54 protein-coding genes and 1 pseudogene (2 of these 55 only partly in view) are annotated in these 57671 nt (G+C 39.6%); 38 read left to right on the top strand and 17 right to left on the bottom strand.

Features of this window, described 5'->3' with window-relative positions:
• On the bottom strand, positions 1 to 110 hold the 5' portion of the coding sequence (gene folE, locus HMPREF2780_RS10645; RefSeq protein WP_008810025.1) for a GTP cyclohydrolase I FolE. It extends 454 nt beyond the left edge of the window; 110 of the gene's 564 nt are visible here — the first part of the coding sequence; the start codon lies at positions 108 to 110; the stop codon falls past the left edge of the window.
• A 212-nt stretch (positions 111 to 322) separates the two neighbouring features.
• Between folE and rpsF the strand changes: the two genes are divergently transcribed.
• The 7 genes from rpsF to HMPREF2780_RS10680 all read left to right on the top strand — a co-directional run bounded on the left by rpsF (position 323) and on the right by HMPREF2780_RS10680 (position 4694).
• Positions 323 to 613: a 30S ribosomal protein S6 gene (rpsF, locus tag HMPREF2780_RS10650; protein WP_002896497.1), complete on the top strand. Its 291-nt coding sequence runs from the start codon at positions 323 to 325 to the stop codon at positions 611 to 613.
• A gap of 16 nt (positions 614 to 629) precedes the next feature.
• Positions 630 to 1121, top strand: coding sequence for a single-stranded DNA-binding protein (locus tag HMPREF2780_RS10655; protein WP_012130902.1), 492 nt, complete (start codon positions 630 to 632; stop codon positions 1119 to 1121).
• A gap of 38 nt (positions 1122 to 1159) precedes the next feature.
• Entirely contained in the window at positions 1160 to 1399 is a 240-nt protein-coding gene (gene rpsR / locus HMPREF2780_RS10660) for a 30S ribosomal protein S18 (RefSeq protein WP_000068664.1), read from the top strand.
• Between the two features lie 53 nt (positions 1400 to 1452).
• Positions 1453 to 2109, top strand: coding sequence for a TetR/AcrR family transcriptional regulator (locus tag HMPREF2780_RS10665; protein WP_199774065.1), 657 nt, complete (start codon positions 1453 to 1455; stop codon positions 2107 to 2109).
• Between the two features lie 140 nt (positions 2110 to 2249).
• Positions 2250 to 2963, top strand: a complete 714-nt coding sequence (locus HMPREF2780_RS10670) for an ABC transporter ATP-binding protein (protein WP_105026600.1) — start codon at positions 2250 to 2252, stop codon at positions 2961 to 2963.
• Positions 2890 to 4500: an ABC transporter permease gene (locus HMPREF2780_RS10675; protein ID WP_105026601.1), complete on the top strand. Its 1611-nt coding sequence runs from the start codon at positions 2890 to 2892 to the stop codon at positions 4498 to 4500. The genes HMPREF2780_RS10670 and HMPREF2780_RS10675 overlap by 74 nt, the downstream gene beginning before the upstream one ends.
• On the top strand, positions 4500 to 4694 hold the full coding sequence (locus HMPREF2780_RS10680; protein ID WP_048777241.1) for a DUF1648 domain-containing protein: 195 nt from the start codon (positions 4500 to 4502) through the stop codon (positions 4692 to 4694). Before HMPREF2780_RS10675 ends, HMPREF2780_RS10680 begins: the two co-directional genes overlap by 1 nt.
• 121 nt (positions 4695 to 4815) lie before the next feature.
• On the opposite strand, the gene HMPREF2780_RS10685 is transcribed toward HMPREF2780_RS10680, so the two are convergent.
• Genes HMPREF2780_RS10685 through HMPREF2780_RS10695 form a run of 3 tightly spaced genes read right to left on the bottom strand, consistent with a single transcriptional unit; the run spans position 4816 to position 7071 of the window.
• Complete coding sequence (locus HMPREF2780_RS10685) at positions 4816 to 5283, bottom strand: hypothetical protein (protein ID WP_105026602.1); 468 nt, start codon at positions 5281 to 5283, stop codon at positions 4816 to 4818.
• 2 nt (positions 5284 to 5285) lie between these two features.
• Positions 5286 to 6101, bottom strand: a complete 816-nt coding sequence (locus tag HMPREF2780_RS10690) for a hypothetical protein (RefSeq protein ID WP_105026603.1) — start codon at positions 6099 to 6101, stop codon at positions 5286 to 5288.
• On the bottom strand, positions 6073 to 7071 hold the full coding sequence (locus HMPREF2780_RS10695; protein WP_105026604.1) for a hypothetical protein: 999 nt from the start codon (positions 7069 to 7071) through the stop codon (positions 6073 to 6075). Before HMPREF2780_RS10695 ends, HMPREF2780_RS10690 begins: the two co-directional genes overlap by 29 nt.
• A gap of 119 nt (positions 7072 to 7190) precedes the next feature.
• On the opposite strand from HMPREF2780_RS10695, the gene HMPREF2780_RS10700 reads away from it, so the two are divergent.
• From HMPREF2780_RS10700 to HMPREF2780_RS10710, 3 genes are all read left to right on the top strand, one after another.
• Positions 7191 to 8861 (top strand): hypothetical protein, encoded by a 1671-nt coding sequence (locus tag HMPREF2780_RS10700; RefSeq protein WP_233994397.1) that lies wholly within the window; start codon positions 7191 to 7193, stop codon positions 8859 to 8861.
• Positions 8862 to 9881, top strand: coding sequence for a hypothetical protein (locus tag HMPREF2780_RS10705; RefSeq protein ID WP_105026606.1), 1020 nt, complete (start codon positions 8862 to 8864; stop codon positions 9879 to 9881). It begins immediately after the preceding gene.
• A 197-nt stretch (positions 9882 to 10078) separates the two neighbouring features.
• Positions 10079 to 10588, top strand: coding sequence for a GNAT family N-acetyltransferase (locus HMPREF2780_RS10710; protein ID WP_105026607.1), 510 nt, complete (start codon positions 10079 to 10081; stop codon positions 10586 to 10588).
• 36 nt (positions 10589 to 10624) lie between these two features.
• Here the strand turns inward: HMPREF2780_RS10710 and HMPREF2780_RS10715 are convergent, their stop codons facing one another.
• Together HMPREF2780_RS10715 and HMPREF2780_RS10720 are read right to left on the bottom strand one after the other, a co-directional pair.
• Positions 10625 to 11299, bottom strand: a complete 675-nt coding sequence (locus tag HMPREF2780_RS10715; RefSeq protein ID WP_061597028.1) for a DUF1129 domain-containing protein — start codon at positions 11297 to 11299, stop codon at positions 10625 to 10627.
• A gap of 18 nt (positions 11300 to 11317) precedes the next feature.
• The gene (locus HMPREF2780_RS10720; RefSeq protein WP_008809852.1) at positions 11318 to 12262 is read right to left on the bottom strand and encodes a magnesium transporter CorA family protein; all 945 of its coding nucleotides are present in this window, start codon (positions 12260 to 12262) and stop codon (positions 11318 to 11320) included.
• A 129-nt stretch (positions 12263 to 12391) separates the two neighbouring features.
• On the opposite strand from HMPREF2780_RS10720, the gene uvrA reads away from it, so the two are divergent.
• The 8 genes from uvrA (at position 12392) to HMPREF2780_RS10760 (ending at position 21134) form a co-directional block, all read left to right on the top strand.
• Positions 12392 to 15223: an excinuclease ABC subunit UvrA gene (uvrA, locus tag HMPREF2780_RS10725; protein ID WP_105026608.1), complete on the top strand. Its 2832-nt coding sequence runs from the start codon at positions 12392 to 12394 to the stop codon at positions 15221 to 15223.
• Between the two features lie 151 nt (positions 15224 to 15374).
• Positions 15375 to 16436, top strand: coding sequence for a M24 family metallopeptidase (locus HMPREF2780_RS10730; protein WP_105026609.1), 1062 nt, complete (start codon positions 15375 to 15377; stop codon positions 16434 to 16436).
• 50 nt (positions 16437 to 16486) lie between these two features.
• Positions 16487 to 17419 (top strand): Tim44 domain-containing protein, encoded by a 933-nt coding sequence (locus HMPREF2780_RS10735; RefSeq protein ID WP_053794342.1) that lies wholly within the window; start codon positions 16487 to 16489, stop codon positions 17417 to 17419.
• 8 nt (positions 17420 to 17427) lie between these two features.
• Complete coding sequence (locus HMPREF2780_RS10740) at positions 17428 to 18531, top strand: SPFH domain-containing protein (protein ID WP_105026610.1); 1104 nt, start codon at positions 17428 to 17430, stop codon at positions 18529 to 18531.
• 139 nt (positions 18532 to 18670) lie between these two features.
• On the top strand, positions 18671 to 19231 hold the full coding sequence (gene efp / locus HMPREF2780_RS10745; RefSeq protein ID WP_009754238.1) for an elongation factor P: 561 nt from the start codon (positions 18671 to 18673) through the stop codon (positions 19229 to 19231).
• A 19-nt stretch (positions 19232 to 19250) separates the two neighbouring features.
• Positions 19251 to 19640 (top strand): Asp23/Gls24 family envelope stress response protein, encoded by a 390-nt coding sequence (locus HMPREF2780_RS10750; protein WP_008809845.1) that lies wholly within the window; start codon positions 19251 to 19253, stop codon positions 19638 to 19640.
• Complete coding sequence (gene nusB, locus HMPREF2780_RS10755) at positions 19633 to 20058, top strand: transcription antitermination factor NusB (protein ID WP_045504424.1); 426 nt, start codon at positions 19633 to 19635, stop codon at positions 20056 to 20058. The genes HMPREF2780_RS10750 and nusB overlap by 8 nt, the downstream gene beginning before the upstream one ends.
• A gap of 218 nt (positions 20059 to 20276) precedes the next feature.
• Entirely contained in the window at positions 20277 to 21134 is an 858-nt protein-coding gene (locus tag HMPREF2780_RS10760) for a 5'-nucleotidase, lipoprotein e(P4) family (protein WP_008809843.1), read from the top strand.
• Positions 21135 to 21209: 75 nt separating this feature from the next.
• Here the strand turns inward: HMPREF2780_RS10760 and HMPREF2780_RS10765 are convergent, their stop codons facing one another.
• Together HMPREF2780_RS10765 and HMPREF2780_RS10770 are read right to left on the bottom strand one after the other, a co-directional pair.
• Positions 21210 to 22175 carry a LacI family DNA-binding transcriptional regulator gene (locus HMPREF2780_RS10765; RefSeq protein ID WP_105026611.1) on the bottom strand — a complete coding sequence of 322 codons (966 nt, stop codon included), beginning with the start codon at positions 22173 to 22175 and terminating at the stop codon, positions 21210 to 21212.
• Positions 22156 to 23610 carry a sucrose-6-phosphate hydrolase gene (locus HMPREF2780_RS10770; protein ID WP_105026612.1) on the bottom strand — a complete coding sequence of 485 codons (1455 nt, stop codon included), beginning with the start codon at positions 23608 to 23610 and terminating at the stop codon, positions 22156 to 22158. The genes HMPREF2780_RS10765 and HMPREF2780_RS10770 overlap by 20 nt, the downstream gene beginning before the upstream one ends.
• 199 nt (positions 23611 to 23809) lie before the next feature.
• On the opposite strand from HMPREF2780_RS10770, the gene HMPREF2780_RS10780 reads away from it, so the two are divergent.
• The 8 genes from HMPREF2780_RS10780 (at position 23810) to HMPREF2780_RS10815 (ending at position 34235) form a co-directional block, all read left to right on the top strand.
• Positions 23810 to 25720, top strand: coding sequence for a sucrose-specific PTS transporter subunit IIBC (locus HMPREF2780_RS10780; protein ID WP_105026613.1), 1911 nt, complete (start codon positions 23810 to 23812; stop codon positions 25718 to 25720).
• A gap of 252 nt (positions 25721 to 25972) precedes the next feature.
• Positions 25973 to 28096 (top strand): ATP-dependent Clp protease ATP-binding subunit, encoded by a 2124-nt coding sequence (locus tag HMPREF2780_RS10785; protein ID WP_105026614.1) that lies wholly within the window; start codon positions 25973 to 25975, stop codon positions 28094 to 28096.
• A gap of 173 nt (positions 28097 to 28269) precedes the next feature.
• Positions 28270 to 28602 carry a preprotein translocase subunit YajC gene (gene yajC / locus HMPREF2780_RS10790; protein ID WP_048775889.1) on the top strand — a complete coding sequence of 111 codons (333 nt, stop codon included), beginning with the start codon at positions 28270 to 28272 and terminating at the stop codon, positions 28600 to 28602.
• A gap of 260 nt (positions 28603 to 28862) precedes the next feature.
• Positions 28863 to 29612, top strand: a complete 750-nt coding sequence (locus HMPREF2780_RS10795; RefSeq protein ID WP_105026615.1) for an isoprenyl transferase — start codon at positions 28863 to 28865, stop codon at positions 29610 to 29612.
• An 8-nt stretch (positions 29613 to 29620) separates the two neighbouring features.
• Complete coding sequence (locus HMPREF2780_RS10800) at positions 29621 to 30424, top strand: phosphatidate cytidylyltransferase (RefSeq protein ID WP_048777225.1); 804 nt, start codon at positions 29621 to 29623, stop codon at positions 30422 to 30424.
• Between the two features lie 157 nt (positions 30425 to 30581).
• Positions 30582 to 31838, top strand: coding sequence for an RIP metalloprotease RseP (gene rseP / locus HMPREF2780_RS10805; RefSeq protein ID WP_176744514.1), 1257 nt, complete (start codon positions 30582 to 30584; stop codon positions 31836 to 31838).
• 75 nt (positions 31839 to 31913) lie between these two features.
• Positions 31914 to 33764 (top strand): proline--tRNA ligase, encoded by a 1851-nt coding sequence (locus tag HMPREF2780_RS10810; protein ID WP_061596486.1) that lies wholly within the window; start codon positions 31914 to 31916, stop codon positions 33762 to 33764.
• A 90-nt stretch (positions 33765 to 33854) separates the two neighbouring features.
• Entirely contained in the window at positions 33855 to 34235 is a 381-nt protein-coding gene (locus HMPREF2780_RS10815; protein WP_045773451.1) for a PH domain-containing protein, read from the top strand.
• Between the two features lie 103 nt (positions 34236 to 34338).
• On the opposite strand, the gene HMPREF2780_RS10820 is transcribed toward HMPREF2780_RS10815, so the two are convergent.
• Positions 34339 to 34806: a hypothetical protein gene (locus tag HMPREF2780_RS10820; protein ID WP_061596488.1), complete on the bottom strand. Its 468-nt coding sequence runs from the start codon at positions 34804 to 34806 to the stop codon at positions 34339 to 34341.
• Between the two features lie 112 nt (positions 34807 to 34918).
• Positions 34919 to 35461 (bottom strand): hypothetical protein, encoded by a 543-nt coding sequence (locus HMPREF2780_RS10825; RefSeq protein WP_012130875.1) that lies wholly within the window; start codon positions 35459 to 35461, stop codon positions 34919 to 34921.
• A gap of 166 nt (positions 35462 to 35627) precedes the next feature.
• On the opposite strand from HMPREF2780_RS10825, the gene HMPREF2780_RS10830 reads away from it, so the two are divergent.
• From HMPREF2780_RS10830 to HMPREF2780_RS10855, 8 genes are all read left to right on the top strand, one after another.
• On the top strand, positions 35628 to 40016 hold the full coding sequence (locus HMPREF2780_RS10830) for a PolC-type DNA polymerase III (protein WP_105026616.1): 4389 nt from the start codon (positions 35628 to 35630) through the stop codon (positions 40014 to 40016).
• Between the two features lie 153 nt (positions 40017 to 40169).
• On the top strand, positions 40170 to 40319 hold the full coding sequence (locus HMPREF2780_RS11665; protein ID WP_008809826.1) for a hypothetical protein: 150 nt from the start codon (positions 40170 to 40172) through the stop codon (positions 40317 to 40319).
• Positions 40320 to 40492: 173 nt separating this feature from the next.
• Entirely contained in the window at positions 40493 to 43342 is a 2850-nt protein-coding gene (locus HMPREF2780_RS10835) for an AAA family ATPase (protein ID WP_105026617.1), read from the top strand.
• 226 nt (positions 43343 to 43568) lie between these two features.
• Positions 43569 to 44810 (top strand): aminopeptidase, encoded by a 1242-nt coding sequence (locus HMPREF2780_RS10840; protein WP_105026618.1) that lies wholly within the window; start codon positions 43569 to 43571, stop codon positions 44808 to 44810.
• A gap of 1 nt (position 44811) precedes the next feature.
• Positions 44812 to 45060 carry a hypothetical protein gene (locus HMPREF2780_RS10845; RefSeq protein ID WP_048809683.1) on the top strand — a complete coding sequence of 83 codons (249 nt, stop codon included), beginning with the start codon at positions 44812 to 44814 and terminating at the stop codon, positions 45058 to 45060.
• Between the two features lie 3 nt (positions 45061 to 45063).
• Positions 45064 to 45294: a GlsB/YeaQ/YmgE family stress response membrane protein gene (locus HMPREF2780_RS10850; protein WP_045504405.1), complete on the top strand. Its 231-nt coding sequence runs from the start codon at positions 45064 to 45066 to the stop codon at positions 45292 to 45294.
• 224 nt (positions 45295 to 45518) lie between these two features.
• A complete protein-coding gene (locus tag HMPREF2780_RS11865) occupies positions 45519 to 45653 on the top strand; it encodes a hypothetical protein (protein ID WP_048809682.1) in 135 nt (44 codons plus the stop codon).
• A gap of 17 nt (positions 45654 to 45670) precedes the next feature.
• Positions 45671 to 46126 (top strand): DUF4274 domain-containing protein, encoded by a 456-nt coding sequence (locus tag HMPREF2780_RS10855; RefSeq protein ID WP_105026619.1) that lies wholly within the window; start codon positions 45671 to 45673, stop codon positions 46124 to 46126.
• Between the two features lie 157 nt (positions 46127 to 46283).
• Here the strand turns inward: HMPREF2780_RS10855 and HMPREF2780_RS10860 are convergent, their stop codons facing one another.
• Positions 46284 to 47894 carry an ATP-binding cassette domain-containing protein gene (locus HMPREF2780_RS10860; RefSeq protein ID WP_105026620.1) on the bottom strand — a complete coding sequence of 537 codons (1611 nt, stop codon included), beginning with the start codon at positions 47892 to 47894 and terminating at the stop codon, positions 46284 to 46286.
• A 717-nt stretch (positions 47895 to 48611) separates the two neighbouring features.
• On the opposite strand from HMPREF2780_RS10860, the gene HMPREF2780_RS10865 reads away from it, so the two are divergent.
• Positions 48612 to 49676, top strand: a complete 1065-nt coding sequence (locus HMPREF2780_RS10865; RefSeq protein WP_185774535.1) for a TIGR00341 family protein — start codon at positions 48612 to 48614, stop codon at positions 49674 to 49676.
• 263 nt (positions 49677 to 49939) lie between these two features.
• Here HMPREF2780_RS10865 and HMPREF2780_RS10875 read toward each other — a convergent pair whose 3' ends face one another.
• From HMPREF2780_RS10875 to HMPREF2780_RS10895, 5 genes are all read right to left on the bottom strand, one after another.
• Complete coding sequence (locus tag HMPREF2780_RS10875) at positions 49940 to 50143, bottom strand: CsbD family protein (protein ID WP_105026621.1); 204 nt, start codon at positions 50141 to 50143, stop codon at positions 49940 to 49942.
• 83 nt (positions 50144 to 50226) lie between these two features.
• Entirely contained in the window at positions 50227 to 50817 is a 591-nt protein-coding gene (locus HMPREF2780_RS10880; protein ID WP_061593950.1) for an Asp23/Gls24 family envelope stress response protein, read from the bottom strand.
• A gap of 17 nt (positions 50818 to 50834) precedes the next feature.
• Positions 50835 to 51005: a DUF2273 domain-containing protein gene (locus HMPREF2780_RS10885; protein ID WP_002899156.1), complete on the bottom strand. Its 171-nt coding sequence runs from the start codon at positions 51003 to 51005 to the stop codon at positions 50835 to 50837.
• 11 nt (positions 51006 to 51016) lie between these two features.
• Positions 51017 to 51598: an alkaline shock response membrane anchor protein AmaP gene (amaP, locus tag HMPREF2780_RS10890; RefSeq protein WP_004192493.1), complete on the bottom strand. Its 582-nt coding sequence runs from the start codon at positions 51596 to 51598 to the stop codon at positions 51017 to 51019.
• 55 nt (positions 51599 to 51653) lie between these two features.
• Entirely contained in the window at positions 51654 to 51893 is a 240-nt protein-coding gene (locus HMPREF2780_RS10895) for a GlsB/YeaQ/YmgE family stress response membrane protein (protein ID WP_105026622.1), read from the bottom strand.
• 287 nt (positions 51894 to 52180) lie between these two features.
• On the opposite strand from HMPREF2780_RS10895, the gene HMPREF2780_RS10900 reads away from it, so the two are divergent.
• Complete coding sequence (locus tag HMPREF2780_RS10900; RefSeq protein ID WP_045773460.1) at positions 52181 to 53662, top strand: AcpB/EbpR/MafR family transcriptional regulator; 1482 nt, start codon at positions 52181 to 52183, stop codon at positions 53660 to 53662.
• Positions 53663 to 54104: 442 nt separating this feature from the next.
• On the opposite strand, the pseudogene HMPREF2780_RS10905 reads toward HMPREF2780_RS10900, so the two are convergent.
• Positions 54105 to 55250: pseudogene (locus HMPREF2780_RS10905) on the bottom strand (low temperature requirement protein A).
• Positions 55251 to 56073: 823 nt separating this feature from the next.
• Between HMPREF2780_RS10905 and HMPREF2780_RS10915 the strand changes: the two are divergent.
• Both HMPREF2780_RS10915 and HMPREF2780_RS10920 read left to right on the top strand, forming a co-directional pair.
• Positions 56074 to 57363 (top strand): hypothetical protein, encoded by a 1290-nt coding sequence (locus HMPREF2780_RS10915; RefSeq protein WP_096754983.1) that lies wholly within the window; start codon positions 56074 to 56076, stop codon positions 57361 to 57363.
• A gap of 9 nt (positions 57364 to 57372) precedes the next feature.
• Positions 57373 to 57671, top strand: partial view of an AI-2E family transporter gene (locus HMPREF2780_RS10920; RefSeq protein WP_172858952.1) — the start only. The gene runs 790 nt beyond the window's last position; only the first 299 of its 1089 coding nucleotides appear in the window; its start codon is at positions 57373 to 57375; the stop codon falls past the right edge of the window.

Genomic DNA, 57671 nt, shown 5'->3' on the forward strand with positions numbered 1-57671 from the left:
ATTTTAGCTACTCGCTTTGGTGTATCGAGCAACCCCTCACGGTCAGGATTTTCCCCAACCAATTTTAATAGTTGGTAAACAGTCTCTTGCAATTTTTCAAAATCAGACATAAAAAACTCCTCATCAGTCAAACTAGTCCTATTATATCGGAAAGGAACAGGGCCGTCAAATACTTGAGCAGTATCAGAATATCTCGTTCATGAAGTTTTAAAGAATTCTCTTGCTATTTCATGGAGAATCTAGTATAATAGTTATTCGTGAGAAAACCTCACTTACCCCTTGCAAAGTCTTGGGGTCATTAGACCAAAAGGAGGAAAAATCAATGGCTAAATACGAAATTCTTTATATTATTCGTCCAAACATTGAAGAAGAAGCTAAAAACGCTTTGGTAGCACGCTTTGACTCTATCTTGACCGACAACGGTGCAACTGTTGTTGAATCAAAAGATTGGGAAAAACGTCGTCTTGCATACGAAATCCAAGATTTCCGTGAAGGACTTTACCACATCGTTAACGTTGAAGCAAACGACGATGCAGCTCTTAAAGAGTTTGACCGTCTTTCAAAAATCAACGCTGACATTCTTCGTCACATGATCGTCAAACTTGACGCTTAATTAAGAAGGTAGATTCATGATAAATAATGTTGTACTTGTAGGTCGCATGACCCGCGATGCTGAACTTCGCTATACTCCGCAAAACCAAGCGGTTGCAACATTTACATTAGCTGTTAATCGTAATTTTAAAAACCATAATGGTGAAAGAGAAGCAGACTTTATCAATGTTGTCATTTGGCGTCAGCAGGCAGAAAATCTTGCTAATTGGGCTAAAAAAGGTGCTCTAGTCGGAATTACAGGTCGTATTCAGACTCGTAATTATGAAAATCAGCAAGGTCAACGTGTCTACGTCACTGAGGTCGTTGCAGATAACTTCCAACTATTGGAAAGTCGTACAAGCCGTGAAGGCCAGTCTGGAGGTTATACTCCAAATAACTTTGGCGGTAATGCAGCACCAAGCTTCGGAGGCGCTGACTCGTCTCACCAAGTACCGAACTTTTCTCGTGATGAGAATCCATTTGGTAACTCAAATCCAATGGATATCTCGGATGATGATCTGCCATTTTAATTGGACAAACTAGAACTATAATATAAAGGAGAAAACACATGGCTCAACAACGTCGTGGCGGATTCAAACGCCGTAAAAAAGTTGATTATATCGCAGCGAACAAAATTGAATATGTTGATTACAAAGATACTGAGCTTCTTAGCCGTTTCGTTTCAGAACGTGGGAAAATCCTTCCTCGTCGTGTAACAGGAACTTCAGCTAAAAACCAACGTAAAGTAACAACAGCTATCAAACGCGCTCGCGTAATGGCTTTGATGCCTTTCGTAAATGAAGACTAATTTGATTAACAGCAGGCTCTGACCTGCTGTTTTTTTGTTTCATCATTGACAAAATGTCAGTTAGGTGCTATACTGACCACAAGGAGGCAGAAATCATGCGTGATGTCAAGGAAGTAGAGGTACGGAGAGCAGAGATTATGTCTGCAGCCTTACAGCTCTTTGCCCAAAAAGGCTATCTAAAGACTAGAACTCAAGATATTATTGATAAGCTTGGAATCTCACGAGGTCTGCTTTACTATCATTTTAAGGATAAGGAAGACATTCTCTACTGTCTTATTGAAAAGAACTCTGAGCCCTTGCTGAGAAAGCTAGAAAAGATTAGCTATCAGCCAAATGTTGGGGCCAAGGAAAAAATCAGAGCCTTTATTGAGGCGACCCTTATCCCAGAGGAAAGCAGAACACAGGAAAATCAAGTCTTGCAGGAAACCGTCAATTTGGAGACCAATCGCTATGTTTTAGATCGCTTTTATCATAGACTCTGTGAACGGATGATTGTTTTCTTCACTCATATCTTGGAGGAAGGACAGAAATCCGGAGATTTTCATTTAAAATATCCACATGAAACGGCTTCTTTTCTCATGACTGCCTACGTCTTTGTGTCAAATGATATTAAGATGAGTAATGAAAAGCCAGAGACTTTGCAGGATTATCTCACCAGCTTCCAGGCGATATTAGAAAAAACCTTAGGATTAGAAGAATCTATTTTTTAGAATAATCGGCAGTTTTCTGCCTTTTATTTAGAAACACAACTGACAAAATGTCAGTTTGAGCCTTCAATCTCTTAATCTAAATTATAAAAAATTTTACGCCAAAACTGACAAAATGTCAGTTTAAATAAAAGGAGAAATTCATGTTAAAAATAGAACATTTAACAAAAGTATATAGCAACGGTAAAAAGGCTGTGAATGATCTTAGTCTGATGGTGGAGCCTGGGGATATTTATGGATTCATCGGCGCCAACGGAGCAGGTAAGACATCCACCATTAAGGCGATTGTGGGGATTCATGATTTTGATAAAGGAGAGATTTATATCTGTGGGCACTCTATCAGGAAGGAACCCTTGCTTTGTAAGAAAAAGATGGCGTTTCTGCCGGATAACCCAGACCTTTATAAAAATCTGACAGCAAGGCAGTTTTTGGATTTTGTAGCAGACGTTTATAGGGTTTCTTTGGAAAAAAGGCAAGCGGCTATAGAAAAGTATTCTAAAATGTTTGAGCTGGATACGTCTTTGGATCAGTTGATATCAGCTTATTCACATGGAATGAAGCAGCGATTGGCACTAATAGCGGCCCTCTTGCATGAGCCAGAATTGTTGATTTTAGATGAACCTTTTGTCGGTTTGGATCCGAAAGGCGCATATTATTTTAAGCAGATCATGAGAGAGCTAGCCAGTCAAGGGCATGCGATTTTCTTTTCCACTCATGTTTTAGAGGTAGCGGAAGAACTCTGCAATAAGGTAGCAATTCTGCAAAAGGGACGTTTGGTGGCTAATGGAAGGACCTCTGAAGTTAAGGGGACATCTAGTTTGGAACAAGTATTTATGGAGTTACAGGAAGATGACTAATATTCTTTTACTTTTAAAAGTACAATTATACAGCACATTTTCGCTTAATGATTTAAGGACAGGACGAGGATTGGGCAGGTATTTTAAGCTTGGTCTGCTCTTCTTGCTTGTTTTGCTATTTTCAGGCTATAATCTTTTGACGGCTTTGAGTTTGGTCAAGTTGGGGCAGGCAAATTTGATTCCAGCCTATATGATTGCCTTGGTTAGTTTTATTATTTTCTTTTTCAGTCTGATGCAGTCAAATGGCATCTTGTTTGACCAAGAGGAACTTGATAGGCTCATCGTATTGCCACTCAGTATTAGAGAGATTGTCTGTGAGAAATATGCTTTTCTTTATCTTTTGAACAGTGTGTTTGCCATTCTTCTCATGCTCCCAGCAGGCCTCGTTTGGTTTGGATATAGTGCGTCCTTGTTGGAGTTGCTTCTTTATCTGCTTTTAATGGGATTTATTCCTCTTTTACCTATCTGTTTAGCATCTTTACTTGGCTTGTGCGTTGCCTATATAACCTCAAAGGCCCCTCATAAAAATCTAGTTGCCTTCCTTTTTTCCCTCCTCTTGCTTTTGGGGCTGTCAACAGGCAGTATGTGGGCTATGAGAGCCGGAATGTCAGTGGAAAATGTTGGTCTATTGCTTACCAAGCAGCTGACTTCTCTCTATCCTCCGGCAAGCTTGTTTTTTAACCCTCAGCATTTTTGGTGGGCAAGTCTTCTGCTGATGTTTATATCGTTTGCGCTGACAGGACTTTTTCTAAGGTATTTAAGTAGAAATTATTTAAAAATGAATCAGATAATAACAGGGATGAGCTCAGAAAAAAAAGCTTATAGGAGTTGCCAGAAGTCACCCTTTATGGCTCTCTATAGTAGGGAAATTACGAATTTTATGAGTTCCTATCTTTATATGCTCAATAGTGGACTAGGAACCATTTTAATCATCGTTTTAGCCATCTCGCTTTGTTTTATGGGTCCTGATGTCCTCTTTTCTTCGATAGGACTCAGCGATAGCCGAGAATTTTTACCTTTATTACTAGCTGGCTGTCTCAGCATTTCCAATCCTGCAGCCGTCAGTATTTCCTTAGAGGGTGAAGAGATTTGGATACTTCAGACACTCCCGGTTTCTATGAGGCAAATAATGATGGCAAAGCTAGCCTTGACAGTGTCTTTACATTTCGCGGCCTTGTTGCTGGGCTTGCCTGTTCTGGCCTGGCGTTTCTCGCTAGGAGTCTTGCAAGTAGTGGACTTGGTCCTTATTTCACTGGCTTATTCTCTATTTACAGCTCTTCAGGGACTTGTGGTCAATTTTCATTTTCCTAAGTTCATCTGGGACAATGAAATGATTGTTATTAAGCAAAGTTTTTCAGCTATCTTGTCTGGAGGAATTGGCATCTTGGTTCTTGTGTTCCCTCTTTGCTTATCCTTACTATTTGGTATGGACTTGGAGATTTCGTTGCGAATCTCAGCTCTTGGACTTTTGCTTTTGGCAGTCGTCCTTTATAGGCATTTAATAAAGCAGGGATATTTTAAGGAGGTCCATGGCTAATGAAAAAGAAAGATTTATTCGTTTTGTTTCTCTTGGCAGTAATCTTATTTCTGATTATCTGCCTGATGCCAGAGCGGGTTCCCATTCATTTTAACAGTGCAGGAAAGGCGGACATTGTTGTCAACCGCTTTTGGTTGATTCTCAGTTTGCCCATTCCCTACTCTCTTTATTGGAAATATTTCCGAAGCAAATAAAAAAGAGGTCAGTAAACAATTTCTAAGAGAAGCTAGGTGTGACCATCAAAAAACCACTTATGAACTGAATATAGCTTTCTATACGGTTCATAAATGGTTCTTTTTCTTTTATTCTTTGCAATTAAGTTGATGGTATCTTTTTTACCCATGCTCTTAGAAAGCTTAGATCATTAAAGATAAAAATTAGAAAAATTATTTGGCAGAAGTAATATCCCCAATCAAGCTTATAAATATCTCTTTGTATGGTGATGGAGAACATTGTGTAAACCATTAAGACAAAACTAGCTATAAAAAATAGAAAAGATTGTAAACTTGCTAGAAAAGGATAGCCTTTGTTTTTTAAAATGAATTTCAATAAAACGGCTAGGGCAGGAAGAACAGATAGAAAAATAAAGGAATTCTTAAAATAGGAATTGTTCAGATCTGCAAATTCTTTTCCACCAAAAATAGGATTGTTATTTTGGAATAGATAAAATTGTGATGTTTTATCGTGTAAAAAAGGCATGCTAGCAATAACTAAGTAAAGTGCAACTAATAATCCGATTTGCCAAGGGAAACTTACTTTAACCCTTTCTTTATTCTCTGACATCCCTATCTCCTTTCTCTAATTTTTCCTTGCTCAACTACGACAAAATCACCTCTTGCTTCATCAATCGTCCCTAAGACGTAGGCTCCATCTGGCAGGCTTAATTGTTCTAACAACTGTTGGATTTGGTCTCTTAGGTGGATATCTTCTCTGTCGACTCCTTTGGGCAAGATAATTTGGACATAGACAGCTCCTTGCGACAAGGCATGATTTAATGAAAAATCGTACAATTCCTCGAGGATAGAATGTTTATTTTTAGTAGCATTTTCAATGCGATCGCTATACCAAGTTTCACCTCTAACAAAATTAGCTTGATCAGATAGGGTGCTTCTTAACTTAGCTGATGCTCCACTTAGATCTGGAGCTTGATTTAATTTTCTTGTTAAAGACTCTTCCAACTTGGTCCGTTCGGGATTGATTTCCAGGATTTTTTCAATCATTGGTAAATAAACTCTGATAGATTCATCATAAGCCGTCCCTAACTCAGATATAGGGTTGTATCTATCAGATAAATCTATTTTATCATAATAAGGCATGACTAATTGTTTAAAGCGTACGGATTTTTTCAAGGGCAGAGAAATGTTCTTGCCGTTAATTTTTTCAGTATAAGTAAAATTAACATCAATGCCAGTTCTTTCTTCAGCCCAGGAGAAGCCTGTAATCTTAATCTCTCCAGGGAAATTCCGATTAGCATAAAAACCCTTGAGATTGGCCTCTAGATTCTTATAGAAAAACAGGAACAAGAGTGCTAGAAAGCACACAAGGACAAGTATACTTTTCCACTTGTCAGAATTAATCTTCAATATCTTTTTCAATAGCATCCTCCTTGATTACTTGCTTGAACTCTTGATCTGTTTCTACATACTCTTCCCGGCCAGTTTTTGTATATCTGCTCCTAATGGTCCAGTGAAAATAGGAGGCATCAGGATATAAAATCTTTGTCAGAGTTTCACTATCATCTAAGGTCATATTTTCTTTTAAAACTAATAAATAACCATACTTCTTAAGTGTTGCAAGTGTTATGTTATCCTCCGTTTTAACATTACTGCTACTATGATTCTTGTCGGAAGAATTGCCAGTTGAAATTGAGTCTTTATCTTCTTTTTCATACTTAAACCAAGGTCCGTAACTATGTATATTACTCTCGTCATCACTGTATGCCTCAGTAATAAATGATGGATCTGAGAGTGCACGATAGATTCCTCCATAGCCGAATCGGATCGTCTCTTTGGGGCGTTTTTTTGTTGCCTTTTTATTAGTCAGATTGATATAAATTTCGTTATCGTAGTCTATCTGGATTTTTACATAGTCATCTTTTCCATCAGAATACATCTGATTATCTAATTCGCCATTTATAGATACATATCCCATATCTTGAACAAGCTTTAAGGCATCAATCGTTTGACCTTCTCCTTTTTCTTGTCCTAGTTGGTAATAACGAATTCGGAAGTATTCTTCCTTATCCTTCTTTTTCAGTGTGCCATCATATTGCTTGGAATCTTGAACTGCTAGATATTTCCGACCTACGGCAAAAATAGATGAGCCCCGTTCATTATCGTCTTCCTTAAAAGAGAGGGCTATCATAGGAAATTCAGGCTCATTCTCTCCAATTGTTACATAATTCGTTAAACGCAGATTCTTCCCTTTATAAACATAATTTCGTTCTTTAACTACATAAGTAGCTTCTTTTACAAAAAAGAAAGAACAAGCACCACCGACAATAAAAACGACCAGCGCTGCTAAAGCATAAATTTGCCACATTTGCCAAGAGAAATTCTCTAGCTTCTTCATCCTATACTCCTTTAAGATAGATTATGCACTATTATATCATTTTTTGGTAAGATTTCTGCTAAAAGTGGAAGAAAAGTATGATAGAATGGTATTATTATATTTTTATTAGGGAAGCGAATATGGATCAAACACGTTTCAAAAAAATCATTAAAATATCTAGTTTCTTTTTTCTAGCGCTAGTAACCTATCTGATCTATTATCCGACGATTAGTCCTGAACCTGCAAAAAGGGAAGGGATTAGCAAGAATCATAGTCGGACTGAGTCAGAAGATCGATATCGAATAGGTGTTAGTCAGGTAAATGACTTTCAGAAAATCGGAAATATTGCCCTGGCTATCGATAAGTTTGGGGAAGTCCAGGAGAAAGATGGCTATCTAGTTGCACAGAATTACAAGCTCCCCGAGGATCCGTATCCTGACGAGGGGAAGGCTTTTTATGATAAAAAAAACACGGAATATTTTTATCAGATTGATATTTACAAAGAGGATGAAGGGATTCAGTCATTAAAGAAGGTCGATGTACGAGCCCTTCTTCTTAAAGAAAAGAAAAAATATAACATTAAGAGTACCGCGAGATTAGATGTGCTTGACTCATCTCCAGATGCTCCTTATATAGAAATAGAGCTAGAAGAGATTGATGGTGGCCCTCAAAAAGCATCTCTGATTATTGACTTAAAGACGGCAAAGAGTCGGATTGCTCACTATATAGGAGCTGCACAAGAAGATGTCTTAACTGCTAGCGATAATAGTGAATTAAAAATTGCTCAAAGTAATCCTATTTTTGCTGACCGTTTAAAGAGTCTAAGCTTTATTGTTGATGCTAAAAAAGACACAAATCCCTATGATAACCAAGAAAAGCAAAATCAAGAAAAAGTTATCATGATGAGACCATATCAGGGTGGAGACCTAATCAATCTCTACCAAGAATATCCTCATGCCCTCGAAATGGCTAAGAAAGGTAGTTTCGCTATCTATCCACTGTTTAAATACACTAAGGATTCCACTCAACAAGCCTCTGATTTTGCTAGACTATTTAATTATCCAGGAGAAGCTCCTTTTTGGTCTGCTCAAAAGAAACAAGAGTATGAAGCAGAACAAATCGTAAAACAGAAGAAAAGTCCTGAAACTCCACTTCCTTATGACTTGTTTATAAAGAAGGTACAGGAGGAAGGAAAAATCAATTGGGCGGAAGGGATTGTCCCAATTGGACTTGATATCGATAGTGAAGAAGTAGTTACCGTTGACTTCAAAAAAGGTCCGGTTTACACGCAGCATTTCGATCTATATGACCACATAAGTGCCTTAGGAAGCCTGACTGATCTTAGCTCTACCAATACGATGCTAAATCAAGTTAGTTTCGATAAAACCAGACGCTATGGAATAAAAACTGTAAAAGACGTCAGCACTCTTATTGATGAATCTAAGCGGTCTAATCCAGCCGGCCCGCAATATATTAATTGGCTTCAATATAACCCTAGTAGCCCTTTGTCTGAATCGTATATGAATACCGTTAAGGAGATTGTGGAGCAGGGACCTCTGTATAGAATTTTCTCCATATTTAGTCTTGAGGTAGGACAGATGACGGTTAGTCAAGCCGAAACTAATGACAATCTTGTGGCAGGATCAATTTCTGTAATGGTTCAAAACGGTAACCAGGCTTTAGTTCCTCTGCAGTTTAAGATAAATAATTTTCATGATTTAACCCCTGATAAAATGATAAAATCGGGACGAATTATCTATGTCCTTATAGATGGTCAGCTTCGTCGAGTAAAAGTTCCGGAGGAAAGATAAGTGAGTCAGATCCTTATAAAGATAAAAAAACTATTTCAAAATAGAATCTTTTTGAATATTGGTGGCTATACTTTAGCATTTGCAATTGGTCTATTTTTGGCTTCTTATGTTGCTGAAAAACAAAAAAACACTATACACTCTCAGCAAAGTCAGACTGAGCAGCAAGAGGTTGGTAAAAATAGGCCAGATAAGGATGCGACTTTTAAGATAGAAAAGCTTGGTGATAATCTCTATATGGTCGAGAATCCTAATTTGGCCATCTTGTCTGACAAGTATATCTTGCAACAAGAGATGAATTACCCCAACAAAACTTTTTACTACGATAGTTACCAGCAATTTAGTAGAGATAAGAATAAGAATAACCACCTAAAAATTAGACTTCTAAACCAAGCTGAAGGGACTTACAAAGATTATGACCTACTCCAGTTGGCTCAAAAGCTACATCCTCAAGCTATTCCAGGGAAAGTGAGTCACCAACTGTATCAAGATCCTCAAGACAGTCAGCTCTATTTTGCTTTTGAGGTATATCTACCAGGTGGATCAAATGCAAGCTACTATTCTAGTTCAAGTAGTGGCTCCTTTACCCAGACTCTCTATGCGAATATTGAAAATGGTCAGACTTTTTCTCTGGATCACTATTTCGAACCTCTAACAGCCCATTCGAAGCAACCAATCTATTCAGCTACTGACCTAGATGATAAATTGAATCGTTATGGACTAGTCTTGGCCAATAAAACACAGAATATTACTCTCATCGAGGGAGGAGAGGATTTAAATATTAAGAGTTTGAAATTAAGTAAAGAATTACCTGGTATAGAAAAGAAATTTAGTGCCGGATGGAGCTTAATGATAACTGGCGATGATTCTTATGAAAAAAGTCTAAAGCTTCTAGCTGCTGAAGGGGAAATCGATCTCTATACTAACATCAAACTAGATGGTTGGTATTCGTCTGATAAGAAGGATCATCTCTTAAAATCTTATCAAGATTTTCTAAACCTATACCAAAAAGGTAAAAACTAGCTTGCTTCTTTTCTAGCAAAGTTGGTCGGACATGGTTGAGAGAGGCTTATGCACTCGATAACACTTAAAGAATGTATTCATAGCGATCAAGGATGACTTTCGTAAAAAAGACCAAGTAATTCCCTGCTTTTTGCAGGGTTTTTTATTTTTCTTTAAAGTGTTAAAATGAGATAAGAATCTGTTATAAGGAGTATGATATGGGTGAAGAGCGAATCGTCAGAAAGATGCTTTTTGAGGATATTGAAGGATTATCAAATGCTTTTGTTGGGCAGGGATGGCCTGAGCGAAAAGATATTCTGCACAAATATTTTCTAGAGCAAGAGGAGGGAGAACGCCAAGTTTTGGTGGCTCTTGTTGGCAGATTTTTGCCAGGTTATATAACAGTCATTCCATTAGCAAATCACGGTCCTTTTGCAGGTCTTTATCCGGAGTTAACTGATTTTAATGTTTTTGAAAGCTTTCAAAGGCAGGGGATTGGCACGGCTCTAATCGAAAAAGCAGAGCAAGAAGCCTTGAAATATTCAGATGTGGTTACCTTGGGAGTGGGATTACATAAGGGATATGGGCCGGCACAGCGCTTATATATTAAAAGAGGATATATTCCAGATGGTTCGGGACTTTGGTTTAACAATGAAGCCCTTGCCCCATATGCTCCTTGTGAAAATAGTGATGACCTAGTACTATATTTTTCGAAAAAGAGAAAATAAAAAAATCCTAAGCAAATCAGCTTAGGAATCAAAAAATTAGTAGCGTCTCGGGTTAGCTGTGGCGCTTTTAATGTTGAATTTTTTCTTGAGGTACCAGCGTCCTACTAAGGAAAGACCACCAATCATTATGACAAGGAGGTTTGGCAATTGCGGATTAAGGAAGCTTGGTAGGAAGGCGCTAAGAGTGAAGGCTACCAACCAAAGTAGAACAGCACCACTCATAACAATGGCTGATTTCCAAAAAGGTGGTTTAGTACCGTATTCTTGGTCCGGTTCATAGTAGCGATAAATGAAGTGGTAGAGTGAATAGAAAACCAAACCTCCTGTTAGACTGCCCAGAACTAGGGTAGTAAATCCGTAAGGATTCGGTGTTTTTGCAAAATAGTTAACTGCTCCTTGGAAAATGGATAAAAGTCCGAAAATCAAAAGAGCAGAATCCAAAATCATGAGGCGTGGATCGTCATTTTGCGCAGGATTTTCAGCTGCTTTTTTCTCTGCAGTGGTTAATTGCTGGACCCAAGCGGTAGGGGCCCCGTAGAGACCACGGGCAGTGATTCCTTTGGACTGGTTTTCAAGGATGGTAGGAATGATTCCCTCTAGGAGGACTTTGATTTCCTCGTCGGTTTTCCCAGCTTCAATCAGCTGGTGAGTAGCAATGCGAATAAATTCTTGGTTTTTCTTGCTAAGTTTGTCTATAGATACTTGTGACATAGGCTTTCCTTCTAACAATTAAAATAGTTTTTTGTGCATGAGGTAAACGGTAAGAGAACCGCTGATAGCAAAAGCGATAAACATGATAATCCAAAAGGCATGAGGTTCGCCATTGAGTGGGATATCGTTATTTTTAAAGTTCATACCATAGGCAGAAAAAATCATAGTCGGAATGGACATAACGACCGTTACCAAGGCCAGAGTTTTCATAATGTTGTTCTGGTTATTGGAAATAATGGACGCAAAGGTGTCTGTCATCCCACGCAGGATATTTCCATAAATGTCTGCCATCTCAATGGCCTGCTGGGTCTCAATCAAGGTGTCTTCTAGCAAGTCTTCATCCTCTAGGTATTTTTTGATATTGCTAGTGGCGCTGGTCAGCTTTTTAATCACGCGCTCATTGGTTTTGAGAGAGGCCTTGAAGTAGACAATGGTTTTTTCCAACTCCATGAGTTCAATCAACTCTTCGTTTCGCGTAGACTGGTGTAGCTGGCTTTCAATCTGCTCGCTCTTACGGTCAATAGAACGTAGGGCTGTCAGATATAGCTCGGCATTACGATAGAGAATCTGAAAGATAAAGCGTGACTTCATAAAGGTGTAGAAGTTGCGCAGGCGACGGTGGATGAAGATATCCAACAAGGGGAGCTTTTCCAAACAGGTGGTGATAATGGCATCCTCCGTCAGAATGATACCAAGCGGAATAGTGACATAATAGGTCTTGTTGTTTCTTTCTTCAGTGATGGGAACGTCCACGATAATCAAAGTATAGTCATCTTCGATCGTTACCCGGGACATTTCTTCCGCATCGAGTGGCGCACGTAAGTCGGTGATATCAATACCGAAAGCATTGGCAATTTCAACTGATTCGCTCTGGGAAGGATTGACAAGATTGATCCAAGTACCCGATTCGAGGGAGTCAATCTCTTTGAATTCGGTCGTAGTAGATAAAAAGACTTGTTTCATGCTCTTTTCCCTTTCCAGATTGTTTTTTTAGACACCGTACTATTATACTATAAATTCACGATTTTTGGAGCAAAAGAATAGAGAAAATTTTGATATAATAGAGAATGTTCAAAGTGAAATGAGGTTAAGATGCAAGATAAAATTGTGATCCATGGAGCGCGAGCTCATAATCTAAAAAATATTGATGTAGAAATTCCTAGAGACAAGCTGGTTGTGGTGACAGGATTATCCGGTTCAGGTAAGTCCAGTCTGGCTTTCGACACTCTCTATGCTGAGGGGCAACGTCGCTATGTGGAGAGTTTGTCGGCCTATGCTCGGCAGTTCTTAGGTAATATGGAAAAGCCGGATGTGGACTCAATTGATGGTCTTAGCCCGGCTATTTCCATCGATCAAAAGACGACTAGTAAAAACCCCCGTTCAACTGTAGGAACTGTTACTGAGATCAATGACTACTTGCGCTTGCTCTATGCCCGTGTTGGCACGCCATACTGTGTCAACGGCCACGGAGCTATTACGGCTTCCTCTGTTGAGCAGATTGTAGACCAAGTCTTGGAGCTTCCAGAGCGCCAGCGCTTGCAGATTTTGGCGCCAGTTATCCGCAAGAAAAAGGGCCAGCATAAGACTGTTTTTGATAAGATTCAGAAAGACGGCTACGTCCGAGTGCGCGTGGATGGTGAAATTTACGATGTGACGGAAGTTCCTGACCTATCAAAGAGCAAGCAACATGACATTGAGGTTGTGGTAGACAGAATTGTCATCAAAGAGGGAGTGAGGAGTCGCCTCTTTGATTCGGTCGAAGCTGCTTTACGGATTGCAGAGGGCTATGTAGTTATCGATACCATGGATGGGAAAGAATTGCTCTTTTCTGAACATTATGCCTGTCCGGTTTGTGGCTTTACAGTGCCAGAACTTGAGCCGCGTCTTTTCTCTTTCAATGCGCCTTTTGGCTCTTGTCCGGACTGTGATGGCTTGGGAGTAAAACTAGAAGTAGACCTAGATCTTGTGGTACCAGATTCTAGTATGACTTTACGAGAAGGTGCACTGGCGCCCTGGAATCCGATCTCTTCTAACTACTATCCGCAGATGCTAGAACAGGCGATGAGCTCCTTTGGCGTTGATATGGACAAGCCTTTTGAAGAGCTAAGTGAAGAAGAAAAGCAGTTGATTTTCTTTGGCTCAGATGGACGAGAATTCCATTTCCACTATGAGAATGAATTCGGAGGTGTGCGAGATATTGACATTCCTTTTGAGGGAGTGGTGACCAATATCAACCGTCGCTACCATGAGACCAATAGTGACTATACTCGGACCCAGATGCGAACCTATATGAATGAGTTGTCCTGTGTAGCGTGTCATGGCTATCGTCTTAGTCCTCAGGCCTTATCAGTCAGGGTTGGGGGTGAAGCTGGTTTGCATATTGGTGAGATTTCAGACTTGTCCATTGCAGATCATTTGCTTCAGTTGGACAAGCTTAGCTTGACAGACAACGAGGCGACTATTGCGCGGCCTATTCTCAAAGAAATTCATGACAGGCTAACCTTCCTGAATAACGTTGGTCTTAATTACTTGACCCTATCTCGTTCTGCCGGAACTTTATCAGGAGGCGAGAGTCAGCGGATTCGCTTGGCGACCCAGATTGGTTCTAATCTGAGTGGCGTCCTCTATATTCTTGATGAACCATCGATTGGCTTGCACCAACGTGACAATGACCGCCTGATTGCCAGTCTCAAGAAGATGCGTGACCTAGGAAATACCCTCATCGTGGTTGAGCATGATGAGGACACCATGCGGGAGGCAGACTGGCTGATTGATGTCGGGCCGGGAGCAGGAGTCTTTGGTGGTGAAATTGTAGCAGCCGGTACTCCTGCACAAGTGGCTAAGAATAAGAAGTCTATTACTGGACAGTACCTATCAGGCAAGCGTGAAATACCAGTACCACTGGAACGTCGTGTAGGAAATGGGCGGTTTATCGAAATTACAGGTGCGGCTGAAAATAATTTGCAAAACATTACAGCTCGTTTCCCACTTGGGAAGTTTATAGCTGTGACGGGAGTTTCGGGATCCGGCAAATCGACCTTGGTCAACTCTATTCTAAAAAAGACCTTGGCTCAAAGACTCAATCGTAATTCGGATAAGCCTGGAAAATTTAAAACGATCTCTGGAGTAGATTATATAGATCGTTTAATCGATATTGATCAAAGTCCAATTGGTCGGACACCGCGCTCCAACCCTGCCACCTACACTGGAGTTTTTGATGATATTCGGGATCTTTTTGCTCAAACCAATGAAGCCAAGATTCGTGGCTATAAGAAGGGTCGTTTTAGTTTTAACGTGAAGGGTGGCCGTTGTGAGGCCTGCTCGGGCGACGGTATCATCAAAATCGAAATGCATTTCTTACCGGATGTTTATGTTCCTTGCGAAGTCTGTCATGGAAGACGCTATAACAGTGAGACCTTAGAAGTACACTATAAGGAAAAGAATATCTCACAAATCTTAGATATGACAGTCAATGATGCAGTTGATTTCTTCAAACATATTCCAAAGATCAATCGGAAGCTACAAACAATTAAAGATGTGGGCCTAGGGTATGTTACTTTAGGACAGCCAGCGACTACTCTATCGGGTGGTGAAGCCCAGCGGATGAAGCTGGCTAGTGAGCTTCATAAGAGATCGACCGGCAAGTCTCTCTATATCTTGGATGAACCGACGACAGGTCTGCATACAGAGGATATCTCTCGCTTGCTAAAAGTTCTGGATCGTTTCGTTGATGATGGAAATACTGTCTTAGTTATTGAGCACAATCTAGATGTGATTAAGACAGCTGACCATATTATAGACCTAGGTCCAGAAGGTGGTGTCGGTGGTGGTACGATTATTGCAACTGGTACACCAGAGGAGGTCGCCGCAAACCCAACTAGCTATACTGGTCAGTATCTGAAAGAGAAGTTGCATCAAAAATAGTATTTTATAAATCCTTGTCGTCTGCATGTTGGCAGGGATTTTTGTTATGTGGAATTTCTGAGTAATACGGCCGAAATATTGCTTGATAAAAATACTTCTCTTTTATTTGTTTTTTGATATAATATGCTTAACTATTTTGTGGAGGTATGAAATGTTAGCAAGAGTTGAAAAATTTGAAGCAGCATTGGCTCAGACAGAATGTGATGCTGTCTTAGTAACCAATTTAAAAAATATATACTATCTGACCGGCTTTAGTGGAACAGAGGCGACAGTTTTCATCAGTAAGACACGCCGTATTTTTCTGACAGATGCCCGTTATACTCTGATTGCCAAGGGAGTTGTCCAAGGTTTTGACATTGTCGAAACGCGAGATGCACTGGGTGAGATTGCTAAAATTATAGCGGACGACAAGCTGGAAAAAATTGGCTTTGATGACGAGATTTCCTATGCTTACTTCAAGATGCTAGAAAGTCTTTTCTCAGGATATGAGCTGGTGCCAATGACCGGTTTTATCGAGAATCTCCGCATGATTAAAGATGAGCAAGAAATCGCGACCATTCGCAAGGCCTGCCAAATTTCAGATCAAGCCTTCCTAGATGTACTGGACTTTATCAAGCCAGGTGAGACGACAGAGCTAGCGGTTATGAACTTTTTAGATGCCCGGATGCGTCAGCTAGGTGCTTCAGGTGCCTCTTTTGACTTTATCATCGCTTCAGGCTACCGCTCTGCTATGCCGCACGGTGTGGCTAGTGACAAGGTCATTCAAAATGGCGAAACCCTGACCATGGACTTTGGCTGCTACTACAACCACTATGTCAGTGATATGACGCGGACTGTTCATGTGGGACAGGTGACAGATGAAGAGCGGGAGATTTATGATATTGTCCTGCGTAGCAATCAAGCTCTGATAGAAGCTGCTAAGGCTGGGCTTAGTCGGATTGATTTTGACCGAATTCCGCGGCAGATTATTAACGATGCTGGCTATGGTCCTTACTTTAGCCACGGGATTGGCCACGGTATCGGTCTGGATATCCATGAGATTCCTTACTTTGGCAAGTCAGAAGAGCCGATTGAGGCAGGCATGGTCCTGACCGATGAGCCAGGTATTTATCTGGACGGCAAATACGGCGTCCGCATCGAAGACGATCTCCTCATTACAGAAACAGGCTGTGAAGTCCTAACCCTTGCGCCAAAAGAATTGATTGTTATTTAGATTAAAGAATCTTTTCTTACCCTGTTAATTTAAAGGATAAAAAGAGGCTTATGAAAAAAGGTATTTTAGTATTTGCGACCATCTTTCTTGTTCTACTCTTCTTTTTAGCCCCTGCCGTTGATGCTGGTGTGGGAAATTCTGAAAGTGGTGGTAGCAGCTTGATTGATTCGGGTGGCGGAAGCAGTTGGTCTGGAGGTGACAGTTGGTCTGGAGGTTCGAGCAGTTATAGCTCAGGCTCTGGTTCGGGTTCTTCGGGAAGTTTTGCCGTTGTTGTCATCGGTGGTGTTATCGGTTTACTGTATAATTTAGTAAAAGGTACAGATGACACTAGTTCTTCAAGTAATGAATTAAAAAGAACGACTGAGGAAAGAGCCGGCAAGCCGATTCAGAATAATCTCGAAGCGATTAGACAACTGAAACAACAGGATCCAAACTTTGATGAAGAGCGTTTCTTGTCACAGGTGAAGGTAATCTACCTTCGACTTCAGTCTGCCTGGACCGAGAAAGATTGGGCTTCGGTTCGTGGCTTAGAAAGTCCGAGTCTCTATGACCAGCACAGCACTCAGCTACAGGAGCATATTCGAGCGAAAACGACCAATGTCTTGGAACGTGTACGAGTGGAAAATTCTAAGATTAAGGACTTCTATCCAAATCCGCAAGGTCATGATAGACTGGAAGTGATCCTGTCATCGACTATGAGGGATTATATCAGGGACGATGAAACAGGACGGATTATCGAAGGTGATCCAACCAAGGACTTATTTACAGTTTATCGCTTAAACTTCATTCGTCTGCATGATGCTAAAACTGAAGAAGTCACGAAGACTGATATTCTTAGTGACCACTGTCCAAACTGTGGGGCTCCTCTGACGATTGACTCTGTTTCCAAGTGTGAATACTGTCAGGCTTCCTTGGTACGAACAGCTCAAGATTGGCTCTTGGACACCTATGATGTTGTCGATGAAATTGAATTTTATAAATAGGAGATAGTATGGGATTTATTAAAGCAGCCCTTTCTGGGGGCATCAGTAGCTTTCGTGATAGCAAGTTTAAAGAAGCGGTTGTTCTGCCTGAGTCAGTTCCGTCAGAAGCCTTGGCAGTTAAAGGTGTTCTTTTGACAAAAGACCCAGACGGTCAATCTCGACACGGCAATCAAAATACCGGTCTTTTAACGGATGGCTCTTTGGTAATTGTTCCTCAAGGCTATGTAGCTTTATTGGTCAACAATGGAACTTTTCTGGGAGAACTTTTGGAAGCTGGTAGCCACGAATGGCAAGCTGGCGATAATGCTTGGTTACTAGAAAAAGGTGGGATCAAAGGAACTTGGGAAAACTTTAAGAATCGCTTCTCATTTGGTGGACAAGTTGTGACCCAACAAGAAATTATTTATTTCAAGATCCAGCCTTTCACAGGCAATAAATTTGGAACTCAAAACCCTGTTGAATACTTTAGTGAACGCTATCAACAACTGCTTAGTATCAGATTTTACGGGCTGTATGATGTCAAAATTGCGGATCCAGTTCTCTTTTATATTAGTTCTGTAAGTCGTCAGATTACGGTGGATCAACCATTTACCTTGCAAGATGTAGCACAAGGGACTCTACGCCAAAATCTGCCACCAAAGATTGCGGTTGCCATCGCAAAGTATACTGCTGTCAATCAAGTGGACATCTATAGCCTCAATGCTAATCAAGAAGTCTTTAATGAACTTGCAAAACAAGAGGTCAATCAAACTTGGACAAGCTTATATGGTTTGGAAGTAACCAATGTCCTCCTTGAAGACCTAAGCTATGATGAAGATAGCATGGCGACTGTTCGCAAGCTTGATAGTGAGTTAGCGGCTATGAAATACAACACGATTGAAATTGAAGAACGCAGGGCGCGTAATGAGGCTCTGATTGCTGCAGCCAAAAACGAAGGCGGAAACGGCATGAATCTTTTGATGGGGATGAACCTTGGCCAAGCCTTAGGTGGAGAACTCCAACAACAAGTTTCGTCTTCTCAAGGCAAGGAAAAAACATTTTATATTGAGGTGGATGGGAAATATGTCCATGTCAAGAAAGATGAAGAAGGAAATATCGTTCCAGTAGACTGAAGTAAGTGTACGGTATGGTATGGTGAACAAGTCTGAAAATTTAGTAACTGCAACCAATTGGAGTTGATTGTTATTTGAGAATTATCAGGCTTTATGGTACAATAAAGAGTAAACTATTTATTAAAGAGGTAAAAATCACATGATTGAAGCAAGTAAATTGAAAGCTGGTATGACTTTTGAAACAGCTGATGGCAAATTGATCCGCGTTTTGGAAGCAAGCCACCATAAACCAGGTAAAGGAAATACGATCATGCGTATGAAATTGCGTGACGTCCGTACTGGTTCAACTTTTGATACAAGCTACCGTCCAGAAGAAAAATTTGAGCAAGCTATTATTGAAACTGTTCCAGCTCAATACTTGTACCAAATGGATGACACTGCTTACTTCATGAATACTGAAACCTATGACCAATATGAAATCCCAGTAGTCAATGTTGAAGATGAATTGAAATACATCCTTGAAAACTCTGACGTAAAAATCCAGTTCTATGGAAGCGAAGTGATTGGTGTGACAGTGCCAACAACTGTTGAATTAGTTGTAACTGAAACTCAACCATCAATCAAGGGTGCTACTGTAACTGGTTCTGGTAAACCAGCTACTCTTGAAACTGGTCTTGTCGTTAACGTTCCAGACTTTATTGAAGTTGGACAAAAATTGATCATCAACACTGCAGAAGGAACTTACGTTTCTCGCGCATAATATAGAAGAGGTAATCACTATGGCAACTGAACAATTAGGTGAAATTGTTATTGCGCCACGCGTTTTGGAAAAAATCATTGCGATTGCAACTGCAAAAGTAGACGGAGTTCACTCTTTTGCAAACAAGAGTATGTCAGATAGCTTAGCTAAGCGTTCTTTGAGTCGTGGGGTCTATCTTCATACTGCGGATAATGGCGATGTAACAGTGGATATTTATCTGTACTTGGAGTATGGTGTAGGGGTTCCTACCGTTGCTATGGCTATTCAAAAGGCTGTGAAAAGTGCTGTCCATGATATGGCAGATGTAAGTTTGTCAGCTGTTAATGTCCATGTTGCAGGTATTGTTCCAGAAAAATCTCCAAAACCAGATATGGCTGATTTATTTGACGAGGATTTCCTCAATGAGTAAGGTAATGGTAGACTCAAGACGTGATTTACGTGAGCGCGCATTTCAGGCATTGATGAGTCTGGAGTATGATGGGGATATAGTTGAAGCTTGTCGCTTTGCTTATCTACATGATAAGGAAGAAGAGGAACAAGTTGAACTTCCGATCTTCTTGCTCAATCTAGTTAATGGCGTAATGCAATCCAAAAGTGAGCTCGATGATAAGATTACTCAGTATTTGAAGGCTGGTTGGACCTTGGATCGTTTGACTCTGGTAGAGAAAAATATTCTGCGTTTAGGTTTGTATGAGCTACTAGAATATGACGAGACACCACAGCTTGTTGCAGTTAACGAGGCTATTGAGCTGGCGAAAAAATTCTCAGATGAAAAATCAAGTAAGTTTATCAATGGGATTTTGAGTCAATTTGTTACAGAAGAATAAAAAAGCTGAGATTCTTATCTCGGCTTTTTTGCGGTAAGGAATCTAAAAAGAATGCAGATGGAGCTAGTGGTGAAGTAATACAAAAGATCAAAACCCTTACGTGAAGCTAGTCCTTCAAAAAATAGCAAATTATTAGATGCTAAGCTAGGAGTCTTTCTTGACAATCATTATGAAAACGTTATAATTTTATTAGATTAATATTAGGAGGATGTTTTTTTATGAAAGCAACGAAAGCTACCGTAACCATTTTTTCTGCATTGGCATCAGTTATTATTCTGACGAGCTGTGCTCCGAAACCAACAGAAAATAAGACAACAGAGAGCAGTACATCGGATAATAAGATTTCGATGACCTATGAACAGCTTCGTTCGAGAGAAAATACCATGTCTACTCTTTGGTATCAAAAGGCGGCTGAAACCAAGGCTTTGTATTTACAAGGCTATAATGTTGCAACGAATCGTCTGAAAGAATTATTAAAAACACCGACAGAAAAACCATATTCTATCGTCTTAGACTTGGATGAGACTGTACTGGATAACAGCCCTTACCAAGTGAAAAATGTAAAAGATGGCACAGCATTTACACCTGAAAATTGGGATGTTTGGGTCCAAAAGGCTGAGGCTAAAGCCGTTCCAGGAGCAAAGGAATTCCTCCAATTTGCTAATGAAAATGGTGTACAAATTTACTATGTTTCTGACCGTGCGGCTAGTCAGGTAGATGCAACCATTAAGAACCTAGAAAAAGAAGGCATTCCTGTTCAGGGACGTGACCATTTGATGTTCTTGGAAGAAGGCGTCAAGTCAAAAGAAGGACGTCGCCAAAAGGTTCAAGAAACGACAAATCTAGTTATGCTATTTGGAGATAATTTAGTTGACTTTGCAGACTTCTCCAAAAAATCTTCTGAAGAGCGTGACAAGAAATTGGACGAACTTCAAAAAGAATTTGGTGAAAAATTCATCATCTTCCCTAATCCAATGTATGGATCATGGGAATCCACAGTTTACAAGGGTGAAAAATTAGACGCTAAGGGTCAAGTTGAAGAACGTGAAAAAGCCTTAGAAAGCTTTGATAAATAGTCTGAGAGTTTTTTGAAAGATTAGACATAAAAAAGACAACCTCCTTTTTTGAGGTTGTTTTTTTTGGGATAAAAATCAAATACTTTTGCCAGGTAATAGACTAACTGGTAGGAAATAACCAGTCGTTTGAACTTCGTGGCCAGCAATCCTTTTGAGGAGTAGGTCTACAGATAGATGAGCAATATCTTTCAGTGGTTGCTTGATAGTGGCCAACTGTGGATAGTAGTTCTCCACAAAGTAGGTGCCATCGTAGCCAATGATTTTTAAATCTTCGGGAACCTTGATGTCCAGCTCTTGAGCGACCTTCATAATTAAAATGGCTGTCAAATCATCTGAAGCAAAGATAGCATCTGGCTTCTCATGGGTCAAAATGTGCTTGATTTCCATTTCCTTTCGGACGGGAGAAAAATCACTGGAAACATTGATAATAGGTGCATCAGGTAGGACGGAAGCAAAGCCAGCATGGCGCAGGCCTGTTGGTGAGTTGGAATTGTCATTGCCAGTAATCATGATGATATTTTGAGCACCAGCCTTGACCAAGGTCTGAGCCGCCAGCACTCCGCCTCCGTAGTTGTCTGAAGAGACGACAGGAATATCCGGCGAAAGATTACGGTCGAAGGCAATAATTGGCGCAGTCACGCGATTGTAGTCCTCGATGCCCAAATTGTGGCTACCAGAGATGATACCATCCACCTGGTTGGCTTCTAACATCTCAAGGTATTCACGCTCCTTGTCTGAGTCATGCTCACTATTGCAGATGATGGTTTTATAGCCCTGTTTAAAGAGCTCGTGCTCTAGCTTGTCAATCAATTCTGCATAAAAAACATTGCTGATATTAGGGAAAATAAGCCCGATTAGCTTAGCTGATTTTCCTTGGAGGCTACGCGCTAGATTGTTAGGCTTGTAGGCCAACTCTCGCATGGCTGCCTCAACCTTAGAAATCGTTTTGTCGGATAAATAGCCTTTTCTGTTGATGACGCGAGAAACAGTTGTGGGGCTGACTCCTGCAAGTTTTGCTACATCAGTTAGCTTTGCGACCATAATCTAATTCATAGTAAGTACCGGTTGGATTGCCCTTGGTAATAGCAATGCCTGTCTGGTCTTCTTTCGGGAAGACACGGCCGGAAAATACTTTCTCTCCTTCATTGATGAAAATTTCAAAAATCGATTTATCTATAAATATACTAGCATTTGTTGCTTCTTTGTCAATATTACAGCTTCGGCTGGTTCCAAAGTCTAGAGCAAATGACTTACCCGCCTGACTACGATCAACCGTTACTAGACCTGCTTTGAGGTCAAAATTGATGCGTAACCCCTTTCCATCCTTGTCTGCAAAGAGAACGATTTCGTGTTCGGTATCCGCAGCGAGATTCAGTTCTAGTTCGTAGCTGTTCTTGCTTTCTGACAGAGAAGTGAAAGGCTGAGATGCTGCTTGTAAATCCTTGATAGCAGGCACTGGGTATTGGTAGAGCTTGCCGTCTTTCAGAGTTAATTCCTTGACGAGAGAGAAAACACCTTGATGGTCGAATCGGTCAGAAGGGTACTCCACATCAGGCAAGCCCAGCCAGCTGACAGCGAGTGCACGACCGTCAGGTGCATTGAAGGCTTGGGTGGCATAGCAGTCGAAACCAAAGTCCAGATTTTGAATAGGGCTAGGATTAATCAAAGCAGCGTTATTTATGTCAAACGATTGACCTATTTTATACATGTTTGGATAAATGTTGCCATAGTCCAGTACGTCTTTAGACAAGCCTTGAGGGCAATAGAGTAGTACTGGCTGGTCATTGATGAAGACAAGGTTTGGACACTCCATCATATAGGCCGTTTTGTCATTGGCGAAGTCTAAATCGCCGACGACTTCCCAGTTGGTATAGTCGTTATCAACAGCCTTGTAAAGCTTGACATAGCCTTGCTTGTCTAGATTTTGTCCTCCGACAATGGCATAGAACTGCCCTTTGTAGTTAAAAATCTGTGGATCGCGGAAGTGGTCAGTGGCTTCAGCAGGTTGCTCAATCAAGACCTTATTAATTTTTTCCAGCTTGCCTGATTTGTCTAACAAGGCGCCAATCTGATAGGGATGACGTACCCAATTCTCATCACGAACATTGCCGGTGTAGAAGAGAAAGAGCTTGTCGTCAAACTGCATGGCAGAGCCAGAGTAGGCACCGTGGCTGTCTAGTGCGGTGTCTGGCAGTACACGGAGCCCAGTTTCAGTAAAGTGAACTAGGTCATCGCTCTCCAGCTGAACCCAGCACTTGAGACCGTGAGCTGCTCCGAAAGGAAAGTTTTGGTAGAAAACGATCCACTTGCCATCAAAATAGGAAAAACCGTTGGGATCATTGAGTAGTCCAGTCTGAGGTTCCACATGGTAGCTGGCCCTCCAAGGGGATTTTGCAATATTTTCTTTAATCTGCTGTACTTCATCCTGAGTCCAGTCTTCGTAGCGTCTGTAGCGTTTTTCAGTCGTCCAAGCCAAACTTTATTCCTCCGTCATATATTTTTTCTTACTACTATAGTAAACGTTTTCTGCCTAAAAATCAACTTTAAACATATAAAAAAATAAAATTTCTGCAAAACGCTTGACATATTTTTGGATCATGGTAAAATAATATTCGTAAAGGTGATAAAATCGCTTTCAAAAAAGTTTAATAAATTTAATAAGGAGATTTTTGCAAATGGACAATCAGGATATTGCAAAAAAGGTCGTCGAAGCCTTGGGTGGACGTGAAAATGTCAACAGTGTAGCTCACTGTGCGACTCGTCTACGCGTCATGGTCAAAGATGAAGGAAAAATTAATAAAGAAGTGATTGAGAACTTGGATAAGGTTCAAGGAGCTTTCTTTAACTCAGGCCAATACCAGATTATCTTTGGTACTGGTACAGTCAATAAAATGTACGATGAAGTTGTTGCACTTGGTTTGCCAACATCATCGAAAGAAGATATGAAAGAAGAAGCTGGCAAACAGGGAAACTGGTTCCAACGCGCTATTCGTACTTTCGGTGACGTCTTCGTTCCACTTTTACCAGCTATTGTTGCAACAGGGTTATTTATGGGTATCCGTGGTGCGATTGCGCAAGACCAAATATTATCTTTGTTTGGTACAACTGCAGAAGCTTTTAAAGCAACCAACTTCTATACCTATACAGTTGTTCTAACAGATACCGCTTTTGCATTCTTTCCAGCCTTAATTTGTTGGTCTGCCTTCCGTGTTTTCGGTGGTAATCCATTGATTGGTTTGGTTCTAGGATTGATGATGGTTAACTCAGCTTTACCAAATGCGTGGGCTGTTGCTTCTGGAGATGCTAAGCCAATTTTGTTCTTCGGATTTATTAAAGTTGTCGGTTATCAAAACTCAGTTTTACCAGCATTTTTTGTTGGTTTGATTGGTGCAAAACTTGAAAAGTGGCTCCATAAGCGAATTCCTGATGTATTAGATTTACTAGTTGTACCATTTTTGACCTTCTTAGTAATGTCTATTTTAGCTTTGTTTGTCATTGGACCTGTTTTTCACGAGGTTGAATCATATGTTAAAGTCGCTACAACTTGGTTACTTAGCTTACCACTTGGTTTGGGTGGTTTAGTTCTTGGTGGAGTTCACCAAGTTATTGTTGTGACAGGTGTCCATCATATTTTCAATCTACTTGAGTCTAACTTGGTAACTTCAACAGGAGCAGATCCACTGAATGCTATTATCACAGCTGCTATGACTGCTCAACTTGGAGCAACACTTGCGGTTGGTGTTAAAACGAAGAATCCAAAGCTCAAAGCTCTTGCTTTCCCAGCTGCTCTTTCTGCAGGCCTTGGTATCACTGAACCTGCTATTTTTGGGGTTAACCTTCGTTACGGAAAACCATTTATCATGGGTCTGATTGCTGGTGCTGCAGGTGGTTGGTTCGCAAACACTTTAGGGTTGGCAGGAACTAGCTTTGGTATCACAATTGTTCCTGGTACCCTTCTTTACCTAAATGGTCAAATTCTTCAGTACATTTTTATGGTATTAGTAACGACTGGTCTTGGTTTTGGATTGACTTATGCTTTTGGTTATAAAGACGAAGAAGAAGTAGCTACTGAAGTAGAGACAGAACGTTTGGTTGAAGAAGAAACAACAGGTAACATTCCTGTGTCCCTCCAAAACGAAACAATTCTTGCTCCAGTTGCTGGGGAAGTTGTTCCTCTTGCAGATGTTAATGATCCAGTATTTTCAAGCGGAGCTATGGGGCAAGGTTTGGCAATCAAGCCAAGCGAGGGAGTTGTCTATGCTCCGGCTGATGCAGAGGTTACGATTGCTTTTGCGACTGGACATGCATATGGTCTTAAAACTTCTAATGGTGCAGAAATCTTGATTCACGTTGGTATTGATACGGTATCAATGAATGGTGAAGGTTTCAATCACACTGTAGCACAAGGTGATAAAGTCAAAGCAGGTGATGTTCTAGGAACATTTGATTCAGCTAAGATTGCTGCAGCTGGTCTCGAAGATACAACTATGGTTATCGTGACGAATACTGCGGACTATGCTTCTGTAACTCCAGTAGGTCAAGGGACAGTAAGCAAAGGTGATGCTGTTATTGAAGTAAAAGCATAAAAATTTAAGTACAATATAGAAAAACAGATATTCAAATTTGGATGTCTGTTTTTTTTTGTATTTTTCTTTCAAAAATACAACCTTGTAGAAAAAAATAAGGATAGAAACTCAAGTGATTACACTTGTAAATTTTTTTTAAAAATTGAGCATAATTTGTTGACAATCCTTTTGTACCATGATACAATTACAAATGTAAACGAAAATACGAAACAAAATATCGTTTGCAATTCTTGAAAATGAAGAGGTATAAATATGAATAACAATTACAACAATTACAACAATTTTAATAATATGGATGACTTATTTAATCAATTAATGGCTGGAATGCGTGGTTACAATAGTGAAAACCGTCGTTACCTAATTAACGGCCGTGAAGTGACGCCAGAGGAATTTGCACAATATCGTGCTACTGGTAAACTACCTGGTCAAGGAACGGGTGAACAGGATTTACAAACTGCTGGTCATGGACCTAAGCAAGATGGCATCCTGGCTAAGCTGGGTCGCAATCTGACTCAAGAAGCTCGTGATGGTAAATTAGATCCAGTCATTGGGCGTAATAAGGAAATCCAAGAAACAGCTGAAATCCTTTCTCGTCGGACTAAGAACAATCCAGTTCTGGTCGGAGATGCAGGTGTCGGAAAGACCGCTGTAGTGGAAGGTTTGGCTCAGGCTATCGTCAATGGTGATGTACCAGCGGCTATCAAGAACAAGGAAATTATTTCTGTTGATATTTCTGGTCTGGAAGCTGGTACCCAGTATCGTGGTAGCTTTGAAGAAAATATCCAAAACTTAGTCAATGAAGTCAAGGAAGCTGGCAACATCATCCTATTCTTTGACGAAATTCATCAAATTCTAGGAGCAGGATCTACCGGTGGAGATAGTGGCTCTAAGGGACTAGCGGATATTCTCAAACCAGCGCTTTCTCGTGGTGAGTTGACAGTTATCGGGGCTACTACTCAGGATGAGTACCGTAACACTATTCTCAAAAATGCGGCTCTAGCTCGTCGTTTCAATGAGGTTAAAGTCAATGCACCATCTGCAGAAGATACCTATAAGATTCTCCAAGGTATTCGTGACTTGTACGAAAAACACCACAATGTCATCCTGCCAGATGAAGTGCTGAAGGCTGCTGTGGACTACTCTGTTCAGTATATTCCACAAAGGAGCTTGCCAGATAAGGCGATTGACCTGGTTGATGTAACGGCAGCCCACTTGGCGGCTCAACATCCAGTGACTGATGTCCATGCGGTCGAGCATGAAATCGCTGAGCAAAAAGACAAGCAGGAAGCCGCTGTTGAAAAAGAAGATTTCGAAGCAGCCCTCAATGCTAAGACTCGCATTGAAGAGCTTGAAAAGAAAATTCAAAACCACACTGAGGATATGAAGGTGACAGCTACAGTCAACGACGTGGCAGAATCTGTTGAACGTATGACGGGCGTACCAGTATCTCAAATGGGTGCTAGCGACATTGAGCGCCTCAAGGGCATGAATGACCGTCTCAAAGCTAAAGTAATCGGCCAAGACAAGGCTGTAGAAGCTGTGGCTAGAGCTATCCGACGTAACCGTGCAGGCTTTGATGAAGGGAATCGCCCAATTGGTAGCTTCCTCTTTGTTGGTCCGACAGGTGTTGGTAAGACGGAGCTTGCTAAGCAACTAGCTTTGGATATGTTCGGTACTAAAGAGGCCATCATTCGTCTGGATATGTCTGAATACTCTGATCGGACTGCTGTGTCTAAGCTGATTGGTACGACTGCAGGATATGTTGGTTATGATGACAATAACAATACTCTGACAGAGCGGGTACGTCGCAATCCATACTCTATCATTCTCTTGGATGAGATTGAAAAGGCTGATCCACAAGTGATTACCCTTCTCCTGCAAGTTCTGGATGACGGCCGTTTGACAGATGGTCAAGGGAATACAGTTAACTTCAAGAACACAGTCATCATTGCGACTTCCAATGCTGGATTTGGCTACGAAGCTGGCTTAGAAGAAGATGCAGAAAAACCTGATCTGATGGACCGACTCAAAGCTTACTTCCGTCCAGAATTCCTCAATCGTTTCAATGCGGTTATTGAGTTCTCTCATCTCAAGAAAGAGGATCTGATGGAGATTGTGAATCTCATGCTGATTGAAGTAAATCAAACCTTGAGCAAAAAAGAAATTGATCTTGCAGTATCTGATGCAGCTAAGGAATTCCTACGTGACGCTGGTTATGACCAAGTCATGGGTGTTCGTCCACTCCGTAGAGTTATCGAGCAACAAATCCGTGACAAGGTGACTGACTTCCACTTGGATAATCTAGATGCTAAGCATTTGACAGCTGATTTGGAAGATGGTGTCTTGGTTATTAAGGAAAAGGAGGGGGCTGAGTAAGTCCCTTTCTCTTGAACTTTTAAAAGATAGACCAGCTATTAGTGATGTTAAAAAAGTCTTTTAAAATCGTCTTTAAAGCCTTTTGTAGTCAGGTCGAAAGAACAGTCCTCTCTTGTAAAAAAAAGAGAAATTTGTTATAGTAATGAAGACATGAAAAACGAAAGGAGACGACTATGGGATACCAAATGATTATCATGTTTGTGGTCATAGCTGGATTGATTTTCTACATGAACCGCACACAGAAAAAACAAGCGGAAAAACGCATGGAAAGCTTGAATAAGCTCCAAAAGGGTTATGAGGTCATCACAATTGGCGGTTTGTATGGAACTGTTGATGAAGTGGATACTGAAAAACGGACCGTTGTTTTGGATGTTGATGGCGTTTATTTGACTTTTGAATTAACAGCGATCAAGACAGTCTTACCACAAGCTGAAGCAGAAGTTGATCCTGAAGCAAAAGTAGCGATTGAGGCTGATGGTGTGGAAGAATCTGCTATCGAAGAATAAGAAAAAGAATCTGAGGATCTCGGATTCTTTTTTTACCTTTTTATCAGAGTCTGTAGTTTTGGGGCATTTCTTGAAAAATAAAAGAGGAAAGCCTATAATATAAGCAGGTAAGGCCTTTCAAAAGAACAAGAGGCTGTGAATGAGTGGTTTTACGAAGCTTCTTAGCCTAGTTTTGGGTGCTCACTGTCAAAAAACTTGCTAAAACAACACTTTTGTTAGATTTATGATATAATAAAATGATTAAAATTTAGGATAAAGCTATGTTTCACTTAAAAAAGAAAGAAAAAGTAACCATCCCCCTACAGGTGCCAAAGCATATTGGGATTATTATGGATGGAAATGGCCGTTGGGCCAAGAAGAGACTGCAACCTCGTGTGTTTGGACATAAGGCGGGTATGGAGGCTTTGCAGAATGTCACCATCGCAGCCAAAGAGATGGGCGTCCAGGTTTTGACGGTCTATGCTTTTTCAACAGAAAACTGGTCTCGACCAGAAAAAGAAGTCAAATTTATCATGAACCTGCCTGTTGAATTTTATGAGCGTTATGTGCCTGAATTGCACAAAAACAATGTGAAAATTCAAATGATTGGCGATGTGGCCAGATTACCTAAAGCTACATATGATGCCTTGGTTAAAGCAGAAGAGCTGACAAAGCTCAATACTGGCTTGATTTTGAACTTTGCCTTGAACTATGGTGGACGGGCAGAATTAACTCAAACCATTCGCAATATTGCTCAAGAAGTTTTGGATGCCAAGTTTAATCCCGGTGATATCAGCGAGGAAATGATTGGGGATTATTTACAGACTAGTAACCTACCTCGTATTTTACGGGACCCTGATTTGATCATCAGGACTAGCGGGGAATTACGTCTCAGTAATTTCCTTCCATGGCAAAGTGCCTATAGCGAATTGTACTTTACAAAGACCTTGTGGCCGGATTTTAATGAAAAATCTTTAAAAGAAGCTATCGAAGAATATAGTAAGCGTCAGAGACGCTTTGGTGGTGTTTAGGAGAATATATGGATAAGGATTTACAGACGAGATTGATTTTTGCGGGAGTGGCTCTTGCAATTTTCCTTCCTTTGGTCGTATTAGGAGGGGTCGCTTTTCAGATTGTTGTAGGTGTTTTAGCCATGTTGGCAGTACATGAATTGCTCCGAATGAAGGGCCTAGCGACGACAACTCTTGAAGGTATGTTGGCCATGCTGGCGGCCTTTGTCTTAGCAGTTCCGATTGAGTATTATTTTACCTTTTTGCCAATTGATGGCAATGTGATTGCTTATACTCTAGTCGTCTTTTGCTTATTGGGATCTATAGTCGTTGGTAGCAATTATACTTTTGATGATGTGGTCTATCCGATTGCAGTTAGTTTCTATGTGGGATCAGGTTTTAATGCCCTTTTAGATGCTCGAGTTGCAGGCCTAAACAAGGTGCTTTTGGCTCTTCTAATTGTTTGGGCAACAGATAGTGGTGCTTATCTCTTTGGTCGCCGTTTTGGGATGAAAAAGCTAGCTCCAACAATTTCACCCAATAAAACTGTTGCAGGTGCCCTCGGTGGTATCGCGTCTGCGATGGTAGTCACTTTCATTTTTGTTTTGATTGATGGAAGTGTGGCTGCTCCGCATAATCGCTGGCTTTTGGTTTTATATGCTATTTTCTTTAGTATAGCTGGACAGTTTGGAGACTTGGTGGAAAGCGCCATTAAACGTCATTATGGTGTCAAAGATTCTGGTAAGTTTATACCTGGCCATGGTGGTGTTTTGGATCGCTTTGACAGTTTGCTCTTTGTCTTCCCTCTGATGCGGATTTTAGGTTTATTCTAATTTGTTTAAGATGTGCAGAGTTGGAGATAAGCGGCTTCTTCTGCTTCGAACAAAATTTAATGAAAAACAGAGTACTGGGAGACACTCCCAGCCTCTTTGATTTAGACTCCAGAAGTCAAGATTTAAGAAAGGAATGTGTGGTAAGGAAAGTATGGGAATTATGGGACTCCTCACCTTCATCATTGTTTTTGGTATTATTGTAGTGGTTCATGAGTATGGACATTTCTACTTTGCCAAAAAGTCAGGCATTCTCGTTCGAGAGTTTGCCATTGGAATGGGACCGAAAATCTTTTCTCATATTGGAAAAGATGGAACAGCCTATACCATTCGGATTCTGCCTCTAGGTGGTTATGTGCGCATGGCTGGCTGGAGTGACGATACAACTGAAATCAAAACAGGAACACCTGTCAGTCTGACTTTAAATGAAGAAGGCAAGGTTATTCGAGTAAATCTATCTGGCAAGAAGATTGACCAGACAGCCCTGCCGATGAATGTGACAAGTTTTGATTTTGAAGATAAATTAGAAATCACTGGTTTGGTTCTTGAAGAAAGTAGAACCTACTCAGTTGATCACGATGCAACTATCGTTGAAGCAGATGGGACAGAAGTTCGGATTGCGCCTTTAGATGTTCAGTACCAAAATGCAACAATCTGGGGCCGTTTAATCACAAACTTTGCTGGCCCTATGAATAACTTTATTTTGGGTATCGTGGCTTTTTGGATTCTAATTGCTCTACAAGGTGGTGTTCAAAATCTGGACACAAACCACGTACAGGTTGCTCCGAACGGTGCCTTAGCTCAAGCTGGTGTAAAAAATAACGACCAGATTCTAAAGGTTGGTCAGACAGAAATTTCAAACTGGGATGATTTGACTCAGGCAGTTGAAAAGGAAACGAAAGGTCAAAAGAATCCCAAACTTAACCTGACGGTTAAAAGCGGAAACGAGACCAAAGAAGTAACAGTCAGTCCTAAAAAAGAAGGGGACCGTTACTTATTAGGTGTCACGCCAGGTATGAAGTCGGATCTGATGTCCATGATGGTAGGTGGTCTGACCATGGCTTGGGATGCGGCCTTCCGTATTTTAAATGCTTTGAAAAACTTGATTTTCCATCCTAGTCTTAATCAACTGGGAGGACCAGTAGCTATTTTCCGTGTCAGCAGCCAAGCGGCACAAGCTGGTCTGGATCAGGTGATTAGTCTATTGGCTCTGCTATCAATCAATATTGGTATTTTCAATTTGATTCCGATTCCAGCTCTTGACGGTGGAAAGATTGTTCTCAACATAATTGAAGCAATTCGCAGAAAACCGCTCAAGCGCGAAACAGAGACTTATGTAACTTTAGCAGGTGTAGCGATTATGGTTGTGCTGATGATTGCTGTGACCTGGAATGATATTATGCGTACATTCTTTTAAGTAAGGGCAAGTGAAGATAAAACATAGATTGCTAAAGGGCCTTCACTGCCTTCAAATGTAATTAAAGGAGTTTTTATGAAACAAAGTAAAATGCTAATTCCAACCTTGCGTGAAATGCCAAGTGATGCGCAGGTTATCAGTCATGCCTTGCTTTTGCGGGCGGGCTATGTTCGCCAAGTGTCAGCGGGAGTTTATTCTTATCTGCCATTGGCCAATAGAGTTATTGAAAAAGCTAAAAATATCATGCGCCAAGAATTTGAAAAAATTGGTGCAGTAGAAATGTTGGCGCCAGCTTTGCTAAGTGCAGATCTTTGGCGTGAATCAGGGCGTTACGAGACCTATGGTGATGACCTCTTCAAGTTAAAGAACCGTGAGGGATCAGACTTTATTTTGGGACCAACCCATGAAGAAACCTTTACTGCCCTAGTGCGTGATTCAGTGAAATCTTATAAACAATTACCGTTGAATCTGTATCAAATCCAGCCAAAATACCGTGATGAAAAACGTCCTCGTAACGGTCTTTTGCGGACGCGAGAGTTCATCATGAAAGATGCTTATAGCTTCCATGCGAACTATGATAGTTTGGATGTGACGTATGATGAATACAAGTCTGCCTATGAAAAGATCTTCACTCGTAGCGAGATTGATTTTAAAGCCATCATTGGAGATGGTGGTGCTATGGGAGGAAAGGATAGCCAAGAATTTATGGCGATTACTCCTGATCGGACAGACTTGGATCGTTGGTTGGTATTGGATAAATCCGTTGCAAGCTTGGACGAAATCCCTGCAGATGTTTTGGAAGCCATTAAGGCTGAGCTAAGCAACTGGATGGTTTCTGGTGAGGACACTATCGCTTACTCTAGTGAGTCAAGCTATGCAGCCAACCTTGAGATGGCAACGAATGAATACAAGCCGAGCAATCGTGTAGTAGCTGAAACTGAACTGGTTCGTGTGGAAACACCAAACTGTAAGACTATTGATGAAGTTGCAGCCTTCCTACAAGTTTCTGAGGAGCAAACCATCAAGACCTTGGTCTACATTGCAGATGAAAATCCGGTAGTGGCTTTGCTTGTAGGAAACGACCAGCTCAATGAAGTCAAATTGAAAAACCACTTAGGGGCTGACTTCTTTGAAGCGGCAACAGAAGCAGAAGTCCAAGAATTGTTCGGAGCAAACTTTGGCTCTCTTGGTCCAGTTAATCTGCCAGAAGAAGTGACCATCATCGCTGACCGTAAGGTTCAAGACTTGTCCAACGCTGTTGCTGGAGCCAATGAAGATGGCTACCACTTGACAGGGGTAAATCCTGGTCGTGACTTTACTGCTGAATATGTCGATATCCGTGAAGTTCGCGAAGGAGAAATTTCTCCAGATGGTAATGGTGTTCTGAAGTTTGCACGTGGGATTGAGATTGGGCACATCTTTAAACTAGGGACTCGTTACTCTGACAGTATGAATGCGACAGTTCTAGATGAAAATGGCCGAGCAGTTCCCCTTGTGATGGGTTGCTATGGTATCGGTGTTAGTCGTCTGCTCTCAGCTGTCATGGAACAGCATGCCCGCCTCTTTGTTAATAAAACTCCTAAAGGTGAGTATCGTTATGCTTGGGGAATTAACTTCCCTAAAGAATTGGCGCCATTTGACGTTCATTTGATCCCAGTCAATGTCAAAGATGAAGAAAGCTTGGCTTTGACCGACAAGATTGAAGAAAGTTTAGTTGGAGCTGGCTATGAAGTCTTAGTCGATGACCGCAATGAGCGGGTCGGTGTTAAGTTTAGCGATAGCGACTTGATTGGTCTGCCAATCCGAGTAACCGTTGGTAAGAAAGCTGCTGAAGGTATTGTAGAAGTCAAAATTAAAGCAAGTGGCGATACCATTGAGGTCCATGCAGATAACTTGATCGAAACCTTGTCTATTTTAACGAAATAAGATAAACTGCCAGTTTTGCCTGGCAGTTTTCTTTTGCTTATTGGACTTGAAAATGCTATAGTAAGAAAAAATGAATCGGAGGACGAAATCATGGGATTATTTAGTGGTTTGCTGGGCAATGCTTCTCAAAAAGATATTGATAAAGTTGAAAGAGAACTAGAAAATATTTTAACGCCAACGGAAAATGTGGAACTGGCCTTCAGTCTTATTCGAGATTTGATTGTGTTTACAGATGGGCGCTTGATTTTGGTTGATAAGCAAGGGATGACGGGCAAGAAAACGGCTTATAAGTCTTATCCTTATCGCTCTATCAGTCGATTTTCAGTGGAAACGGCTGGCCACTTTGACCTTGACGCTGAGTTGAAAATCTGGGTATCCAGTGCTGAAGAACCAGCCGAAACCTTAACTTTCCGAAGCGATAAGAGTGTTATTGCTATTCAGAAGGCTTTGGCAGAAGCAGTATTAAGATAAATAAAGGCGGTTTCAACCGCTTTTTTTGTAAACAAAAACTAACCACAGCTGAATAGCTTGGTTAGTTGATCGTTAAAGACTGTTAGTCTAGAGAAGTAGCAATCTAGTTGTCTTCACTAGGGAAAGATTCACCAAAATGCAGTTCAGAGTATGGGGTCTCAAAATTACCTCCATCATAAGTTACCCTTACTGAAGTCATTCCGAAGTCAACGATTATTGGTTTTGCAGCTGTTATGAAGACGTAGCTATTACCGTTTTGTTTTATATCATAGAGTTTTACTGCTCCGTAAATGGAATCGGCAGAATAGCTATCTCCATTTTTAGTTGATTTGGTTATTTCAATGGTCTTCTTAGAAGGAGAGTAGGATAAATTATAGACTTCTTTTTTTCCGATGCCTTGAGTAATAAAAGTTTCGTGATCGTCACTTTTTGCTTGATAGTGAATAAAATTTTTATCAAAACTTTGCTGAGCGTTGTGCTTAACGAGAAATAAATTTACTCCCCATGCAGCTAAGCCTAAAATAAGAAGAGAAGCGACACCAATAAGAACAGTTTTTTTAGTTAAGTGCATAAAGACTCCTTGAAATTTATAGTAAAATAGAACAAAAGTTAATAACTGGTATTAGAAAATATACTAAAATTTATGAACAGGTATAAGTTTAAAAATTAATCAGAAAGCTTTTTTATTCTTCTTCGAGTCCTTGCCCCTTCAAATAATCAAAGACAACTTCTGGTTTATCTTGAAGTTTCCTGAAGAAAGTTTGACTACTTTCAGAGTCACTTGCTGATTGAATCAACTGTTCTTGATCTATTTTGCTGAGATCAAAGTCAAAAATGGCTATAGCGTTTTTCTTGTCTTCAGAAATTTTAAGATGAATTTTAAGTCCTTTTAGCTTTTCTTGATTTTCAATCATGGAACTTTTCTTAAGATCTTCACTATAAGATTTCTTTAATTCTTCAACACTCATTTTTTGACTTTCTTCAGGGATAGCCTGGCTGGAAATGAGTTGGAAAGATAGGATCTTGTCTTTAGTATAGAAAAGTTTGACTGAATTAGTATAATGCTCATCGATTTTTTTAGAAAAAGTTTTCGTCTGTGTCTTTTCTTCTTTGGTTTTACTTTGACTCTGACTTTGCTTGGGTGTATTTTCTTGCTTATTCTGACTGGTCGTGCTACAAGCAGTTAGGGTCAGTAGACAGATGCTAGCTAGTAAGATTTTCTTCACAGTTAAGACTCCTTTAGGTAAATGTTTTTTCTATTATATCATAACTTAGGATCAAGAAAAAAGTCTTGATAATTATATGGGGAGCTGAGCATTGCTCTGTCCTTTTTCTGTCGAAAAAAGTGCTGATTTATGGTAAAATAAGGTCACTACTGTACGAGGAAATGTCATGTCAAACAAGTTTGAAATTTTAATGAATCAGCTAGATATGCCACTGGAAATGAGAAATTCAGAGGCCTTTTTGAATGCAGAAATCGAGAAGGTTTTGCTCCACAAGGTCAGTCGGGTCTGGGAATTTCATTTTTCTTTTGCGGATATTCTACCCATTGAGATTTTTAGGGAATTGCAGAAGCGCTTAGATCAAGAGTTTTCGAAGACAGGCAACCAAGCTATTTTTGAAATTCATTGTCAGGCGCCTCAGATATCGGATGAGCTCTTGCAGGCTTATTACCAGCTGGCCTTTGAGGAAGGTCCATGTGCCAGCCATGGATTTAAGAGCCTTTATCAGGATTTGCAGGTTCATTTGGATGGGGACAAGTTGCTAATTGAAGGACCATCAACCATTGATACTGAGCATTTTCGCAAGAATCACCTACCAAATCTCAGTCGCCAGCTAGTCAAGTATGGTTTTCCTCAGCTGGCCTGTCAGGTTCAGCACAGCGATGAGTTAACCCAGCAACAGGCAGAGAATTTCCAGGCAGAAAATGACAAGATTGTTCAAGAAGCTAATGAAGAAGCTCTCAAAGCCATGGAATCTCTACAGCAAATGGCGCCACCGCCAGAGGAAAAACCAGCCTATGATTTCCAAGCTCGCAAGGCTGCGGCTAAACCAAAGCTGGACAAGGCAGAGATTACCCCTATGATTGAAGTTCAGACTGAGGAAAATCGTCTGGTCTTTGAGGGAATGGTCTTTGATCTGGAGCAGAAGGTTACTCGGACCGGCCGGGTCTTGCTTAACTTCAAGATGACAGACTATACTTCCAGCTTCTCCTTGCAGAAATGGATGAAAAACGAAGAAGAAGCCAAGAAGTTTGACATGATTAAGAAGGGTGCTTGGCTCCGCGTACGTGGAAATGTGGAGATGAACAACTTTACCCGTGACCTGACCATGAATGTACAGGATGTGCAGGAAGTTACCCACTATGAGCGCAAGGACTTGATGCCTGAAGGGCAGAAACGGGTTGAGTTTCACGCCCATACCAATATGTCTACTATGGACGCTCTGCCTGAGGTCGAGGAAATCGTTGCAACGGCTGCCAAGTGGGGCCACAAGGCTGTCGCCATTACCGACCATGGCAATGTGCAGAGCTTTCCCCATGGCTACAAGGCTGCCAAGAAGGCTGGTATCCAGCTGATTTACGGTATGGAAGCCAATATTGTAGAAGACCGGGTACCCATCGTCTACAATGAAGTGGATATGGAGCTGAGCGATGCGACCTATGTAGTCTTTGACGTGGAAACAACGGGTCTTTCAGCCGTCTACAATGACTTGATTCAGGTCGCTGCCAGCAAGATGCACAAGGGCAATATCATCGCTGAGTTTGATGAGTTTATCAATCCTGGGCATCCCCTGTCGGCCTTTACTACGGACTTGACTGGGATTACAGATGAGCATGTCCGCAATGCCAAACCACTGGAGCAGGTGCTCAAAGAATTTCAAGAATTTTGCAAGGACAGCATCCTCGTTGCCCATAATGCCACCTTTGACGTGGGCTTTATGAATGTCAATTATGAGCGTCATTGCCTGCCGAAAATTACCCAGCCAGTCATTGACACGCTGGAATTTGCCCGCAATCTTTATCCAGAGTACAAGCGTCATGGTCTGGGGCCTTTGACCAAGCGTTTCCAGATTGCTCTGGAGCACCACCACATGGCCAACTATGACGCGGAAGCGACGGGCCGTCTCCTTTTTATCTTTATCAAGGATGTGGCTGAAAAGCATGGTGTGACCAATCTCAAGGATCTGAATACGGATCTTGTCGATGAGAATTCTTACAAGAAGGCTCGGGTCAAGCATGCGACCATTTATGTAAAAAATCAGACGGGGCTCAAGAACATTTTCAAGTTAGTCAGTCTGTCCAATACCAAGTATTTTGAAGGTGTCCCTCGGATTCCACGGACTGTGCTGGATGCCCATCGTGAAGGCCTGATTCTGGGCTCAGCCTGTTCAGAAGGTGAAGTCTATGATGCCGTTGTCTCTCAGGGAGTGGATGCAGCTGTCGAAGTGGCCAAGTATTATGACTTTATCGAGGTCATGCCACCAGCCATCTATGAGCCACTGATTGCCAAGGAGCAGATCAAGGACCAGGAAGAACTGCAGACCATAATTCGCAATCTGATTGAGGTCGGAGATCGCTTGGGCAAGCCTGTCCTTGCAACGGGGAACGTCCACTATATCGAGCCGGAAGAAGAGATCTACCGTGAGATTATCGTACGGAGTCTGGGTCAGGGAGCCATGATTAACCGAACCATTGGTCACGGTGAAAATGCCCAGCCGGCTCCGCTTCCTAAGGCTCACTTCCGGACCACCAATGAGATGCTGGACGAATTTGCCTTCCTGGGCGAGGATTTGGCTAAGAAGCTGGTCATCACCAATCCAAATCAGCTGGCGGAAACCTTTGAGCCAGTAGAAGTGGTCAAGGGCGACCTCTATACACCTTTCATTGATAAGGCCGAGGAGACGGTTGCCGAGCTGACCTATCAAAAAGCCTTTGAGATTTATGGCAATCCGCTGCCGGATATCGTAGACTTGCGGATTGAAAAAGAGTTGACCTCTATCTTGGGGAATGGCTTTGCCGTGATTTACCTAGCTTCGCAGATGCTGGTGCAACGCTCCAACGAGCGGGGCTATCTAGTAGGTTCACGGGGGTCTGTTGGATCCAGCTTTGTCGCGACCATGATCGGGATTACCGAGGTTAATCCTCTATCACCCCACTATGTCTGTGGCAAATGCCAATACAGCGAGTTCATCACGGACGGCTCCTATGGTTCTGGCTTTGATATGCCGGATAAGGACTGTCCAGAGTGTGGCCACAAACTCAGCAAAAATGGGCAAGATATTCCGTTTGAGACCTTCCTTGGATTTGACGGGGATAAGGTACCCGATATTGATTTGAACTTCTCGGGAGAAGATCAGCCGAGCGCTCACTTGGATGTGCGGGATATCTTTGGTGAGGAGTATGCCTTTCGGGCTGGTACCGTTGGTACCGTTGCAGCTAAGACAGCTTATGGATTTGTAAAGGGCTACGAGCGCGACTACGGGAAGTTCTACCGAGACGCCGAAGTTGATCGTCTGGCGCAGGGAGCGGCTGGAGTTAAGCGGACAACTGGACAACACCCGGGCGGAATCGTTGTTATCCCTAACTACATGGATGTTTATGACTTTACACCGGTCCAATATCCAGCCGACGATGTGACGGCCGAGTGGCAGACTACCCACTTTAACTTCCATGATATCGATGAAAATGTCCTCAAGCTAGACGTTCTGGGGCACGATGATCCGACCATGATTCGGAAGCTTCAAGACTTATCTGGCATTGATCCTACTGATATTCCTATGGATGATCCTGGTGTCATGGCCCTCTTTTCTGGGACAGACATTCTGGGAGTGACTCAGGAGCAGATCGGCACGCCGACTGGTATGCTGGGAATTCCGGAGTTTGGGACCAATTTTGTACGGGGAATGGTTGATGAGACCCATCCGACGACCTTTGCCGAGCTCTTACAGCTATCTGGTCTCTCTCATGGGACGGACGTTTGGTTGGGGAATGCTCAAGACTTGATCAAGCAAGGAATTGCTGACCTGTCCACTGTTATCGGCTGTCGGGACGACATCATGGTTTACCTCATGCACAAGGGCTTGGATCCTAAGATGGCCTTTACGATCATGGAGCGCGTGCGGAAGGGCCTCTGGCTGAAGATTTCTGAAGAAGAGCGCAATGGCTACATCGCAGCTATGAAGGAAAACAATGTGCCAGAATGGTACATCGAGTCCTGTGGAAAGATCAAGTACATGTTCCCCAAGGCCCATGCGGCAGCCTATGTTATGATGGCCCTGCGGGTGGCCTACTTCAAGGTGCATCATCCGATTTATTACTACTGTGCTTATTTCTCCATCCGGGCTAAGGCCTTTGATATTAAGACCATGAGTGGCGGACTTGATACCGTCAAGCGCCGGATGAGCGAAATCGCTGAAAAGCGCAAGAACAACGAAGCTTCCAATGTAGAAATTGACCTTTATACGACTTTGGAAATCGTCAATGAAATGCTGGAGCGAGGCTTCAAATTCGGAAAGCTAGATCTTTACAAGAGCCATGCGACCGAGTTTCTCATCGAAGGGGACACCCTTATCCCGCCATTCTCTGCTATGGACGGTCTGGGTGACAACGTTGCCCGCCAAGTGGTCAGAGCACGGGAAGAAGGCGAATTCCTCTCTAAGACAGAGCTCCGCAAACGCGGTGGCCTCTCTAGCACCCTAGTCGAAAAAATGGACGATATGGGAATCCTGGGCAATATGCCAGAGGATAACCAGTTGAGTCTGTTTGATGAATTTTTCTAAAATAATTCAAAATGATTTTAAGTTGTCTATGAAACGTGGACTTAAGGCAAACTTGTTAGAAGAAGTTTTGAGTTTTCTGATTGTGGCTCTTCTAATCTAATAGACCAGAAGCGCAAAGATTGTATCTGGATCAGGAGTAAGAAAGGGGAAAAAATGAGGTTTAGTATTGTAGCAGAAGATAAACCAGCTCAAAAATCGTTTAGTTATCAATTAGAGCTAGACACGGATACGATTATAAAGGTGACCGGATTGGTTTGCTCCACTGTAGTTATGGTAACTCTCTTGTCTCTCTTTAAAGATTAGATCAAAACCTCTATTTCAAAAAAAGGAAATAGAGGTTTTTAAGTTTTATAACCGCTTCTAAATGTTTTCATTGAACCTGGATTGTGTTACAATTTTTAGTGTATAGAGTATAGTAAATGAGCTGATAAATCAGTGAGTTTTTATTGGTAATCAGAAGAAAAGAGGAGAAGAGTGTGGCGAAATATTTAGTAGGTCCTTACAACAATAGTTGGAATTTTATGGACGCTTATAACAAAGCTCAGAATGGGGACATCATCGAGTTTGAAGATGGATACGCTTTTCAATGGCCGACCAATCAGGAAATTGTCATTGATAAGGAGCTACATTTTGTAGGGCAAGTGGTTTCTAATCCAAATGGCAATGGCCAAATTTTTAAGAATACCATTGAGGCAGCTTTCAGATTTGTAGCAGGAGCAAAGGTCACCTTTGAAAATTTGTGTTTTAAAATCACGGGGAATTATTCTACCCTTCTTTTATGGAGTGGATCTGAAGTCACTTGCAAGCAGGTTTGTTTTGAAATTAGCACTCAAAACAATCAGAACTTTTTTCTATACGCAGACACGCATTCTAAACTAATTTTAACTGATATAGAAATGAAAGTTCCCGAAAAACACGATGCTTCAATCGGTATCGTGGCTTCTGAATTATCAATCAGTCATTCAAGGGTTTTGTCTAGAATCGATCTATCAGATGGAGCTAGGTTGACCTTAGAAACCGTCGACCTTGAAAAATATGACATTAATACGATCAGTGCGACTAACTCAGAAGTGACTCTCAAGAACTCTACTGTTAAAGGTGGGAATCTCGAAATGGACTATCCACCAGTTTGGTTAGATAATGTAGTCTGGAAATCTGAGAACTGCAAAATCGAATTGCCTGGTGGGACTGCGGTTTGCCTCAATAATAATGTCCAATTCAACTCTGATTCGGACTGCATTACGTCCTTAAATTCGTACGGAAGTATGCTTCGAGCTCATCAAGCCACTTTCACAGAATTTTTATGCATCTATGACCAATCGTTCGCTGCTTTGACAGGAGAGACTACTTTCCTTGCGGAAAATGCTCAAAGAATTTCATTCGGGGCTTTTTCGGATAGTGTAGTGATGGCGGACCAGATGGTTTTCCATAAAATTGCTGATCCAAATATTCGACTTCAAAGTTCTGCCTATGTAAAGGCGGATGCCGTTACTTATACACAGGGAGATGCGCGTGCTCTGATAACCGAGATTGAGGATGGCTGTGATTATCTTGTAGGCAGAGAAGTGGCTAAAACTAATCCGCAAGTATCTTCAAGCACTGCATCTGATGCAACTGTTCCAACTACTACAGCAACTGCTTCTGAACAGGAAACGAAACGTGATGCACTGGAAGAACTCAATAGCCTGATTGGTCTTGAGAAGGTCAAACATGAGATCAAAAAAATGATCAACATGGTAGAATTTAACAAAAAGCGGATCGCAAATGGCAAGGCTCCTGAAAAGCAAACGCTACATGCGGCCTTTATGGGAAATCCTGGTACAGGGAAGACGACCGTTGCCCGTCTCTTGGGAGAAGTTCTCTTTGAGGCAGGTGTCCTTTCCGGTAAGGAATTTCGTTTTGTCGAAGCGACTGAGTCAGACTTAATCTCTTCTAATGTTGGAGGGACAGCTGAGCAGACCCAGGCTCTTCTTGAAAAAGCTCGTGGTGGGATTCTCTTTATTGATGAAGCCTATAGCTTGGATAAAAAAGACAGCGATGTCGACTTTGGGATCGAGGCCATCAATACCATCCTCAAATTTATGGAGGACAATCGTGATGAGATCATGATTATTTTTGCCGGCTATACCAAAGAAATGGAGGAGTTCTTAAAGACTAATCCAGGACTCCGTTCGCGTGTCCCTAATAACTTCATCTTTGAGGATTTCACAGGAGATGAAATTGTCCAACTGGGTGAAATGATCTTGAACAAGGGAGACTATAAGCTCGAAGACCGCGATTACTATGCTCGTCATGTCAAGCGGGCCTACGATGGATCATTGGATAAGAGCAATGGTCGCTGGATTCGTAATCTAGATGAGCAATTGACCAAGACTATGGCAGACCGAGTGGTGGCTCAAGGTTCAGATGATATCGAGACCATCCTTAATATTGACATTGATGCTGTTCTCAATCAAGGCAAGTACCAGGCGGGGGCGGACAAAGAAGAAGATGGTATGGTAGCTCTCAACCGCTTGGTTGGAATTGCAAAAGTGAAAGAGCAAGTCGAACAGTTTGTAGCCATGGCTGAGTTCAACCAAAAACGAGCAGAGCAAGGTGGTCTTGTGGAAGATACAACGCTGCACTCGCTCTTTCTTGGCAACCCTGGTACAGGGAAGACGACCGTTGCTCGCATTTTGGGGAATATTCTCTTTCAAAAAGGAGTCATCAAGCAGAAGAAATTCATTGAAGTATCTAGAAGCAATCTGGTTGGTGGCTACCAAGGTCAAACAGCTTTGAAGACGCGTGAAGTCTTAGAAAGTGCGCTAGGTGGGGTCCTCTTTATTGATGAGGCCTATACGCTCTACACTGGTCAAAATGATGATTTCGGGAAGGAAGCCTTGGATGAAGTCCTCAAATTTATGGAAGACCACCGTCGAGATATCGTCATTATCTTCGCTGGTTATACTAGGGAGATGCATGACTTCTTGCAAGTCAATTCAGGATTGCAAAGTCGGATTCCAAATGTCTTTGACTTTGAGGACTATAATCCAGATGAGATTGTAGAGATCGGTCTCATGGGATTACGCAAGCAAGGCTACCAAGTCAACGAAGCTCTCTATGGGGAAATTGTGAAAGGAAATTATTTGCGTGCCAATGACCACAGTAACGGTCGCTGGGTTCGAAATCTCAACGAAAAACTTTTACGACAAGTATCGACTCGTGTAACACGTGAAGGAAGTACAGACTACAATTCCATTTTGGATCAAGATTTGGAAGCCTTGAGGGAGAATGGAAATTCAGAACATCCTCATATGGTAGATGACCAAGGCTATGTCATTCCCTAATTCTCAGCTTTCAAAATTCCAAGCGTCTGAAACATTCTTGTTTCAGGCGTTTTTCTCACGGTAGAAAGTCTTGGTTTATGTTTAAATAATGGACTTGTTTTTAATATTCTAGTAGAGAAAAAAGTATTCCAGACGGAAGGAAAGGCACTTTCTGTTGTAAGGATTCTGCAGGAGGCGTGTACTTATGGTATACTAGGAAGAGAATATTGCTTATTAAGGAGAAAAAATGGTTTTACCAAATTTTAAAGAAAACTTAGAAAAATACGCTAAATTATTGGTGGCTAATGGTATCAATGTGCAGCCGGGGCACACGGTAGCGCTCAATATCGATGTGGAGCAACGTGAGTTGGCTCACTTGATTGTCAAGGAAGCCTATGCTCTGGGAGCTCATGAGGTTATCATCCAATGGGCGGATGATTTCACTAATCGGGAGAAATTTCTCCATGCGCCGATGGACCGCTTGGATAATATCCCTGACTATAAGGTGGCTGAGATGAACTATCTTCTAGAAAAGAAGGCCAGTCGTTTGGGTGTTCGTTCATCTGACCCAGGTGCTTTGAATGGTGTGGATGCTGAGAAATTATCAGCTTCTGCTAAGGCTTTGGGATTAGCTATGAAGCCGATGCGAATCGCAACCCAATCTAATAAAGTCAGCTGGACAGTTGCAGCAGCAGCTGGTACTGAGTGGGCTAAGAAGGTCTTTCCAAATGCAGCTAGCGATGAGGAAGCAGTAGATCTTCTCTGGGATCAGATTTTCAAAACCTGCCGTGTCTATGAGGATGATCCAGTTGCAGCTTGGAAAGCTCATGAAGAAAAACTCAGCTCAAAAGCGAAGATTTTAAATGAAGAGCAATTCACTGCTCTGCACTACACAGCTCCTGGAACAGACTTGACATTGGGCTTGCCCAAGAACCATCACTGGGAGTCAGCTGGCAGTCTCAACGCTCAGGGCGAGTATTTCATTGCCAATATGCCGACAGAAGAGGTCTTTACAGCACCGGACTTCCGCCGAGCTGAAGGTTATGTGACCAGTACCAAACCTCTCAGCTATAATGGCAATATCATCGAGGGCATCAAGGTAACCTTTAAGGATGGACAGATTGTGGATATTACTGCTGAAAAGGGCGACCAGGTTATGAAGGATCTTGTCTTTGAAAATGCGGGTGCGCGTGCTTTAGGTGAGTGTGCCTTGGTTCCAGATCCAAGTCCGATTTCTCAGTCAGGCATTACTTTCTTTAATACTCTCTTTGATGAAAATGCTTCTAACCACTTGGCTATCGGTGCAGCCTATGCGACTAGTGTGGTCGGTGGAGAGAATTTCTCTGAGGAAGAGCTTGAAGCAGCGGGTCTCAACCGCTCGGATGTCCATGTGGACTTTATGATTGGCTCTAACCAGATGGATATTGATGGTTTCCGAGAAGACGGTAGCCGCGTAGCAATCTTTAGAAATGGAGACTGGGCAATTTAAGATGACAGGACTAATTTTTGTATTGATTTTCACTTTGCCAGCTTGTTTACTGACGACAGCTGTGGCAGTCATATTGACGCCGTTTGAGAAGCCCAAACAATGGAAATTAAAATTGTTGGTCAGCTTAATCGGTGCCCTGCTTGGCTTGGTTGTCTTTTTCCCTATCTTTAAAATTTTTGCTTCCTTTGTTGGCTCAGTAATTTCCTTGGCCATCCTTTGGTTGGTTCAACGATTTAAAAAGGAGGGTTAAGTCATGCTTGGAAGTATGTTAGTTGGTTTTATCATTGGTCTGATAGCTGCCGCAATTACCAATAGAGGCGAGCGGATGGGATGCATCGGCAAGATGATACTAGGCTTGCTTGGAGCCTGGATAGGCCAAAGTCTTTTCGGGACCTGGGGTCCTCTTCTCCATGACACAGCTGTAGTACCCTCTATCTTAGGTGCAGTGATTTTATTAGCAATTTTTTGGAGTCGAGACAGTTAAACTTTAATTCAAAAATCCCTTGAAATTATTTCAAGGGATTTTTTAGTAAATTTGGAATGTAGTAGATTACTTTATGAGAACCTTAACAATGCTTCAAAAAAAGCAGAGAAGAATTGGGGATAGTAGGTAAAGGGACCTATAGTCGAACAAGCTTTTGCATATAAGGTTTGTGGTATACTAGAACTACAGTGAAACATGAATAGAAAATCAAACCGGAGGATAAAATGGAACAACAGATGAATGAAAAGGTTGCATTTTTAAATAAATACGCGCTATCGTCTGAAAAGAAAATGGAGTTTATAACCGATGAATCAACTATTTTGAATGCACAAGATGAAGAAATTTTTCCCGCTTCGTAAAGTTAGAGGTATAAAAAATGGACGCTAAGCAATTAAAGAAACTATATGATATTTTACGTTCTGAAAGCAATACTGAAGCTGTGAAAAAAGTTAAGTCTATTATGACTGAAGATGAACTCTTTGTCTTGCTTGATAATTATAACTGGGATAATGGTTTTGAAGTGCCAGAGGCGATTATTAATCATCCTAATTGTACTCTTCCCGTTGCCTTATTAGCTTTTTATCGAGCAGATGGTCTACGATATTTATTTGAAGGAGAGGATGTTTTTGCAAATCGTTTATCGAAATCCTGGGAATACTTTATAAAGGAAGTTTATGATAAAATTTTGAAAGAGCAATATCCGAATGGAAGTGTATCTTTTCATCCCGAAATAACAAAAATTCAAAAATTTAAATTGAATAAGCTGAATCCTAACCTTAGTTCCTTTATTTTAGATGGTGTTTCAGGAAAAGATTTACATATTTCACTTTAAACTAGTTGGTGGGTCCCATCAGAGATCTAAACAAGCTTCAAGATTTGATTGTTTTATTTGTTCATATTCAAAATAACCTAGCATTGAACTGCACCCCAAAAGTTAGACACTTAAACCTAACTTTTGGTATGCAATTTATTTTATTCTTAGTTTTAAATTAATCTAAATATATAATCTTGTCAAAAAGAGATTTTATATTTTCATCTAAATGATGGCTTACAAAAATAACAGTCTTATCCGGCATTGAGAATAGATACTTCTCAATTTGATAACGTCTTTCTTTATCAATTGCATCAGTTGCTTCATCAATAATCAAAATTGGTTTTTCCTCAAGGTAGGCTCGAGCTAAACTAATCCTTTGTTTTTGCCCACTAGAAATATCTTGGCTAATTTCTGATAAAGTCGTATCCAGTCCATGACGCAATCCACTAACCCAGTCTCTTAGATAAAATAAATCCAATGCTTTTTCAATTTTTGTATCCTCTAATTGTCGTCCCAAGGTTAAATTGAATAAAATAGATTCGTTAAAAATATGATCATCTAAACTGACATAAGAAATTTGTTTGTGAAGATCTACTAAATCGATATTTTTGGAATCGACGTTATCATAGAATATTTCTCCTTTCGAAAGTAGAACTTCACCATTAATGGCTTTTAATATGGTTGATTTCCCTGAACCTGATGTTCCTGAAATTGCGTACTTCTTATTTTTTTCAATTTTGAAATTCAAATTATCTAAGATAAGCTTCCCTTCACGTTCAATAGTTACCGCTTGAATTTCTAGTTTATCTATAAATTTCTTCCAAGATTGCTTCTTAATCTGTGTCTCATTTATACTGTGATCATCAGTCAATTCAAACTTTTCAAATATTTTGTTTACAGTTTTGAATTCAGCGTAATTGGCTGTTAAACCTGTTAGTCCCGCAAAAATAATCGAAGAAAAATATTGAGATGATGAGACAGCACCTATTGGAATTAATCGGTTAAAGTATAAGATACCTGCGTGAGTCAACATAGCAATTTGGCTTACAAAACTGGTTCCATTTTGAACTGACATAAGTCCACCAAAAGTTTTTGAGTATGAGACCCTAGATCTTGAATATTTTTTTGAATAAGATAGAATCTTGACTAACAAGAAATGAAGTTGATTAGCGTTGGATAACATCCGAAATCCACTTAAAGAATCATCAATTGCTTTAACCAATTCTTCATTCTTTTCGGTAAAATAAACAGCTTTCTTTTCCATTTTCTTTGTAAATATTTTAGGAAGATTTACCATTAGAATAAAAAATATAAAGATTGTAAACAACAATGAATAATGAAAGCTAAAAAAGGCAATAACTGCAAAAATGATATTTAATGCTTGACTAATCATTAATTCTAGTGTTTCAAAACCAAGATCTCGAATTGTATTAATATCATTTGTCAACCATGAGGTATAGGCGCTAATACTTTTGGAAGCAAAGTGTACTCCACCATTCCTTTCAATTCTTTTTACAATATCCTTACGTATTTCAGTACACATTTCTTGTATAGCTTTCTCACTTGCTTTTGAGTTTTGATAAATTTGCAATACCCATAATAAATTTACAGCTAAAATGGCTCCACTCAAATACAAAAAGGACTGTAAATCAAAATTTACAATTGTAGAAATCGCCTTAGCACTCAATATACCATTTAAGTAAACACATAATGAATTAATAAAAATCCAAAACAACCATATAGAATTGCTTCGTTTACACCTGAATAAATAAGTTTTTAATGTCATATTTCTATCCTTACTTAAAAATTCCAAATATTTCTTCACCAATTATTTTTCTTTGATGTTTAAGCGCAATATAAGATAATAAAATTTCTATTTTCGTCTGGTTCTCCTTATATATGATGTTTACACTATTCACTATTAGTGAGTTTTTTTAAAAAGTATTATATCATAATGTACTAGACAAGAGGGAATTCTTAATAAATTTGATGAAGAAAAAAGCCTTGAAAATCAAGGCTTTTTCTTCTATATTTCTATGCCCCCTACATGAATTTGGGAGGCTTTTTCATCTTGAAAATAATCAAAAATATTGAAATGTAAGTGATTTTCAGAAGATACTTTAAGTGATTTTAAATCTGATTATTTCAAAATGAGGCGAAAGTGAGGCATGAATAGAATGTTTATTTTTATCAGCGTGTTTTAGGTGGTTGCGTCTTTCTTATTCTAGATAGATTTTAAACAATTGTTTACTAATAGATTGGTTCCTTAAAGTTTGAAAAATTTTAGTGCGTATCGTTTGTGCTACATTATAATCGTTGAGCTTCTATAATTGGAGATTGGAAAAAGTTAAAATTTAGGATGGTATGGGCAATAAGTTAATAATAAATTTATCAAATTGTATGTTAAAATATTTACTAGTATAAACCACTTTCTATATTTTTTGTCAATATTGCAAATTTCATTCATTAATTAGAGTGGATTTATACTTTGGAAAACATTAATATGAGGAATGCTGTTTTGAGAAAAATTTTACAGGATGACAAGCTTTATTCTTTAACAGAATTTAGAAATAAGGTCTATGATGATCTAGATTTAACAAGAAGTGATTTAGCTATTTTGTTATGCGCAATGTTGATTGCATCTATTGGCTTAAACATGGATTCTACTCCAGTTATCATTGGTGCAATGTTAATTTCTCCGCTAATGACACCCATTCTTGGGATTGGTTTTTCGCTAGCGATATTGGATATGAATCTGCTCAGAAAGTCGTTTAAAATTTTGTTTATTCAAGTTTCGTTGAGTCTTATAGCATCGACAGTTTATTTTCTAATTTCTCCTATTTCTTATGCAAGTACAGAAATTATTGCTAGAACTTCTCCAACAATTTGGGATGTTGTTATAGCTTTTGTTGGAGGGTTGGCTGGAGTTATAGGGGCACGAAAAAAAGAAGCAAATAATATTGTACCTGGAGTGGCTATTGCAACGGCTCTTATGCCTCCTGTGTGCACTGTTGGTTATTCTATAGCAACAGGAAATTTTAAGTTCATGCTAGGTGCATCTTATTTATTTTTCATTAATTGTAGCTTTATCATGATTGCTACCTATATTGGAACAAGCTTAACTATGGTAAAAAATCATTACATTAAACATAATCAAGAAGCTTATAAAATGAGAAAAATATTAATTCTAGTTTCGCTTATTCTTATTATTCCCAGTTTGGTTTCAGCAGCTACATTAGTTAGAGAAACACTAATTAATGAATCTATAAATAAATACTTATCTGATCAGTTTAAAGAGCAGACAGTACTAAAAAAGAACTTTATCAAAGAAAATAATACACTAAAGTTAACTATTTCAGGAAAACATCTTTCTGACGAGGAATTAAAAAACCTCATTAGTAAGCAAAATGACTATGGTTTGCAAAATATTTCAATTCAAATTTCACAATTATCCAATGATCGATTGACTGAAAAAGAAGTAGTAGAATTTATTATTCAATATAAGAATGATCAGGATCTTCAAAAGATTGATAAGGAAAAGAGTGAAACGGAGACTAAAAATAAGTAATCAAATCACCGTTTGTTGCAAGAGAAATGAAAAAGAGGCTGGGATAAAAGTCCTAGCCTCTCAATTGTCTTTGGATTGTCGAGCAAGACGCAGTGGTTGAGTGGGCTCTACTACGCTGATTCCATCAGCTTTTACAGCCCTACTCAACTGTGCGGAGGTGGGACGACGAAATCGAATTCTAACGAATTACCGATTTCTGTCCCACTCTCTTTTTACTATTATAAATTACAAAGATGTTTTGCAAGAGAAATTAACTCTTAGCTTTATTTGTCATCTTTATTAATCATATTTTTAACGCCTTCGATTGCGCCTTCGACAGCATCTTTGGCATCTTCAGCGACTTCTTTAACTTTAGAAACTACTTTTTCAGCAGCCCCTTCTTTTTCTGTTTTTTTATCACCAGTTAAATTTCCTAGTCCTTCTTTAACAGAACCTTTAGCTTGGTTGAATTTTTCTTCTGTAGACATAATCTTTACCTCCATTATGAGTTTTTAAGTATTTTATTTATAGAAAAGAAATAAAATAAAAATCTCTTTTCGTAGTTCTAGTATTAATGAACGCGAGTTTTTTCCTTAGAAGTAGCTTCTTTAACAGCATCTACCCCTTCACCAACTTTTTCTTGAACAGCTGAGAAGCCTCCGCTGAGTCCAGATTTTGCTTTTTCAAATTGCTCTGAAGCGAATTCGCCTGTTGATTCTGCAATATCTGTTACTCGGTCTTGAAGACTAACTGAATCAGCTTCATGCTGTTCTTTAGTTTTGATATCAACAACATTAACATTGACTTCAACAACTTCTAAGTCAGTCATCTTAGAAACTTCTTCCACAACAACTTTCTTGATTTCGTCGTATAATGCAGGAACATTCTTTTGATATTCAACTACTACATTCAAGTCAACAGCAACTTGTTCTTTACCAACTTCAACATTAACACCGTTAGTGACATTATCAGTGTTAATCAATTTATCTGTTAAGTTAGAGAAGAAGCCACCGTCAACAGCCAGCAAACCTGAAACTTTCTCTAAAGAAAGGCCAATAATTTTTTGAATGACCTTATCATCATAAGTCAATTCACCTTTTACTTCGTGAGCTGCTTGAGCAACTTCTTTTTTTGCAACATCTTTAACATCTTTATTTGACATATTAAACTCCTTTATTCTTATTTAAATATATTTTTGTTTTGAATATAATATCCGATTCCTGCCCCTAGAGTAGCGCAAATCAAGACAAATAGAGTCTTAAAGAAGCCAAAGGATAGGATAAAACACGCTAGAATAATGCCTGCTAATCCAGACAAGATTGGATATTGATATTTTTTAAACCATTCCATTTTTTACTTCCTTACTTTACACGACTAGTAGTTTTTTTAGCCACTTCTTTTGGCTTGAAGTCTGAGACAGAGATTTTAAGCTTGACATTATGATTGATTCCGAAGAATTCTGTCAATCCAGACGCAATTTCTTCTTGAATCAACTGACTTCTCTTGATAATGTTTTCCGAAGGAACGATTGCCCCTTTAACGGACACCATGCATTTGTTTTTACGGCTATTTACTGAAACTGTAGGATCTTTAATTAAATCGTGATCTGTTACCAGACTACGAACAAATCCTTCAATCGCTGAATTTTTCAGCATCAGTTTCCCATCCGCATCAGCTAGCTGAATTTCTAAACGTCTCTTAGGATAAAAAACTATCACTAACATCAGTAGTAAGATTAAGCTTGCTAAAACCACAGTGCCCCAAAAGACATATCTAGAAAGATAGTATCCTACAAAAGGAATTTGCTTCCAAGTGAACAACTTCCAGGTAAATAGTTGAAGCCCCAGACCGCTAACTTTATGAAAATCTAGCAAAACAGGAATCAAAATCGTCAAGATTAAAATACATAGTATGAGAAAAAGTATTTTTCTTGATTTTGACATATTGAATCCTCACATCATTAAGTTTTAAATTGTATTCTGAAAGTAAAAAGACAATTTATGCCTTTTTACCTACAAAAAATGATACAACAGCTACTACAATAACTGCACCAATGATAGAAGGAAGCAAGGCCATACCAGCCAAACTAGGACCCCAAGTTCCCAAAAGTGATTGACCGACAGTTGAACCGATTAAACCTGCAACAATATTTGCAACAACACCCATAGAGCCACCTTTTTTAGTGATTGATCCAGCAATAAGACCAATAACACCTCCGACAATAATAGACCAAAGCATATCGATTCTCCTTTCTAAATTTACTAAATCAAAATTCAAATCTTTTGATTAATATGATTATATAATTTTCCAACTTTGAAACATAATAATTCAGCTTACTTTTATCATCGCTTTTATGTATCTTAGATACATAAAAACAATAAAACGTTTATTTCATAGGGTTTTGATAGAAAAACAATATGATTTCTCATATATTTTTGAGTTATTGGATTAGTTTAAATATACACAATATGGTATAATTGCATGACAATATAAACACTATATTATAAAGAAAGATAACATTTTTAATGCGAGAATTACTGTCTAAAAAAAGTCACAGACAATTAGAATTATTAGAATTGCTATTTGAAAACAAACGATGGTTTCATATTTCTGAGTTAGCAGAATTATTACACTGTACAGAACGTTCTGTAAAAGATGACTTGTCCCATGTCAGGTCTGCTTTTCCTGACTTGATATTTCATTCTTCAACAAATGGTATCCGTATCATTAATACCGATGATAGTGATATTGAGATGGTTTATCACCATTTTTTTAAACATTCAACTCACTTTTCAATTTTAGAATTTGCCTTCTTTAATGAAGGATGTGATGCTGGTAGTATTTGCAAAGAGTTTTACATCAGTTCATCCTCGTTTTACCGTATCATCGGTCACATTAATAAAATTATTAAGAAACAATATCGTTTTGAAATCAGCCTCAATCCAGTTCGAATTACTGGAAATGAGATCGATATCCGTTACTTTTTTGCCCAGTATTTTTCAGAGAAATATTATTTCCTTGAATGGCCCTTTGAAGATTTTTCAGTAGAACCTTTGTGTAAGCTTTTAGCACTGGTCTATAAAGAAACTGCCTTTCCAGTCAATTTCGCAACTCAACGAATGTTAAAGTTGCTCCTTGTTACGAATTTATACCGAATAAAGTTTGGTCATTTCTTGGAAGTTGAGAAAAATTCTTTTAACAACCAATTGTTGGAATCTTTCATGCAGGCAGAAGGAATTGACGAGATTGTAGCGAGCTTTGACTCTGAATATCATATCTCTCTGAATAAAGAAGTGATCGGTCAACTGTTTGTATCCTATTTTCAAAAAATGTTTTTCATAGATGAAGAAGTATTTCTGAACCATGCAAAAACAGACAGCTATGTAAAAAAATCGTATCAGTTATTGGGAGATCTAGTAGATCAGGTATCAAGAGAGTATAATCTCCAGGTAGACAATAAGGACAATCTGATCTGGCATCTGCATAATACGGCACATCTGCATCGGCAGGAATTATCGACAGAGTTTATCCTATTTGATCAAAAAGGCAATACAATCAAGAACTTTCAAAATATTTTCCCTCGCTTTGTTTCAGAGGTGAAAGAAGGGATTGAACATTATCTAGAGGCTTTGGATATGGATTACAATTCAATGAAAGTCAATCACTTGAGCTATACTTTTATTACCCATAGCAAACACTTAGTGTTAAATCTTTTACAAAATCAACCTAAATTAAAGGTTTTAGTCATGAGTAATTTTGATCAGTATCATGCAAAATCAGTAGCAGAGACTCTTTCTTATTATTGCAGCAACAATTTTGAACTGGAGGTTTGGAGTGAATTAGAACTATCAATTGATTCTTTAAAAGAGTCACCTTTCGACATTATTATTTCTAATTTTATTATTCCACCAATTGAGAACAAGAGACTGATCTATTCCAATAATATTAATACGGTCGCACTCATCTCCTTACTTAACGCAATGATGTTTATTCGACTAGATGAGTAACTAAGAATAATAAAAAAACGCTATGTAGCGTTTTTTTATTATGAGAAAAGAATTTCATCTATATTAGACTCAGAATATCCTAAAAATTTAAGCAAAAAAGCCTTGGTTTACAAGGCTTTTTTGCTATTTCTATGCCCCCTGCATGGATTTGTAAGAACTTTTCATATTGAAAATAAACAAAAATGTTGAAATATAGCTGATTTTAGGGAAATACTTTTAGGTGTTTTCAATGTCAGGATTTAAAAATGGGGCAAAAGTGGGGCAAAAACGAATGACTCGTATTTTGTTTGAAAACCTATAATACCTAATGATTATGCTATTCTAGATATATAGTTTTGTTATAAATAAATGTCAGTGCGAGTTCAAATCGGAGGATAAAATGGAAAAACAAATTAATGAAAAAAAGCCTTGGTTCCCAAAGCTTTTTAATGTTATAAACTCATTAAAATAACTCCCAGTTAGATTTGGAATATTTTTTATTCTGTGTCATATAAAAATAAATAAAATGAATGGCTATAGCTAGAGCTAAAATGGTTGTTATACTCACTACTATTATAGGATTAGAAGCAAAGATTAAAGAGAGAATCAAGGCAGCCAGATAGAGTGTCGCTTGGACACAGTAGTAACTTTTCGAATAGCGAAGATAGTGTTTGTTATGGGGACCATTTACTAGGACAGCAGCTTGAAAGAGGCCAAATCCGATATAAGAGAAGCTGGTTGCAAAGAGACGATTAGCTTCAGGATTCAGAAGAAAACTCATCGATACAGTCATCATCATAAGCCCAATGAAAATAGGATAGTGACTGTAAATTAGAAATAGCCCCTTTTGATTAGATTTTTCATCAATAGCATGGTCGAATTGACCAAAATAAAACAAGAACAGAGAAATCATAATAATGAAATAAAGAACCGAATAAATCGAGAAATTCTCGATTGTAAAGAAGTTAGCTAGCTCCGTAATCATCTCTCCAAACATAATAATGACAAGAAGGGAGATGCGCTCGATTAAATGGGGGAGATTTACCTGGTAATGCTAACATTTATTAAGCAAGATACTTGGCATAATAAATGTTAGCAGAATACTAGTAAATAAGATATAGACTCCAAGGTAAATAGGAAGAAGAGCTGTTAGATAGACTCCTAAACTTCCTAGACCTGTTATCCATAGAAAACCTTTGATACTTTCCCGATTAACATCATCGGTTGATTTTCTAAAAAATTCAACCAAATATTGAAAAAATAAGGTAAGGGTTAATGTACCAATAGCCCAACAGAGATAATGAAAATATTGTTGCCAATCAGGTCCAATCATATTGGCTATAAAGAGTAAAATTCCCATTTTGATAAACATGATTACTATGTTAAATAAAGAGTTCTTTCCATAGCGATTGGTATAATCGGTTTGAATCATCCAGGAATTGATGAGAACCAAAGTAGCAATGAGAAAATCAAGGAAAGAATTCCAAGTCAAAATACCGTTATGAAGATGGTCAATTAAAGTAGTTATTTTTGAAATTGCAAAAACAAAAACTAAGTCATAAAAAAGTTCTGAAAATTCTACACGTTTATGTTTAATAAGAGTTGTCATCTTAAGACCTTTCTATTTTAGAAGTACAATTTATTATAACAGAAAATGGTAATAAAAAAAAAGGAGATGCTTAAATAACTTCATGTGACGCGAATGAACTGCGCCACAAAAGTTAGGTTTTTTCTGTCTAACTTTTGGGGTGCAGTTCAGAAGGGTGTTCATAAAATTATACCGTTGATATCCATTAGTTGACCAAAAGTAGAACAGATACGAAAAAAAGCCTTATTACAAGGCTTTTCCTGTTGTATGTAGATGCCCCCTACAGGGATTTGGAAAGGACTTTCATATTGAGAGCAATTAAAAATATTGAAATATAAGTGATTTTAGGTATTTTCAATGTCATGATTTAAAAATGGGACAAAAGTGGGGCAAAAACCATACAGATTCTAAACTGTATGATTCTTTTTTTATCTAACCAAGAAAGGTTAAAACTTATTAAAACAAATGCAATCAACTGTTGAAAACTTTTTAGTCCGTGTAATATAAAAACAAGTAAAAAGTTGAACTATAGGGAATATTGTGTCATAATAGGTAATAGATGAATAATTAATAGATTGGAAATAATGCTTTCTTACCTTAACAAGTTGAATTGGTTATACATTTTTTCGTCGCAATTGTGTCTATCTCTCGAGTTTAGCTAGTTTTTATAAGCTCTGGTTTCTAATCAATATAACAAATTTTAGAAGTGCATAAGACAAGATGGTGACATTACTACAGTCATTTCTAGTCACCATATGTTGCTGGCACAGGCTGTTTGTAGTGTTGGCTATTTACTAGTCAGTTTAATCGGAGTGTTTAATTTTTATTGTTGAAAGGTTTTTATATGGCGAAAATTCTATCTTTAGGTCTGACAGGTAAGAAATTACTTGCTCAGGGGTTCTTGTTTGTTCTGCTAGGTCTCATCTTGATGGTCACGGGGACTTGGTTGCCAGTAAAGGTTATTCGACTGGTTCTGTTTTTAGCTTGGATAGCAACGGTCTTAGATTTAGTATTACGTATTTTCAAAAAAAGTCAGTCAACGGACACCTTGGGAGTTGCACTGGTTAAATTGTTAGTGCTGGGATATTTGCTTGGCTCCAATCTTGCGACTGATATACCGATTTATGTTCTGGCTCTTGTGATTGGAGTTTATCAGATTTTTAGGGCCACGATTAATCTTGTCACCTATGTTCTCTACCGTAAAAATAATATTCGACCTCGTTTTCGTCTCTTACTAGATGGTATTCTACTAGTTTTTCTTGGTGGAGCTAGTCTTTTGTCCTCTACGGGAAATTCTGTCTTTCAACTCTTTGTTTTAGGGGCTTATTTTTTCCTTTATGGTCTGTCCAATATCCGTGACGGTTTCTTATTTGAAGGGGAAATTGGGAAAAACCATCTCAAACGTCGCATTAGAATTAGCTTACCTATTGTCCTAGCCGCTCTCATCCCTGCAAGAACTTTAGCAAAAATTAACAAATTTATGCTGGAAAATGCTGATGAGGAAGAAGATATCCATCTTGGAATAGTGAAGTCTGGTAAGACAGCAGAGCTAGAAATTTTTGTTCATACAGCTGAGACCTCCCTGTTTTCAGCTATTGGTCATGTGGATATCTGCTATCAGGGCCGTGTTATTTCTTATGGCAACTATGATCCGTCATCTGAGACCTTATTTGGTATGGTAGGAGATGGTGTCTTATATTTCTGTGACCGCGATAAGTACATTGATCTATGTAAACGTGAGAGTCAAAAAACACTTTTTGGTTACGGAATAGATTTGACACCGGAAATGGAAGAAGCGGTTCAGGAAAAATTAGCTGAATTAAAACAACTAACGATTCCTTGGGAGCCAAGCGCAGATAAAATTAAAACGGAAGATGGTAAGGAAGACTACACCTACGCTTATAAAATCAGACATGAGACGGATGGGGAACTTTATAAATTTATCAAATCTAAGTTTAAATCCTACTTTGTCTTGTCCACAAACTGTGTGCTCTTGGCTGATACCATAGTCGGTCAAGCTGGAACAGATATCCTCTCACCAAAAGGATTTATCGCTCCAGGAACTTACCAAGCCTACCTTGATCGAGAGTTTGAAAAACCAAATAGTATAGTCGTATCTAAACATGTTTATTAATGAGAATTTATGAACTTAGTTAAAAAATATACCCCGTTAATCCTTTTTATAGGGCTGGTTGCTCTTGTAATTCTGAATGCATCGAGCTTTATATCAGGAGCAATCTCTCTCTTTGATGTAACATCAACCTTGATTTATGGTGCTGTTATTGCTTTTGTGCTTAATGTTCCTATGAAAAAAATTGAACAGTACTTAGTTAAATTGAAGGTAAAGGCAGAGTTGCGTCGTCCGATTGCCATGGTACTTGTTTTCCTAGCTCTTATCTTAATCGTGATTGCTCTTTTGGTTTTGGTGCTGCCAACCCTAGC

Source organism: Streptococcus sp. HMSC062B01, assembly GCF_001811085.1.
GTDB classification, from domain to species: domain Bacteria; phylum Bacillota; class Bacilli; order Lactobacillales; family Streptococcaceae; genus Streptococcus; species Streptococcus gordonii.

Coding starts and splice junctions, on each gene's coding strand:
- rpsF (WP_002896497.1), top strand. CDS start 323: ATGGCTAAATACGAAATTCTTTATATTATTCGTCCAAACATTGAAGAA.
- HMPREF2780_RS10655 (WP_012130902.1), top strand. CDS start 630: ATGATAAATAATGTTGTACTTGTAGGTCGCATGACCCGCGATGCTGAA.
- rpsR (WP_000068664.1), top strand. CDS start 1,160: ATGGCTCAACAACGTCGTGGCGGATTCAAACGCCGTAAAAAAGTTGAT.
- HMPREF2780_RS10665 (WP_199774065.1), top strand. CDS start 1,453: ATGTCAGTTAGGTGCTATACTGACCACAAGGAGGCAGAAATCATGCGT.
- HMPREF2780_RS10670 (WP_105026600.1), top strand. CDS start 2,250: ATGTTAAAAATAGAACATTTAACAAAAGTATATAGCAACGGTAAAAAG.
- HMPREF2780_RS10675 (WP_105026601.1), top strand. CDS start 2,890: ATGGAAGGACCTCTGAAGTTAAGGGGACATCTAGTTTGGAACAAGTAT.
- HMPREF2780_RS10680 (WP_048777241.1), top strand. CDS start 4,500: ATGAAAAAGAAAGATTTATTCGTTTTGTTTCTCTTGGCAGTAATCTTA.
- HMPREF2780_RS10685 (WP_105026602.1), bottom strand. CDS start 5,283: ATGTCAGAGAATAAAGAAAGGGTTAAAGTAAGTTTCCCTTGGCAAATC.
- HMPREF2780_RS10690 (WP_105026603.1), bottom strand. CDS start 6,101: ATGCTATTGAAAAAGATATTGAAGATTAATTCTGACAAGTGGAAAAGT.
- HMPREF2780_RS10695 (WP_105026604.1), bottom strand. CDS start 7,071: ATGAAGAAGCTAGAGAATTTCTCTTGGCAAATGTGGCAAATTTATGCT.
- HMPREF2780_RS10700 (WP_233994397.1), top strand. CDS start 7,191: ATGGATCAAACACGTTTCAAAAAAATCATTAAAATATCTAGTTTCTTT.
- HMPREF2780_RS10710 (WP_105026607.1), top strand. CDS start 10,079: ATGGGTGAAGAGCGAATCGTCAGAAAGATGCTTTTTGAGGATATTGAA.
- HMPREF2780_RS10715 (WP_061597028.1), bottom strand. CDS start 11,299: ATGTCACAAGTATCTATAGACAAACTTAGCAAGAAAAACCAAGAATTT.
- HMPREF2780_RS10720 (WP_008809852.1), bottom strand. CDS start 12,262: ATGAAACAAGTCTTTTTATCTACTACGACCGAATTCAAAGAGATTGAC.
- uvrA (WP_105026608.1), top strand. CDS start 12,392: ATGCAAGATAAAATTGTGATCCATGGAGCGCGAGCTCATAATCTAAAA.
- HMPREF2780_RS10730 (WP_105026609.1), top strand. CDS start 15,375: ATGTTAGCAAGAGTTGAAAAATTTGAAGCAGCATTGGCTCAGACAGAA.
- HMPREF2780_RS10735 (WP_053794342.1), top strand. CDS start 16,487: ATGAAAAAAGGTATTTTAGTATTTGCGACCATCTTTCTTGTTCTACTC.
- HMPREF2780_RS10740 (WP_105026610.1), top strand. CDS start 17,428: ATGGGATTTATTAAAGCAGCCCTTTCTGGGGGCATCAGTAGCTTTCGT.
- efp (WP_009754238.1), top strand. CDS start 18,671: ATGATTGAAGCAAGTAAATTGAAAGCTGGTATGACTTTTGAAACAGCT.
- HMPREF2780_RS10750 (WP_008809845.1), top strand. CDS start 19,251: ATGGCAACTGAACAATTAGGTGAAATTGTTATTGCGCCACGCGTTTTG.
- nusB (WP_045504424.1), top strand. CDS start 19,633: ATGAGTAAGGTAATGGTAGACTCAAGACGTGATTTACGTGAGCGCGCA.
- HMPREF2780_RS10760 (WP_008809843.1), top strand. CDS start 20,277: ATGAAAGCAACGAAAGCTACCGTAACCATTTTTTCTGCATTGGCATCA.
- HMPREF2780_RS10765 (WP_105026611.1), bottom strand. CDS start 22,175: ATGGTCGCAAAGCTAACTGATGTAGCAAAACTTGCAGGAGTCAGCCCC.
- HMPREF2780_RS10780 (WP_105026613.1), top strand. CDS start 23,810: ATGGACAATCAGGATATTGCAAAAAAGGTCGTCGAAGCCTTGGGTGGA.
- HMPREF2780_RS10785 (WP_105026614.1), top strand. CDS start 25,973: ATGAATAACAATTACAACAATTACAACAATTTTAATAATATGGATGAC.
- yajC (WP_048775889.1), top strand. CDS start 28,270: ATGGGATACCAAATGATTATCATGTTTGTGGTCATAGCTGGATTGATT.
- HMPREF2780_RS10795 (WP_105026615.1), top strand. CDS start 28,863: ATGTTTCACTTAAAAAAGAAAGAAAAAGTAACCATCCCCCTACAGGTG.
- HMPREF2780_RS10800 (WP_048777225.1), top strand. CDS start 29,621: ATGGATAAGGATTTACAGACGAGATTGATTTTTGCGGGAGTGGCTCTT.
- HMPREF2780_RS10810 (WP_061596486.1), top strand. CDS start 31,914: ATGAAACAAAGTAAAATGCTAATTCCAACCTTGCGTGAAATGCCAAGT.
- HMPREF2780_RS10815 (WP_045773451.1), top strand. CDS start 33,855: ATGGGATTATTTAGTGGTTTGCTGGGCAATGCTTCTCAAAAAGATATT.
- HMPREF2780_RS10820 (WP_061596488.1), bottom strand. CDS start 34,806: ATGCACTTAACTAAAAAAACTGTTCTTATTGGTGTCGCTTCTCTTCTT.
- HMPREF2780_RS10830 (WP_105026616.1), top strand. CDS start 35,628: ATGTCAAACAAGTTTGAAATTTTAATGAATCAGCTAGATATGCCACTG.
- HMPREF2780_RS11665 (WP_008809826.1), top strand. CDS start 40,170: ATGAGGTTTAGTATTGTAGCAGAAGATAAACCAGCTCAAAAATCGTTT.
- HMPREF2780_RS10840 (WP_105026618.1), top strand. CDS start 43,569: ATGGTTTTACCAAATTTTAAAGAAAACTTAGAAAAATACGCTAAATTA.
- HMPREF2780_RS10845 (WP_048809683.1), top strand. CDS start 44,812: ATGACAGGACTAATTTTTGTATTGATTTTCACTTTGCCAGCTTGTTTA.
- HMPREF2780_RS10850 (WP_045504405.1), top strand. CDS start 45,064: ATGCTTGGAAGTATGTTAGTTGGTTTTATCATTGGTCTGATAGCTGCC.
- HMPREF2780_RS11865 (WP_048809682.1), top strand. CDS start 45,519: ATGGAACAACAGATGAATGAAAAGGTTGCATTTTTAAATAAATACGCG.
- HMPREF2780_RS10855 (WP_105026619.1), top strand. CDS start 45,671: ATGGACGCTAAGCAATTAAAGAAACTATATGATATTTTACGTTCTGAA.
- HMPREF2780_RS10860 (WP_105026620.1), bottom strand. CDS start 47,894: ATGACATTAAAAACTTATTTATTCAGGTGTAAACGAAGCAATTCTATA.
- HMPREF2780_RS10865 (WP_185774535.1), top strand. CDS start 48,612: ATGAGGAATGCTGTTTTGAGAAAAATTTTACAGGATGACAAGCTTTAT.
- HMPREF2780_RS10875 (WP_105026621.1), bottom strand. CDS start 50,143: ATGTCTACAGAAGAAAAATTCAACCAAGCTAAAGGTTCTGTTAAAGAA.
- HMPREF2780_RS10880 (WP_061593950.1), bottom strand. CDS start 50,817: ATGTCAAATAAAGATGTTAAAGATGTTGCAAAAAAAGAAGTTGCTCAA.
- HMPREF2780_RS10885 (WP_002899156.1), bottom strand. CDS start 51,005: ATGGAATGGTTTAAAAAATATCAATATCCAATCTTGTCTGGATTAGCA.
- amaP (WP_004192493.1), bottom strand. CDS start 51,598: ATGTCAAAATCAAGAAAAATACTTTTTCTCATACTATGTATTTTAATC.
- HMPREF2780_RS10895 (WP_105026622.1), bottom strand. CDS start 51,893: ATGCTTTGGTCTATTATTGTCGGAGGTGTTATTGGTCTTATTGCTGGA.
- HMPREF2780_RS10900 (WP_045773460.1), top strand. CDS start 52,181: ATGCGAGAATTACTGTCTAAAAAAAGTCACAGACAATTAGAATTATTA.
- HMPREF2780_RS10915 (WP_096754983.1), top strand. CDS start 56,074: ATGGCGAAAATTCTATCTTTAGGTCTGACAGGTAAGAAATTACTTGCT.